This window comes from Agrobacterium sp. MS2, assembly GCF_003261015.1.
Classification (GTDB): Bacteria; Pseudomonadota; Alphaproteobacteria; order Rhizobiales; family Rhizobiaceae; genus Agrobacterium; species Agrobacterium pusense.
Genome location: NZ_QLNF01000004.1, coordinates 1 through 42,036 on the forward strand (window position 1 = coordinate 1; position 42,036 = coordinate 42,036).

The window sequence follows — 42,036 nt, forward strand, 5'->3', positions numbered from 1 at the left end:
ATTTTTTGGGGGGCCTTGGTGTGTGTGGCTTTACCCCCTCTGCCCTGCCGGGCATCTCCCCCTCAAGGGGGGAGATCGGCAGGAAGCGCTACCGCCACTTCATTCGCAAACGTTGAGATGGGGGGAGACCTATCCGCGAGTCGATCTCCCCCCTTGAGGGGGAGATGCCCGGCAGGGCAGAGGGGGGTAAAGCCGCACACACCGAAGCTCACCAATGCCGCCCGTCGCAAGAGCCGCAGCAAACGCCGAGCGCCCGTTACTCCGCGTGTTCCACCGCCATCGCCCCTTCGGCAATGAAATCCGGATTGGCCAGCGCATCCTCGCCATCGCCCTTCACCGCATAGGTTAGCGGAAGGCCCGAGCAGTCCAGCGTCCGGCCGCCGGCGGCGCGCAGCACGGCGTCGCCCGCCGCCGTGTCCCACATCATGGTGCGGCTGAAGCGCGGGTAGATATCGGCGGCACCCTCCGCCAGCATGCAGAATTTCAGCGACGAGCCGACAGAAATACAGTCCTTCAGTCCATGTTCGGCCACGAAGGCTTCCGTTCGTGCGGTGCAGTGCGAGCGGCTGATCAGCGCCACGGGGGAAGCGCCGCGCTGGCGGGCCCGGATGGGGTGGCGCGACAGGATGACGCCTTCGGCCGATATGGCGAGTTTTTCGGCGGCGTTGCCCTCGCCGGTCCACGCCTGTCCGCGACAGGGGGCGTAAACCACACCGGCCACCGGAGCGCCGTTGCGGATGAGCGCGATGTTGACGGTGAAATCATCCTTGCCGGAAATGAACTCCTTGGTTCCATCCAGCGGATCGACGAGAAAGAACTCCGCTCCGGTTTCCGGCAGGATGCCACTCGACACGGCCTCTTCGGCAACCACCGGTATATCGGAAAAATGGGCGGCCAGGGCCGCAAGAATGATCGCTTCGGCACGCTGATCGGCTTCCGTCACCGGCGAGCAGTCATCCTTGTACGACACATGCGGGCCGGCACGGTGGACCGCCATGATGGCCTGCCCGGCGTCCAGCGCCGCTTTCGTCAATATGTCGATCATCTCTTTGCCAATTGAATCCCGTCTGCGGGATATCGCCGTTCCGATCTTCGCTACTCCTTTGCCCGCTGCCCGTCAAATAATGGCGTTGGACAATGCTAAAATAAGCATTCGACCGTCATTTTTTCAGCACTTCCTGCCAAAATCATGGCTCTTCTGATCGTGAAAGCGGCAGCTGGTGTGGAAATTCCAAATTTTGTGCAGGATCGCCCGTTTTTGACTTCACATTTTTAACGAACACGATATGCATTTTGAGGGTGGGGGTCTGCCTGCAAGGGCGCCCCTATAATTAACATAACGAGGCGTGGCCCATTTGAGGTCGTGCCCGGGGGAAAGACATGGAGTATTTTATCCAGCAGCTCATAAACGGGCTGACTCTTGGATCGATCTACGGCCTCATCGCTATCGGCTATACGATGGTTTACGGCATCATCGGCATGATCAACTTCGCCCATGGCGATATTTTCATGCTCGGCGGCTTCGCCGCGCTGATCGTTTTCCTGATCGTGACATCCTTTGTCGCCGGCATTCCGGTGGCGCTTCTTCTGCTTCTGATGATGGTTGTCGCCATGCTGATGACCGGCCTGTGGAACTGGGTGATCGAACGCGTCGCCTACCGCCCGCTCAGAGGCTCCTTCCGTCTTGCGCCGCTGATCACTGCCATCGGCATGTCGATCGCGCTGTCCAACTTCATTCAGGTCACGCAGGGTCCACGCAACAAGCCGATCCCGTCGCTGGTGACCGAAAGCTATCATTTCGGCGCCATCACCGTGTCGCTGAAGCAGCTGATCATCATGGTCGTCACCTCGGTGCTGCTCTTCGCCTTCTGGTATATCGTCAACAAGACCCCGCTCGGCCGGGCGCAGCGCGCCACCGAACAGGATCGCAAGATGGCGGCGCTGCTCGGCGTTGATGTCGACAAGACCATCTCCATCACCTTCATCATGGGTGCAGCACTCGCCGCGGTCGCCGGCACCATGTATCTGATGTATTATGGTGTTGCCTCTTTCAGCGACGGCTTCATTCCCGGCGTCAAGGCATTTACCGCAGCCGTTCTGGGCGGCATCGGCTCGCTGCCGGGCGCTGTTCTCGGCGGCCTCCTGATCGGCCTGATCGAATCGCTGTGGTCGGCCTATTTCTCCATCGCCTACAAGGATGTCGCGGCTTTTGGCATCCTGGCTTTCGTGCTGATCTTCAAGCCGACCGGCATCCTCGGTCGCCCGGAAGTCGAGAAGGTGTGATCCCATGGCCAATATCGCTTCCGAAAACACCTCTTCCGGCCCCAGCCTGATGGCGACAGCCGTGAAGGAGGGCCTGATTGCGGGCGTCATCTCGTTCGGCATGTTCATTCTTTATGTCGGCATCGTCACCTATCAGGACATCAACAACCAGCTGATCTGGGGCACGCGCTGGGGCCTTCTGGCGATCTTCGTCGCCGTTGCCGCCATCGGCCGCTTCCTTATGGTCGGCTTTATCAAGCCGTCGCTGGATCGTCGCAAGCTGGCCAAGGCCAAGAGCGGCGTTTTGGAGATTTCCGAGGAAAAGGGCTTTTTCCACAAGCACTTTCTGAAGCTGGCGCTGGTTCTGCTGCTGCTTTATCCCGTTATCGCGGTGCAGCTCTTCGGTTTCCAGGGCTCACTGAAATTCGTCGACAATTTCGGCATCCAGATCCTGATCTATGTGATGCTGGCCTGGGGGTTGAACATCGTCGTCGGCCTCGCCGGCCTGCTCGATCTCGGCTACGTCGCCTTTTATGCGGTGGGCGCCTATTCTTATGCGCTGCTCTCCAGCCAGTTCGGCCTCTCGTTTTGGGTGCTGCTGCCCGTTGCCGGCATTCTGGCAGGCTTCTGGGGCATCATCCTCGGCTTTCCGGTGCTGCGCCTGCGCGGCGACTATCTGGCAATCGTCACGCTCGCCTTCGGTGAAATCATCCGTCTCGTGCTGCTCAACTGGACGGATGTGACCAAGGGCACTTTCGGTATTTCCGGCATCGCCAAGGCGTCGATCTTCGGCATCTGGTCGTTCGATGTCGGCGCGCCGAACAATTTCGCCAAGGCGTTCGGCCTGTCGATGTCCTCAGCCTATTACAAGATCTTCCTGTTCTACGTGATCCTGCTGCTGTGCATGCTGACGGCCTATGTCACCATCCGCCTGCGCCGCATGCCCATCGGCCGGGCGTGGGAAGCGCTGCGTGAGGACGAGATCGCCTGCCGTTCGCTCGGCATCGATACGGTCATCACCAAGCTCACCGCTTTTGCCACGGGCGCAATGTTCGGCGGTTTTGCCGGCTCCTTCTTCGCCGCCCGTCAGGGGTTCGTTTCGCCGGAAAGCTTCGTGTTCCTCGAATCCGCCGTCATTCTCGCCATCGTCGTTCTCGGCGGCATGGGCTCGCTGACCGGCATTGCCATTGCGGCGCTCGTCATGGTCGGCGGCACCGAGCTTCTGCGCGAAATGGAGTTCCTGAAGCATGTCTTCGGGCCCGATTTCACGCCGGAACTCTATCGTATGCTGCTGTTCGGGCTTGCCATGGTCATCGTCATGCTGTTCAAGCCGCGCGGTTTCGTCGGCTCGCGTGAACCCACGGCTTTCCTTAAAGAACGCAAGGCCGTCTCCGGCAGCTTTACCAAGGAAGGTCACGGTTGATGGCTTCCGGAACAACAACAATGACACCCAATACCACTGGCGACACGATCCTCAAGGTCGAACATCTCTCGATGCGCTTTGGCGGCCTTATGGCCATCAACGACTTCTCCTTCGAGGCGAAGCGCGGCGAGATCACGGCCTTGATCGGCCCGAACGGTGCGGGCAAGACCACGGTCTTCAACTGCATCACCGGCTTCTACAAGCCCACCATGGGCATGATCACCATGCGCCAGCAGGATGGCGAGACGCATCTACTCGAGCGCCTGCCGGATTTCGAAATCACCAAGAAGGCAAAGGTGGCGCGCACCTTCCAGAACATCCGCCTGTTTTCGGGCCTGACCGTTCTGGAAAACCTGCTGGTGGCGCAGCACAATGCGCTGATGAAGGCCTCGGGTTACACGATCCTCGGCCTTCTCGGCCTGCCCGCATACCGGCGGGCGGTGGATGCCTCTATCGAAAAAGCCAAATACTGGCTGGAAAAGGCCGATCTGATCGATCGCGCCGACGATCCGGCGGGCGATCTGCCCTATGGCGCGCAGCGCCGCCTGGAAATCGCCCGCGCCATGTGCACGGGGCCGGAACTGCTGTGCCTCGATGAGCCGGCCGCCGGTCTCAATCCGAAGGAATCCCTGGCGCTCAACACGCTGCTGCGCGGCATCCGCGACGAGGGTACGTCGCTGCTCCTCATCGAGCACGACATGTCCGTGGTGATGCAGATTTCCGACCACGTGGTGGTTCTGGAATACGGTCAGAAGATTTCCGACGGCACGCCGGACCATGTGAAGAACGACCCGAAGGTCATCGCCGCCTATCTGGGTGTCGAGGATGATGAAGTGGAAGACGTGATTGCGGAAGAACTCGACGGAGGAGCGGCCTGATGTCCGGTGAACCGCTTCTGAAAGTCCAGGGTGTCGAAACCTATTATGGCAATATCCGGGCTCTGGCCGGTGTCGATGTCGAAGTCAAGAGGGGCGAAATCGTCAGCCTGATCGGCGCCAATGGCGCTGGCAAGTCGACGCTGATGATGACCATCTGCGGCAGCCCGCAGGCGCGCGCCGGCCAGGTGATCTTCGATGGCGAGGACATTACCCAGCTGCCGACCCATCTGATCGCCCGCAAGCGCATCGCCCAATCACCGGAAGGCCGCCGGATTTTCCCGCGCATGACAGTGCTGGAAAACCTGCAGATGGGCGCCAATCTCGATAACCTGAAATATTTCAAGGAAGACGTCGAGAAGATCTTCGTGATGTTTCCGCGCCTGAAGGAGCGTCAGAGCCAGCGCGGCGGCACGCTTTCCGGCGGCGAGCAGCAGATGCTCTCCATCGGCCGCGCGCTGATGGCGCGTCCGAAGCTCCTGCTGCTGGACGAGCCTTCGCTGGGTCTCGCTCCGCTGATCGTCAAGGGCATTTTCGAGGCGATCAAGAAACTCAATCAGGAAGAGGGTCTGACCGTCTTCCTCGTGGAGCAGAACGCCTTCGCCGCGCTCAAGCTTTCCGACCGCGCTTATGTGATGGTCAACGGCAAGGTGACGATGAGCGGTTCGGGCAAGGAACTGCTCGCCGATCCGCAGGTACGCGCCGCCTATCTCGAAGGCGGACGGCACTGAAAGATTTTACTTGCGCCGGAAATTTTGCGGCGCAAGACTGCAAACGGCGGTCCGTCATCCTTTTGGTCAAAACCTGAAGGATCCATGGCGGGGCGTAAACAATAAAATGCCCGGCGGCAAACGACGGGACGACAGACAAGGCAGGGCCTGGGTATTCAGCCCGGCACTGATGGGGAAAGAGATGCAGGGCCTTTTTTTCGAGACGGATAACGGCGTGCGGTATGTTCTGCGCGCGTTGGTTGTTCTTCTGGGTTTCTGGACGGCTTGGCGCACCGGCAAATCCGTTGCCGACGGCTGGGGTGGTTATACGCGGGTGGTGATCTACACGCTCGCGCTCGGCGTGGTGATGCGGTTTTTGCATCACGCGCTGTTCGATGGGCCGTTCATCAACGGCTTCTACTACGTGTTTGACGTCGTTCTTCTTCTGGTTTTTTCCAGCATCGGTTTCCGCATGCGCCGGACGAGCCAGATGGTCAATAATTACTATTGGCTCTACGACCGCACGTCGGCATTTTCCTATAAAAAGAAAAATTGACAGCCGGTATTTTCCGGGGTCACTAATACTCGGCAGAGTGGAACGTTTCCTGTTCGGTTAAGGTGGGTACTGAACAGGTCCTCGCAAACAACCCATCCAAAGGAACTGGGAGTAAAGTAATGAAGAAGTCTCTTCTTTCCGCTGTCGCGCTGACCGCCATGGTCGCGTTTGGCGGTTCGGCCTGGGCCGATGTCGTGATCGCCGTCGGCGCACCGCTGACCGGCCCGAACGCTGCTTTCGGCGCTCAGATCCAGAAGGGTGCCGAACAGGCTGCGAAAGACATCAATGCCGCCGGCGGCATTAATGGCGAGCAGATCAAGATCGTGCTGGGCGACGACGTATCCGACCCCAAGCAGGGTATTTCGGTCGCCAATAAATTCGTCGCTGACGGCGTGAAATTCGTTGTCGGTCACTTCAACTCCGGCGTTTCCATTCCGGCGTCCGAAGTTTACGCCGAAAACGGCATTCTCGAAATCACGCCTGCCGCGACCAACCCCGTGTTCACCGAGCGCGGTCTGTGGAACACGTTCCGCACCTGCGGCCGTGACGACCAGCAGGGCGGCATCGCCGGCAAGTATCTTGCCGATCATTTCAAGGACGCCAAGATCGCCATCATTCACGACAAGACGCCTTACGGTCAGGGCCTTGCCGATGAAACCAAGAAGGCAGCCAATGCCGCCGGCGTGAAGGAAGCCATGTACGAAGGCGTGAATGTCGGCGACAAGGACTTCTCGGCGCTGATCTCCAAGATGAAGGAAGCCGGCGTTTCCATCATCTACTGGGGCGGCCTGCACACCGAAGCCGGCCTCATCATCCGCCAGGCGGCTGACCAGGGCCTGAAGGCCAAGCTCGTCTCGGGCGACGGTATCGTATCGAACGAACTGGCTTCCATCGCCGGCGACGCCGTCGAAGGCACGCTCAACACCTTCGGTCCTGATCCGACACTGCGCCCTGAAAACAAGGAACTGGTAGAGAAGTTCAAGGCCGCCGGTTTCAACCCGGAAGCCTATACGCTCTACTCCTATGCAGCCCTGCAGGCGATCGCCGGCGCTGCCAAGGCAGCCGGTTCCGTGGAGCCTGAAAAGGTTGCCGAAGCGCTGAAGAAGGGTAGCTTCCCGACGGCGCTCGGCGAGATCTCCTTCGACGAGAAGGGTGACCCGAAGCTTCCTGGCTATGTCATGTACGAGTGGAAAAAGGGTCCGGACGGCAAGTTCACCTACATCCAGCAGGGCAGCTAAGCCTTTTGCGGCCCCCTATCGAAGCCCGGCATCGCTGCCGGGCTTTTCTTTTGCGCGACAGGAGCCACACTGGAGACAATAAGGCGAGAGACAAAACCTCCCGAAAACTGCAATGAGGGGTGGCAATGGCGATGAAACGGATGGTGTCTCCAATCCTTGGTCTTGCCATGCTGGCGGTTGTGCTCGGTGGCGTTCATCTCTTCAGCAAATCCCGGACGACGCAATTGTTCGGGGATATCATTCCGAGGGTCGAGACGCCGAAGCCGATGGTGGCCCTGACGTTTGACGACGGGCCCTCGGTGCGTTTCACGCCTGAGGTCCTGGCGATCCTGAGGGAACACGGGATCAAAGCGACCTTTTTCCTGACGGGCAAGGAAACTGAAGAAAACCTGCCGCAGGCCCGCATGATCGTCAGCGATGGCCATCAGGTTGGAAACCACAGCTATACGCATTCCAACATGGCCTTGATGGGGTCCGCGCGGATCAGGGACGAGATCGAGCGCACCGATGCGGCCATTCGGACTGCGGGTCATAAAGGTGAGATCATGTTCCGCCCGCCCTATGGCAAGAAGCTGCTCGGCTTGCCATGGTATCTATACCGGCATGACCGGAAAACAATCATGTGGGATGTTGAGCCGGAATCCTATCCAGATATCGCCGAGGATGCAGCGGCTATTGCGAAGCACGTTATCGAGCACACGAAAAACGGCTCGATCATCATCATGCATGTCATGTATCGCAGCCGCGTGGCTTCACGGCAGGCCTTGCCGCTGATCATCGATGGACTGCGTCAGCGCGGGTTCGAGTTCGTGACCGTGTCGCAGCTGCTGGAAAATCGCTGAGACAGCTGCGCCCCATCCAGCCGCTCCAAAATGAAGTCAGCACGCTCTTCGACGCCTGATTTCGGAAGGACGACGGTCTCATAGTCAAGGGCTTGATAATCCCTGACGAGACGGTCGTATTCGGCCACGGCCGCGGCAAAATCATGCCGACGCTCCGTGTCTGCCCGATAGATTTCCGGCCAGGGCGGGGTAAGGAAGACCAGCCTGTTATAGCGATGTTCGCGTTGCAGCGTTTCGATGACGGGGTCACCGCTGACCTCGCGTAGAGCCGAGGCGGCGTCGATCAGGCCGCGATCGAAGAAGACGGTGCCGTGCTCTGGTGCTTTCTGACGGTCTTCAAGCGCCACAGAAATGGCGCGACGCGCGAAGGCTTCGAGGTCTATCCATGGCAGGGCGGCGCCACCGTTGCGGGTTTCTTCGATGACGATGCGGCGGCCGGGTTCCTCCACGGTGGCGAAACCGCGCCGGGCGAGCTCGGCGAGAAGTGTGGATTTTCCGCCGCCGGAGCAACCGGAGAGGATGATGAAACGGTTCATGGGGGTGCGTTCCTGTGTTGGGGTTCAGGGTAGGGGGTGGTGATTTTTTGGAAGGGGGTACCGCGCGTTTCTTCTCCCCGCCGGGGAGAAGGTGGCCCGAAGGGCCGGATGAGGGGGCAAGCTCTCGGTCTTATCGCTACCCTTGCCCCCTCATCCCGCTGCCGCGGACTTCTCCCCGGCGGGGAGAAGAAACAAGGGGTTACCGCTCGTTCAACAAGCAGAATTTGCGTATTTGAGCGAGAATGTGTCGGAAGAGCCTACCATAATTTGGCGAGTCGTCACCCCTGATGCAGAATATGCGCCGCCTTGACCGCGGCAGAGGCGCGGTTCTCCACGCCGAGCTTCACGTAGATCTGTTCGAGATGCTTGTTCACCGTCCGGGCGGACAGGCCGAGAATATCGCCGATATCGCGGTTGGACTTGCCCTTGGCGATCCACAAAAGCACTTCCGACTCCCGCGTCGTCAGCGCGAAATGCTCTTTCAGAAGGTGGTCATCCGACTTTTCGTTGGCGGCGGTCAGGCGAAACAGATGCTCATCCGGGCCCATCGCGCCGAGGAAGGAGAGCTGCAAGGCCGGGCGTCCGGCCTGGGTGATCGTCAGCGGTGCATCGCGACCGGTTTCCGACGCCGCCCTTTCGCCAAGCCAGCGGCCGATATGGCTGACGACGATTTCCATGCCATCATCCCGGCCGGTCGCAGCGTTGACAAGCCGTGTTGCCTGGGGTGTTGACCAGTGGATGGCTCCATTGGCGCGCACGGCAAGCAGATGTCGGCCGGCGGCGTCAAGCGCCACGCGGGCGCTTTGCGCGGAACGGGCATTGGAAAGATGCACGCGTATGCGGGCGCGCAGCTCATCGATATTGATCGGCTTGGTCAGATAATCGACGCCACCGGAGTCCAGCGCCCGCACCACATGTTCGGTCTCGGTCAGTCCCGTCATGAAAATGACGGGCACCTGCGCTACCGCCGCATTGGCCTTCAGGCGGCGGCAGGTTTCGAAACCGTCCATGGTGGGCATGACGGCGTCGAGCAGGATGATATCGGGCGTAATGCGTTCTGCAATGTTGAGCGCGGCCTGTCCCGATGTGGCGATGAGGGCGGAAAAGCCGGACTGTTCCAGCGCATCGGTGAGGAAACCGAGCGCTTCCGGGCTGTCATCCACCAGCAATACGATGTCTCTCGGGGCCGCCGCCTGAGCGCTCATGCCTTGAGGTCTCCCCTGTCACTGTCTTCGAACCGCTTGAGAAAATGCGCGTAACCGGCCAGATCGAAAGCCTGCACATAGGCGCCGAGCTCCTGCGTGAAGGGCAGGTTTTCCGTGTTGCGGGCAAGATCGGCGAGTTTCGCTTCGATGCCGCGTATGTAGCCTATTTCGCCCAGCCGCTGCAAATCCTGGATGTGGATGGCTCCCGGATGGACGATCTCGGCTGGCGGCTGCGGCTCCGGCGCGGGCGGCAGGTCGGTATCGTAAATCCATTTCAGCCCGAGATGCACGGCGAGCCTGTCGCAGAGGTGGCGGATATCGACCGGCTTGGCGATGGCGTCGTTGTGATTGTCATCGCCGGCGCCCGCGACAGTGCCGTCCCCTATATTGGCTGAGAGCATGATGAGCGGGGCCGTCTGACCCGCCTCGCGCAGTTTCGTCACCAGCTGCCAGCCGGTCATGCCGGGCATGGAAATATCGATGAGGAAAAGATCGGGCTTCACCCCTTCGATAAGGGTGAGGCATTCGGGGCCGGATTGCGCCGTCAGCACGACGAAATCGAGCGGCGAAAGCACCTGCCGCATCAGCTCGCGATGATCCTCGTTGTCATCGACCACGACGATGGTGCGGCGTGGACCGGAATAGGAGCGGATGGTCTTTTCCGGCGCTGGCGTCGTGTTTGGCCGGTGGACGGCGGATAGCATGAGGCGCACGCGGAAGGTTGAGCCTTTGTCCTTTTCGCTGGAGACGGAAATTTCGCCGCCGAGCGTATTGGTCAGAAGCCTTGTAATCGTCAGACCGAGGCCAAGCCCTGGCATCGGCCGCACGCTCTCGGCCTCGCCACGCTGAAAGGGTTCGTAGATGCGGGCGAGGTCCTTTTCCGCAATGCCGCGGCCGGTATCGGACACGGTGAAGCTCGCCACCTGGCTGCGATAACCGACATCGAATGTGACGGCGCCATGATCGGTGAACTTGATGGCGTTGGAAAGCAGGTTCACGAGGATCTGGCGCAGCCGCTTTTCATCGGTTCGCACATATTGCGGCAGAGCCGGCGAGCGGTCGTGGCGGAATTCCAGCCCCTTGGCCTGCGCCTGCGGGCGGAACATATCGACGATCTGGTCGAGGAAATCCTGAATGTTGATCTCGTTGGAATAGACCTGCAGGCGGCCCGCCTCGATCTTGGAAATATCGAGAAGCCCATCGATCAGACCCGAGAGGTGGTCTGCCGAGCGGCGGATGACCTTGATCGCCGATTGCCGGGGAGGGGGAATGGTCTCGTCGCGCTCGAGGATCTGGGCATAGCCGAGAACGGCATTCAGCGGTGTGCGCAATTCGTGACTGAGGCCCACGACATAACGGCTCTTGGCGCGGTTGGCGGCCTCAGCCGTTTCCTTGGCGTCCTGAAGGGCTGCATCTGTCTTCTTGTGGGCGGCGATTTCCTTCAAGAGCAGCGTGTTCTGGCGGGAGGATTCCTCTTCCGCCACCACCCGGCTGTCATGGGCAAGGACGAGGAACCAGCAGACGATGCCGGCAATGACGGCGAAGACGAAAAACACGATGAGGATGGTGCGGTTCACCACATCTGCCGTTTCCGGCGAGGCCGTGCCGACCTGATGCGCGATCATGGCGAGAATGCCGCCGATTGTGGTGACGGCAATCGCCGCCGCCATGCCGTAACGTCCGAGGCGGGTGGCGAGTTTTGCCACCAGCTGTCTCGGCAGGAAGGTCTTGGCGACGGTGGCGACCTGATAGTTCAGCTTCGCCTTGGGTTTGCACATGTCATGGCAGCGGCTGTCCAGCGAGCAGCAGAGCGAACAGATCGGCGCGGCATAGGCCGGGCACCAGGCCATGTCCTCAGGCTCGAAAGGGTGCTCGCAGATGGAGCAGGTGATGCTGCTTTCTTCGCGCCATTGCTGGCGCGGCTTGCGGGCAAGGTAGAATTTGCCCTTGGTGCCCCAGGCAATCAGCGGCGAGGCGATGAAGGCGACGATGAGGGTGAGATAGGGCGCAAGCGAAGCTGCGAGCGGACCGAAGGTGCCGAAATGCGCCATCAGCGCAATGGTGGCCGAAAGCGTCATGGAGCCGACGCCGACGGGATTAATGTCGTAGAGATGGGCGCGCTTGAACTCGATGCCGGGCGGGGCAAGGCCGAGCGGCTTGTTGATGAAGAGATCGGCCGAGATGGTGCAGAGCCACGCCATGGCGATGATCGAGAAGATGCCGAGTGTTTCTTCGAGCAGCCTGTAGATGCCGAGTTCCATCAACAGCAGCGCAATCGCCACATTGAACACCAGCCAGACGACGCGACCGGGGTGGCTGTGGGTAAGCCGCGAGAAGAAATTCGACCAGGCGAGCGAACCCGCATAGGCGTTCATGACGTTGATCTTCAGCTGCGAGACGACCACGAAAGCGACCATCAGCAGCATAGCCGCCGTCTGGTTTGGGATCATATAACCGAAGGCGGTGAGATACATTTGCGCCGGATCGGCGGCGCGATCCACCGAGACGCCGGAGCTGAAGGTCAGCACGACAAGGAATGAACCGGCCAGCAGCTTCGGCACACCCACGACGACCCAACCGGCACCAGCGAGAAAGACGGCTATGCGGTGGCGAAGCCTACTCTGGCCTTCGGCCGGCAGAAAGCGCAGGAAATCGACCTGTTCGCCGATTTGCGACATCAAAGCCAGAATGACGGCCGAGGCTGCGCCGAATTCCACGAGATTGAAATCCGCGACGGTGCCGGGCGGGCCGGACGCATGGTGAATGCCGGCAAAGGCGCGCCAGAGATCGTATTTCTCCCAGTCCATCAAGGCGATGAAGATGAAGGGCAGGATGTTGAGGACGATCCAGAAGGGCTGGGTGATGATCTGGAAACGGCTGATAAGCCGCACGCCATGGGTGACGAGCGGAATGACCATGACGGCGGAGATGATGTAGCCGATCCAGAGCGGAATGCCGAGCGCCAGTTCCAGCGCGCCGGACATGATCGACGCCTCGATGGCAAAGAGCATGAAGGTGAAGGCGGCGTAAATCAGCGAGGTAATGGTGGAGCCGATGTAACCGAAGCTTGCGCCGCGTGTCAGCAGATCGATATCGACGCCGTGGCGGATGGCATAACGGCTGATCGGCAGGCCGACGGCGAGCATGGCCACGGCGGCGACAAGGATGGCGTAAAAAGCGTTGGTGGTGCCGTAGGAAAGCGTGATGGCCCCGCCGATGGCCTCAAGGGCGAGGAACGATATCGCGCCGATGGCGGTGTGGGAAATGCGGTTGGAGGAAAATTGCCGGGCGCTCTTGGCGGTGAAACGCAGCGCATAATCTTCCAGCGTCTGGTTGGCGACCCAGCGGTTATATTCGCGCCTGACGGGGATGATGCGTTGCCGTGCCGCCATGCCTATTGAGCGCCTTTCCGCCCGCGGCCTTTCACAGCCGCACCGACATGCCGCCATCCACCGTCAGCACATGGCCGTTGACGAAGGAGGCCGCGTCGCTGGCCAGAAACAGGGCCGCACCGGCGATTTCATCCGGCTTGCCCCAGCGCTCCAGCGGTACGCGCAGCTTGGCAAAGGCGACCATTTCAGGATTTTCGGCAAGGGCGGCGTTGGTTTCGGTGGCAAACATGCCCGGCGCAATGGCGTTGCTGGTGATGCCACGCGCGCCATATTCCACGGCGATGGCCCGCATCAGGCCCGTCAGCCCCTGTTTGGCGACGGGATAGATCGCATCGCCCGGCCGCACGATGTGGCCAAGAATGGAGGTAATGGTGATGATGCGGCCATAGGTCTTTGCCGCCATGGCTTCCGCCGCATCGCGCGACAGGGAAATGGAGGAGGTGAGGTCTGTGCGGATCAATTCCAGCACGTCCTCGTCGCTGAACTCGGACAGCGGGCGGCGGTCGCGCGCGCCGACATTGTTGACGAGAATATCGAGGTGGCCCAATTCGCTCATGATGCGGTGGACCAGCGCCGCCCCGGCTCTGGTATCGGCAATATCGAAGGCGGCATAATCCGCCTTTCCGCCCGCTTCGCGCAACGTGTCGACCGCCTGTTGCAACGTCTCGGCATTGCGGCCGGTCAGCCAGACATGGGCGCCCGCTTCGGCAAAGGCTTTGGCGATTTCAAAACCGAGGCCGCGGCCGCTGCCGGTGATGATGGCGGTGCGGTTCTTGAGGGAAAATTTGTCGAGAATGCCCATCGTTCACCTTTCTGCTCGAAAGCACATGGCCTGCTTTGAGGCACCGGGGCGAACCCTGTCCGGGTCAAGGAAGCGGCGATGCCATCGCTCAAAACCACGCAGATGCCTGCGCCGGGATGACTATGCCGCATGTGGCGACGGGCGAAAGGTCACCTGTCCGCCTGGCCGTTCGGTGGACAGAAAAATGGCGTCGCCCGGTTCGGGCGACGCCATCAGTTCGATATCAGGCAGCAGCCGACTTTGCGAGCGGCACTTCCGCGATCGTCTTCAGAACGACGGAAGCGATCTGGTAGGGGCAGCCCTGCGAGTTCGGACGACGGTCTTCAAGGTAACCCTTGTAACCGTTGTTGACGAAAGAGTGCGGAACGCGGATCGACGCGCCACGGTCTGCCACGCCGTAGGAGAACTTGTTCCACGGAGCGGTTTCGTGCTTGCCGGTCAGGCGCAGATGGTTGTCCGGACCGTATACGTCGATGTGCTCTTTCCAGTTTTTGGCAAAAGCGGCCATGAGGGCTTCGAAATATTCCTTGCCGCCAACTTCACGCATGTACTTGGTGGAGAAGTTGCAGTGCATGCCCGAACCGTTCCAGTCGGTGTCGCCGAGCGGCTTGCAATGGAATTCGACGTCGATGCCATACTGTTCGCAAAGACGCAGCAGCAGGTAACGAGCGATCCAGATCTGGTCGGCGGCGCGCTTGGAGCCCTTGCCGAAAATCTGGAATTCCCACTGGCCCTTGGCCACTTCGGCGTTGATGCCTTCGTGGTTGATGCCGGCTTCGAGGCAGAGATCAAGGTGCTCTTCAACGATTTCGCGGGCAACCGAACCGACGTTCTTGAAGCCGACGCCCGTGTAGTAAGGACCCTGCGGAGCCGGGTAGCCCTGTTCCGGGAAGCCGAGCGGGCGGCCGTCCTGGTAGAAGAAATATTCCTGCTCGAAGCCGAACCATGCATCTTCGTCGTCGAGGATGGTTGCGCGGCTGTTCGACGGATGCGGGGTGACGCCATCGGGCATCATGACTTCGCACATGACGAGCGCGCCGTTGGAGCGGGCCGGATCCGGGTAGATCGCGACGGGCTTCAGCACGCAATCGGAGGAGTGGCCTTCGGCCTGCTGCGTGGAGGAGCCGTCAAAGCCCCAAAGCGGCAGCTGCTCGAGTGTCGGAAATTCATCGAATTCCTTGATCTGGGTCTTGCCGCGCAGGTTGGGGACCGGCTTGTATCCGTCCAGCCAGATGTACTCGAGTTTGAACTTAGTCATTACGAACCTCTCATAGGTAACAATGCGAAGCCTTGAGGCCTCCCGCGGCTTTCACCACCGGAAGCGCATTCGCGTTCAAGGGCTGACCCCTTAGATGCATGCCGCGTGCCAGATTCGCGATATCCGGCAATTTTTTCGAAAAATCTTTCAGGGGCCGTTGGCGCAGGGCCTCTGGATTTCCTGCAAAGGGGCTTCTGTTGCGACGCAGCAGGGTAAATCACCCCTCAAGTTTCATCATTGAATCCTGATAGATAGCCGGCGCCCGGCAGTCCCATGCGATGCTGCGATGCGGGAAACTCAATTGCGCGCGAGGATTGGCATTTGCCCTAAAAACCAGCGCTTTCGGAATGGTTTTTCTTGTCGAAACCACTGTCTATGCCTATATTTTCCGCAACGTGATTTTTTTTTAATCAAAGGGAGCGAATCCGGCTTTCACGGGTTTGACTCCATGACCAAGTGCTTCGATGCAAACAGAGTGAGATGACCGAAATGGCGACTGGCTTTCATCGTGAGACGGCAACGATCTACCAATTCCCTGTTGGAGGGCGCGCTGGAGTCTCCAAGTTCCGCACCAATGGCTTGAGCGACCTCGAACGCGAGGCGAGAGAGCCGCATGTGGATTTCGGCTCCTGGTATCATGACGAGGCGATCCGGGGCGAAGAGAGCGACCGCAAGCCGCATTCTTGACGTGAAACGTTGCCGCGCCTTTCTTCTCCCCGCCGGGGAGAAGGTTGCCCGAAGGGTCGGATGAGGGGGCAAGCTCTCCGAATATCTCGACCCTTGCCTCCTCATCCCGCTGCCGCGGACTTCTCTCCGGCGGGGAGAAGAAACAAGCCGAGACCTAACGATCTACACAGGCCGGTCTGTCCGGTAGTCCCGTCCCCTGCACCTTTCGCCACCCCGCCTACGTCAATTGACGTATACGGTTTCGCGCTGACGAGATCGATAGTCCCTCCAGCAGCGGCCGAAGATGCCGCTGAGCCTCCACGAGAGGCCAACAAGGAGAGGGGTCCTTCCGATGATGTTCCGCAAGACGCTCAGTGCCGCGCTGCTTGGCGCAATCCTGTCCACCACCGCCTTCCACGGCGCCTTCGCTGCCGATGACACGATTAAGGTCGGCGTGCTGCATTCTCTTTCCGGTACGATGGCCATTTCAGAAACCACGCTGAAAGACGCCATGCTGATGCTCATCGATGAGCAGAACAAAAAGGGTGGCGTTCTCGGCAAGAAGCTCGAAGCCGTCGTGGTCGATCCAGCCTCCGACTGGCCGCTTTTCGCCGAAAAGGCCCGCCAGCTGATTTCGCAGGACAAGGTCGCCGCCGTTTTCGGCTGCTGGACGTCCTCCTCGCGCAAATCCGTTCTGCCTGTGTTCGAAGAGCTGAACTCGATCCTGTTCTATCCGGTTCAGTATGAGGGTGAAGAATCCTCGCGCAATATCTTCTACACGGGTGCCGCCCCCAACCAGCAGGCCATTCCGGCCGTGGATTACCTTGCCAATACCGAGGGCGTCGAGCGCTGGGTTCTGGCCGGCACGGACTATGTCTATCCGCAGACCACCAACAAGATCCTGAAGGCCTACCTGATGTCGAAGGGCGTCAAGGAAGAGGACATCATGATCAACTACACGCCGTTCGGTCATTCCGACTGGCAGACGATCGTGTCCGATATCAAGAAATTCGGCTCGGCCGGCAAGAAGACCGCCGTTGTCTCCACCATCAATGGTGACGCCAACGTGCCCTTCTACAAGGAACTGGCCAACCAGGGCATCAAGGCCGAAGACATTCCGGTCGTCGCCTTCTCCGTGGGCGAAGAAGAGCTTGCCGGTCTCGATACCGCGCCGCTGGTCGGTCACCTTGCCGCCTGGAACTACTTCCAGTCCGTTGATGCGCCAGTCAATGCCGAGTTCATCAAGACCTGGCACGCCTTCACCAAGAACGACAAGCGCGTGACCAACGACCCGATGGAAGCCGCCTATATCGGTTTCAACGCCTGGGTTAAGGCCGTGGAATCCGCCGGCACGACCGATACAGACAAGGTTCTCGACTCGATCATCGGCGTTTCCGTGCCGAACCTCTCTGGCGGTTACTCCACCGTCATGCCGAACCACCACATCACCAAGCCGGTGCTGATCGGTGAAATCCAGGCTGACGGCCAGTTCGAAATCGTGCAGCAGACACCGCAGGTGGTGGGTGACGAATGGTCGGATTACCTGCCGGACTCGAAGGATCTGATCTCGGATTGGAGGAAGCCGATGTCTTGCGGCAACTTCAACGTGGCGACCGGCAAGTGCGGCGGTAAGGGTAGCTGATAGGGAAACGATCGCCGCCTCTCTTTGGAGGGGCGGACTGTTTACAAACTGAGCCAGAATTACCCCCCTCTGTCCTGCCGGACATCTCCCCCTCAAGGGGGGAGATCGGCAAGAGGCTCTCCCGCCATTTCATCCTCGAACGTCGAGATGGCCGGGACCTCGCCACGGGTCGATCTCCCCCCTTGAGGGGGAGATGCCCGGCAGGGCAGAGGGGGGTGAAGCCGCATATTCAGGTCGTGCCACACGCAACCGCAGAGTCGCAAACCGCTCCAAGGAACCCGAAATGACGATCCGATCTTTTCTCGGAGCCATCTTCCTCTGGCTCACCATGGGGATCGCCGCCCAGTCCCTCGCGCAGAGCGACCCAAAGGCGCTGATCGACCAGCTCGGCACGGCTGATTTCAAGCAGGCCGAAGTGCTGATCGGGCAGATTGCCGCCACCGGAGATGCGCGCGTTGTGCCGGCGCTGGAGGCTTTTGCGGCGGGTGATCTCTACGTGCGCAAGTCAGACAATCTCGTCTTCATGACCAAGCCTGCCGGTTCCGATTTCACGCTGATCGACCCGCTGACGGGTGAAAGCGCCGGCTCGGCGCCGAAGGCGACCGTTACCAAGATCAGGGTGAACAATAATCTTCGCCGCGTCATCCGCGCCGCGATGGGCGGGCTGACGTTGCTCAGCCCGGAAAAATCCGTGCGGCTTGCGGCGGCTGACGCCGTCCTGAAAGCGCCAAGCGCTGAAAATCTCGAATTGCTGGAAGCGGCCATCGCCAAGGAAACCGATAAGGAGGTGCGGACCCGGATGGAGGAGGCGCGGGCCGTCTCGCTGCTCTCCTCCGGCCGCCCCCTTGAGGTGAAGAAAGAAGCGATCGCCACCATCAAGGCCCTTGGCGGGCGCGATGCGATCAGCATTCTGATGGCGGCGACGCCATCGGTCGATCCGAGCCTGAAACCGGATGTGGACGAGGCGATTTCCAGCATCGAGAGTTCCCTTGCCTTCTGGGATTACGCGCAGAATGTCTGGTACGGCCTGTCACTTGGTTCCGTGCTGCTGCTCGCCGCCATCGGCCTTGCCATCACCTTCGGCGTCATGGGCATCATCAACATGGCGCATGGTGAAATGGTGATGATCGGTGCCTATTCCACCTTCATGGTGCAGGAGTTGATCCGCAGTCATTTGCCCGGCCTGTTCGACTGGTCGCTGGCGATTGCCCTGCCGGCCGCCTTTCTGGTCACGGCCTGCGTCGGCCTCGTCATGGAACGCGGTGTCATCCGCTATCTCTATGGACGACCTCTGGAAACGTTGCTCGCCACCTGGGGCATCTCGCTGATCCTGCAACAGGGCGTGCGCTCCATCTTCGGCCCCACCAATCGGGAGGTCGGCAGCCCGAGCTGGATGTCCGGCTCCTTCAGCGTCGGTTATCTCAATTTCACCTGGAACCGGGTGTGGATCGTCTGTTTCTCGCTCTCCGTCTTCTTCGCGTTGCTGGTTCTCCTGAAGCGCTCCGCCTTCGGCCTGCAGATGCGCGCCGTGACCCAGAACCGCCGCATGGCGTCTTCCATGGGCATTCGCACGCCTTGGGTGGATGCCTTCACCTTCGCGCTCGGTTCCGGTGTCGCCGGGCTTGCGGGCGTCGCGCTGTCGCAGATCGACAATGTCTCTCCCAATCTCGGCCAGAGCTACATCATCGACAGTTTCATGGTGGTGGTGTTCGGCGGGGTCGGCAATCTCTGGGGAACGCTGGTAGGCGCCCTGTCGCTCGGCGTGCTCAACAAGTTTCTTGAGCCGACGGTGGGCGCCGTGCTCGGCAAGATCCTCGTGCTCGTTCTTATCATCCTGTTCATCCAGAAGCGGCCGCGCGGTCTCTTCGCACTCAAGGGAAGGGCGATCGAAGCATGATTACCGGCTTCCTCCTGCGCGCGCTCGATCGCCGCATTTCCATCGCCATCGGCATCATCCTTGCCATCGCCGTGCTGGTTCCCGCCTCCAACCTGCTGCTGCCAGCCGACAGCGCGTTCCGCATCCCGACCTATATCATGTCGATGCTCGGCAAATATCTGGCCTATGCGCTGCTGGCGCTCGCGCTTGATCTGGTCTGGGGTTATTGCGGCATTCTCTCGCTTGGCCACGCCGCCTTCTTTGCGCTCGGCGGTTATGCCATGGGCATGTATCTGATGCGGCAGATCGGCACGCGCGGGGTCTATGGCCATCCGGTGCTGCCTGATTTCATGGTGTTCCTCAACTGGAAGGAATTGCCGTGGTTCTGGCACGGCTTCGACATGTTCTGGTTTGCGGCGCTGATGGTGCTCGTCGTGCCGGGGCTGCTCGCCTTCGTCTTCGGCTGGTTCGCTTTCCGCTCGCGCGTCAATGGCGTTTATCTCTCGATCATTACCCAGGCGATGACCTATGCGCTGCTGCTTGCCTTCTTCCGCAACGACATGGGTTTCGGCGGCAATAATGGCCTCACCGATTTCAAGGATATTCTTGGGTATTCCGTGCAGGCGGATGGCACCCGCGCCGTGCTGTTTGCCATGACGGCCGTGATGCTGGCGCTCTCGCTTTTGATCGCGTCGGGCATCGTCAATTCCAAGTTCGGCAAGGTGCTGGTGGGTGTGCGGGATGCCGAAAGCCGGGTGCGCTTTCTCGGTTTTAGGGTGGAAAACATCAAGCTCTTTACCTTCGTCGTTTCGGCGATGATGGCGGGGATTGCCGGTGCCCTGTTCGTGCCGCAGGTGGGCATCATCAATCCCGGCGAATTTTCGCCTGCCAACTCCATCGAAGTGGTGGTGTGGACGGCTGTCGGCGGGCGCGGCACGCTGGTCGGGCCGATCATCGGCGCGGTGCTGGTCAATGGCGGCAAGAGCTATTTCACTGGCGCGTTCCCGGAATTCTGGCTGTTTGCGCTCGGCGGTCTCTTCATCGCTGTCACGCTGTTCTTCCCCAAGGGCATCGTCGGTACCGTGCAGCATTATCTGGCCGGACGGCGGGAAAAGCGGGTTGCAAGCGCGGCGCGTGAGGCTGGCAACGACAGCGCGGTTGCGCAACAGGCGGCGGAGTAAGCCCATGAACACGGTTTCTGAAAACAGAGCGAAAAGCCTGCTTTATCTCGATGGCGTTTCCGTTTCCTTCGATGGGTTCAGGGCGCTGAATTCCCTCTCCTTCGTGGTGGAGCCGGGCGAGCTTCGCGCCATCATCGGCCCGAATGGTGCTGGCAAAACGACGATGATGGACATCATCACCGGCAAGACGCGACCGGACACGGGCACGGTTCTCTTTGAAGACAGTATCGACCTCACCAAGAAGGATGAGGCCGACATCGCCCAGCTTGGCATTGGCCGGAAATTCCAGAAACCGACGGTGTTTGAAAGCCATACCGTGTGGGACAATCTGGAACTGGCGCTGAACCGCAAGCGCGGCGTGTTCGCAACCCTGTTCTACCGGCTGACGGAAGAAGACAAGGCGCGCATCGAGGAAATCCTCGCCACCGTGCGGCTTGGCCACCGCCGCGGCGATCTCGCCGCCAATCTCTCGCATGGGCAGAAGCAGTGGCTGGAAATTGGCATGCTGCTCGCACAGGAGCCGAAGCTTCTCTTGGTGGACGAGCCGGTGGCGGGCATGACGGACGCCGAGACGGCTGAAACCGCGGTGCTCCTGAAGGAAATCGCCAAGACGCGTTCGGTGGTGGTGGTTGAGCACGATATGGGTTTCATCCGCGAGCTGGGGGTGAAGGTGACGTGCCTTGCCGAAGGCTCGGTGCTGGCTGAGGGGTCGATCGACTTCGTGTCGAGCGATCCGAAGGTGATCGAGAATTATCTGGGGCGGTGATGGTGGTGTTTGCGTTTGCGTTTGCCGTGACCGTACCCCCCCCTGCCCTGCCGGGCATCTCCCCCTCAAGGGGGGAGATCGGCAAGTGGCTTACACTGCGCCTGATCGCTCCCTCTCGATGGAGTGGGTGGGTGCAGCATCTGATCTCCCCCCTTGAGGGGGAGATGCCCGGCAGGGCAGAGGGGGGTAGCGCCGCCCACCATACCGTCATTGGAGTTTCACCATGCTGACAGTCGACAACATCAACCTCCACTACGGCGCAGCGCAGGCGCTCCGCGGCGTGTCGCTGAAGGCCGAGATGGGCAAGATCACCTGCGTTCTCGGCCGCAACGGCGTCGGCAAAAGTTCGCTGCTGCGGGCCGTGACCGGCCAGCAGGCCACCAGCGCCGGCACGATCCGTTTCGGTGATGCGGCGCTTGACGGGCTGGCACCTTACCAGCGGGCAAAACGCGGCGTCGGTTACGTGCCGCAGGGGCGCGAGATTTTTCCGCTGCTCAGCGTGCGGGAAAATCTGGAGAGCGGTTATGCGCCGCTGTCGCGCAAGGAGCGGTTCATCCCGGATGATATTTTCAGCCTGTTTCCCGTGCTGCAGACCATGCTGTCACGCCGCGGCGGCGATCTCTCCGGCGGGCAGCAGCAGCAGCTTGCCATCGGCCGGGCGCTGGTCACGCGGCCGAAAATCCTCGTTCTCGACGAACCGACCGAGGGCATCCAGCCGTCGATCATCAAGGATATCGGCCGGGCCATCAAATATCTGCGCGATTCCACCGGCATGGCGATTTTGCTGGTCGAGCAATATCTGGATTTCTGCCGTGAGCTTGCCGATTACGTCTACATCATGGATCGCGGCGAGATCGTGCATCAAGGCCTCGCTGAAACGCTGGATATGCCGGAAGCGAGGCGGCATCTGACAGTATAAACCGAGACCAGAGCCTGTGCGCGCCGATCACGGCGTGCAAACGGGCGATTAATATTTTGAAAGCCTATGCGCCTCGACATGGCTTTCATGCGTAATTTTAGCATTTCATTGAATAACCGCCTGTGATATTGGCAGCGAAAATGCTGCATGCGAGACACAGGAAAAGTCTATTCGCACGCCGCGACAGTTGATCCCTTACATTCCACGCACGTCCGACGTATCGTCGGGAAACTGTGCCAATAAAGGCGTGTCAATGATTCAAGACTTTGCAGTGGGCCGGGCCTCCCGGTTGGTTCGTTCCGCACGCAGCCTGTTCCTCGGGCTGGTAATCAGCTCAGGCGCAGGGGCCGCAGCGTCGGCATCGACCTGCGGTCAGGGTATTGGCCCCGGCATGGAACCGGGTCGGCATGATTTTTCCATTCTCTCTAACGGGCAGAAACGCGACGGCGTCTATTTTGTTCCATCCGCCTATGATGGAAAAAAGCCGCTGCCTGTCGTATTCGATTTCCACGGCTCCAACAGCAACCCGCACGGCCAGCTGAACCGCAGCGGCTGGGACAAGCTTGCTGAGCGTGATGGTCTTGTGGTCGTCGCGCTGGCGGGCAGTTTAAACGGCGAATTGCCGGGCACCCATGCCTGGAATGTCCCCGGCGTTACAACACGCCCCGGCGGGCTGGACGAGGTGAGCTTTATTCATGAAGCGATTGCCATGGTGAAGGGCAAGTTCTGCGTCGATGAGGAACGTTTTTACGGTTCCGGCTATTCTGGCGGCGGGCGCATGCTGTCGCAATTCATCTGCACCGGAGCCAAGGATTTTAATGCCGCCGGTTTTGTCGCGTCGCTGCGCGCGGGTTATCCGCTGGAGACCGAAGGCAAATGGGCACCGGATGTGGCAAGCTGCACACCGGCGCGGCCGATGTCGATCATCGCCTTTGCCGGGCTGAAGGATCCAGCCAACCCCTATCAGGGCGGCGGCAAATCCTACTGGCAATATAGCGGCGAGACGGCGCTGAAGCGCTGGGCTGAAATGGACGGTTGCAAGGGCGCCGCCAAAAGCAAGGTGGGCGAGAGCTTCACGGTCAATTCTTACGATGTCTGCAAGGCAGGCGCTCGTATCCAGTCCTATGTCATCAACGACTGGGACCATGCCTGGCCGCGCGCCACCATGAAGGCCGAGGTTCTGGCCGCAAACGCCGTTGTTACCCGCAAGCCGGGCGGCGAGCAGACACCGAAGGCGGAGCCCGCCGTGGAGCGCAAGATGCCCACAGGCGAAGTGACGCGGACTGTTGATGCAGCCGAGAGAATGTGGGATTTCTTCCGAAACACGGAAGGTCAGCTTGTCGTGGACGCCGTCGTCAAGAAGGATTGCGTCGCCAAGGCCAATCCCGCTTCCGCAACCGCTTCGGAGACCGCGTGCAGCAGCAACAGCAAGCCATCAGCCCTTCCGGTTGCGAAGACGCTCAACCTGTCCGGCAACAGCGCGCCCGTGGCAGAGGACGCATTGTAACCAAGGCAGTTGAAGGGCGCAGCCGGCTGGACGAATTGTTTCAGGAGGGCTGCGCCAAAATCCGCCTGCCGGAAACCTACTCGAACGAAGCAGAAGCCATTCTCATCAATTCCTCCGGTGGTTTGACCGGCGGAGACGAACTTGAATGGCAGGCAGTCGCCGGCGCCGGTACCTCGCTTGTGGTCACCACGCAGGCCTGCGAGAAGGTCTACAAGGCGTCGTCGGGCACCGCCACCGTGACCGCGCATGTTTCCGCCGGGCCGGGTGCGAAGCTGCACTGGCTGCCGCAGGAAACGATCCTCTTCGACCGGGCGTCGCTGACGCGAAGGCTGGAAGCCGATCTTGACCAGTCCTCAGAATTCATCGCAGTCGAAGCCGTGCTGCTTGGCCGCCAGGCCATGGGCGAGGCGATGACGCACGGGCTTTTCCGCGACCGCTGGCGCATTCGCCACGGCGGCAAGCTGGTGCATGCCGAAGAACTTCTGCTTGCGGGCGAGGTGGCGGCGCTGACCGCGAAACCTGCGGTTCTGGCCGGGCAGGTTGCCTTTGCCACGCTGCTTTATATCGGGCCTATGGCCGAGGCGCTTCTGCCTAAAATCCGGGCGATTGCCGGGGAAAGCGGCGGTGCCAGCGAGTGGCAGGGCAAGCTCGTCGTGCGCGTGTCCGCTGCTGATGGTTTCTCCTTGAGAAAATTGCTTTTTCCGATCATTTCGCTCTTGCGAAACGGCGCGCCAGTGCCGAAAGTCTGGAATCTGTAAACCCCTCGGATCGTCTCGTGACAGGCGTTCTTCGGGGTCTGTCAAATGTCGGATCTGGTCTCCAGCAAACCTCGTTTGTGGAGCAGATGCCAAGCCGTGGGACGACGATGAACCTTAGCCCAAGAGAAAAAGACAAGCTGCTGATTTCCATGGCCGCCATGGTGGCGCGCCGCCGGCTGGAACGCGGCGTCAAGCTGAACTATCCCGAAGCGATTGCGCTGATTACCGATTTCGTGGTGGAGGGCGCACGCGATGGCCGCGCCGTGGCCGACCTGATGGAGGCGGGCGCGCATGTGATTTCCCGCGATCAGGTGATGGACGGCATTGCCGAGATGATCCACGATGTGCAGGTGGAAGCGACCTTCCCTGACGGCACCAAGCTGGTGACCGTTCACGAACCGATCCGGTGAGGTCACGTATGGCGCTGGAACTTCGGCCCAATTGCGAATGCTGTGACCGTGATCTAGCGCCCGACAGCCGGGACGCGATGATCTGCTCGTTCGAATGCACTTTCTGCGCTGATTGCGTGACCGGCGTGCTCAAGGGCGCGTGCCCGAATTGCGGTGGCGAACTGGTGCGAAGGCCCGTCCGCCCGGCGGGAAAGCTCATCAATAACCCGGCATCCACACAACGGGTGCTGAAGGCGGAAGGCTGCGCGGCAGCCACGGCCGCATAAGAACGATAAGGGGAACACCGATGAAACCAGGCGAAATCATTGCCGCCGAAGGCACCATCGAACTCAATGCCGGCCAGCCGACCGTGACGATCGAAGTGGCCAATTCGGGCGACCGGCCGGTGCAGGTGGGCAGCCACTACCATTTCTTCGAGACCAATGCGGGTCTCCTTTTCGATCGCGAAAAGGCGCGCGGCATGCGTCTCGATATTCCGGCCGGCACGGCGGTGCGTTTCGAGCCTGGCCAGAAGCGGGAAGTGACGCTGGTGCCGCTTTCCGGCAAGCGGGAGGTTTATGGTTTCCGTCAACAGGTCATGGGGAGGTTATGAAATGGCGACGGCGCATTATCATGGAAGCTGCCAGTGCGGCAGCGTCAGCTTCGAGGTCGATGCCGATCTCGATCACACTGTTGTCTGCAATTGTTCGCGGTGCAAACGTCTGGGCTCCACGCTCGCCTTCGCGCCGCGTGACAAGTTCACGTTGCTTTCCGGCGAGGGCACGCTGAGTGAATATCTCTTCAACAAACACAGGATCCATCATTTTTTCTGCTCCACCTGCGGCATTGAAAGCTTTGCCTATGCCGATGGGCCTGACGGTACGCCGATGGTGGCGGTCAATGCCAATTGTCTCGATGGCGTCGATCCGCGGGCGCTGAAGCCGCAGGCTTATGACGGCGCGGCGGCCTGAGCGATGGCGATCAGCAAGAACAACCTCGTCATGACCGCTCTCATCTGCGTAACCGCCGGTATTTCCATGCCGGTTGCCGCGCAGGAGCCGAACTGCAAGGAACCGCAGACGCAGGCGGACATGACGATTTGCGCCGGCAAGGATTACGAAAAGGCCGACAAAGAGCTCAATGTCGCTTATCAGAAGCTGCGCAAGCTGCTCATCGAACGTGACAAGGCGGCGGATGCGGATGGAAAGGGTGCAACCGACGCGCTGGTGACAGCTCAGCGCGCATGGGTGGCGTTCCGTGACGCCAATTGCGCACTTGCCGGTTTTCAGGCGCGTGGCGGCTCAATGGAGCCGATGCTGATCTCTTCCTGCCTGGCCGAGACGAGCGGCAAGCGGGCGGAAGAACTGCGCCAACTCTCGGAAGGTTTCTGAACCCATGGGGCGGCGGATCACGATTGTCGGAAACGGGGAGCTGCCGCCAGGCGCGGCCCTGCTTATCGACCGGTCGGATATCGTCGTCCGTTTTAATGATTGCCGGTCTCTTGGGCTGGGCGGTACGCGCACCGATGTGGTGGCCGTGTGTAATACCGGGCGGCCGGGCCGTGAGATGACCGAGGGAAGCGAATGGCGCGAGAGCCATGGTGTGCGCCAAGCCGCCGCCATCTGGTCGGTGCGCGATCCTGCGAAATTTGCCGAAATGGAACCCGGCATCCGCGCAGCCTGGCCGGAACTCACTGATTTCTGCGCCGATTATACCGGCGAATTCGCGGCCATCGCACGAGCTGGCGGCAAGAGCCATGTCGTTATTTCTCGCGGTGTGCATGAGAGGCTCGATACGGCGCTCGAAGCCTATAAGCCCGCACCATACGTCTGCCCCAGCACCGGCCTCGTTGCCATTGCCCATGTTCTTGAAAATGTCAGCGGCGATGATGACGAGGTGACGATTGCCGGTTTCAGCCACCAGGGCTGGAGCGGCCATCCCTTTACCGCCGAACAACAGCTGGTCGATGCCCTTGCGGGAACGGGCCGGCTGACACGATTTTCTCCCATACCGATTTTCTCCGCGTCCGAAGGAGCCTGAACCCATGCCATACAAGATTTCCCGCGCCGCCTATGCCGGCATGTTCGGCCCGACCGTTGGCGACAAGGTGCGTCTTGCTGATACCGAACTCTTCATCGAGATCGAGAAGGACCACACGACCTATGGCGAGGAAGTGAAATTCGGCGGTGGCAAGGTCATTCGCGACGGCATGGGCCAGAGCCAGGCGACGCGGGCAGAGGGCGCTGTCGATACCGTCATCACCAATGCCGTCATCGTTGACCATAGCGGCATCTACAAGGCAGATGTGGGCCTGAAGAACGGCCGCATTCACGCCATCGGCAAGGCCGGCAATCCCGATACGCAGCCCGGCGTGACGATCATCGTCGGTCCCTCGACGGAAGCAATTGCCGGCGAAGGCAAGATTCTGACCGCCGGCGGCATGGATGCGCATATCCATTACATCTGCCCGCAGCAGATCGAAGAAGCGCTGATGAGTGGTGTGACCTGCATGCTTGGCGGCGGCTCCGGCCCGGCGCACGGCACGCTTGCCACCACCTGCACCGGCGCATGGCATATCGAGCGGATGATCGAAAGCTTCGATGCTTTCCCGATGAACCTCGCGCTTGCGGGCAAGGGCAATGCCTCTCTGCCGGGTCCGCTGGAAGAAATGATCCTCGCCGGTGCCTCCTCGTTGAAGCTGCATGAGGACTGGGGCACGACGCCCGCCGCCATCGACAATTGCCTGACGGTGGCCGACGAATATGACGTGCAGGTGATGATCCATACCGACACTCTGAACGAGAGCGGTTTCGTGGAAGACACGGTTGCGGCTATCCGGGGCCGCACCATCCACGCTTTCCACACCGAAGGGGCGGGTGGTGGCCACGCGCCTGACATCATCAAGGTCTGCGGCAATCCCAACGTCATTCCGTCCTCGACCAACCCGACGCGGCCTTACACCGTCAATACGCTGGCGGAACATCTCGACATGCTGATGGTATGCCACCACCTGTCGCCGTCCATCCCCGAAGATATCGCCTTTGCCGAAAGCCGCATCCGCAAGGAAACCATTGCGGCGGAGGATATTCTCCACGATATCGGCGCGTTTTCGATCATTTCCTCCGATAGTCAGGCCATGGGCCGTGTCGGCGAGGTGGCGATCCGCACCTGGCAGACCGCTGACAAGATGAAGCGCCAGCGTGGCCGCCTGAAGGAAGAGACCGGCGAAAACGACAATTTCCGTGTTCGTCGTTACATCGCCAAATATACCATCAACCCGGCCATCGCCCAGGGTGTCAGCCACGAGATCGGCTCCATCGAAGTCGGCAAGCGTGCCGATCTGGTTCTTTGGAACCCGGCGTTTTTCGGCGTGAAGCCGGAAATGGTGCTGCTGGGCGGCTCGATCGCTGCCGCGCCGATGGGCGATCCGAATGCCTCCATCCCCACGCCGCAGCCGATGCATTATCGGCCGATGTTTGCCGCCTATGGCAAGCTGCGCACCAATTCCTCGGTCACTTTTGTCTCGCAGGCGTCGCTTGACGGTGGCCTTGCCCAGCGTCTCGGTGTCGCGAAGAAGCTGCTGCCGGTGAAGAATGTGCGCGGCGGCATTTCCAAGGCCTCGATGATCCACAATTCGCTGACGCCGCATATCGAGGTTGACCCCGAGACCTATGAAGTACGTGCGGATGGCGAGCTTCTGACCTGTGAACCGGCGACCGTGCTGCCGATGGCGCAGCGTTATTTCCTGTTCTGACGGCAGGCGCTCTTGAGACGCCTCACACGATGGATCGGCGGCGGCCTGCTGCTGCTCCTCCTGCTTCTTGTGCTGGGCACGGTTGCGCCGCGCCCGTTTTTTGCCGAGCAGGTGGGTGAAGGCGAAAAGAGCAGGGAAATCCTGCTCTTATCCAACCCGATCCACACCGATATCGCCCTGCCGGTTGATGACGATCTGCGGCGGGGCTTTGCCGCGTTGCAGGAGGGTGGGATTGCGGTCAATCATCCAGCTGCGGCCTATCTGGTGTTCGGCTGGGGCGGCCGCTCGTTTTACATTCAGACGCCCACCTGGGCCGATTTGAAACCGATGCCGGTTCTGCGCTCTTTCACGCTGGACAGCTCCGTCATGCATGTGGATGTGACAGGTGATTTTCCCGCTGATCTCGCCGGAGTGAAACGGCTTCGAATTTCCGAAGCGGGTTATCAGCGTCTCGTCGCGGGCATCCGGGCGAGTTTTGCCGGAAACGATGACGGTGTCAGGCCGGTACCCGGTGCTGGCTACGGCCTGACGGACGCTTTTTTCGAGGCGAATGGCCAGTTCAATGCGTTCGCCGGCTGTAACACGTGGTCAGCCGCGATGTTGCGGGAAGCGGGCGTTCAAACCGGTTGGTGGACGCCCTTGCCGCCGCTGTTGCGCTGGTCGATAGACCTGCACAATTGATCCCCAATTCCGTGCGGCATTTCGCGCATTTGGTGGCTGGAATCCTATTTTTATGCTGCACCGCAGCGCGTCTTGCGCTATGGAAACGGCAAAAGAATTCCGCGCGGATCGATCCCAAGCGATGCCTCGCAAAACGCCAGAACAGGAGACAAGACATGCTCGGCAAAAAAGTGCCCGCCGTAACCTTCCGCACGCGCGTTCGCGATGAGGCCGTTGGCGGCCCGAACCCCTTCCGTTGGCAGGACATGACGTCAGACGATTATTTCAAGGGCAAGAAGGTCGTCCTCTTCTCGCTGCCCGGCGCTTTCACGCCGACATGCTCGACGTACCAGCTTCCTGATTTCGAAAAGCTCGCACCCGAGTTCCGTGCGCTCGGCGTTGATGAAATCTATTGCCTGTCGGTCAATGATGCTTTCGTCATGAACGCCTGGGCCAAGGGTCAGAACCTCGAAAACGTCAAGGTCATTCCTGACGGTTCGGGCGAGTTCACCCGCAAGATGGGCATGCTGGTCGCCAAGGACAATCTCGGTTTCGGCATGCGCTCCTGGCGTTACGCGGCCGTCATCAACGATGGCGTCGTCGAGCAGTGGTTCGAGGAAGAAGGCTATTCGGACAATTGCGATAGCGACCCCTACGGCGTTTCCTCGCCGCAGAACATTCTGGAAAACCTGAAAAGCCGCGCTGCGGCCTGATTTTGGTTTTGTTGTTTGAGAAAGGCCCGGCAGCGATGCCGGGCTTTTTGTTTTCCGAGGCATTGCCGCCCTGAAAACACACCTTGAAATCCCCCCGCCTATCCGTCAAAAATCAGACCCCCAAGACTGTTTCTGAAACGGATCATCCCATGCTGCGCGTCACCTCCTATCACCCGGCCGGAACCCCTGCCGACGAGCCCTCCGGCTATGTCACGCTGGCGCATGACCAGCGGCATCTGCGCCGCAAGCTTCTGCATCTGCAGAATGACGAGATGGTGATGCTGGACCTGAAGGAAGCCGTGCTGTTTGCCCATGGCGACCTTTTGGTGGTCGAAAACGGCGATCTGATCGAGGTTCGTGCGGCGGATGAAAAGCTGTTCGAAATCAAGGCAAAGGACCGCCTTCACCTGATTGAGCTCGCCTGGCATCTGGGCAACCGGCATCTTTCGGCGCAGATCGAGGAGGAGCGTATTCTCATCCTGCGTGACCATGTCATTCGCGCCATGCTGGAAGGTCTGGGCGCCACAGTGCGCGAGGTGGAAGAGCCGTTTCAGCCGGCGCGCGGCGCTTATCACGCCCATGGCGGCCACTCGCATGGCCATGATCACGGGCACGGGCATGGCCACCACCATCATGATCACGGCTGAGGCGTGAGCGGGGAACGCGGCGTCGCCGCGCTGCTGCGCCTGATGGCCTGGATGTCGCCGGCGTTTCCTGTCGGCGGCTTTTCCTATTCGGGCGGGCTGGAAAAGACGGTGGAGGACGGGCGTGTGCGTAATGCCGCCGAGTTGAGCGGCTGGGTGGAAACGCTTCTTCTCCATGGCAGCCTGTGGAACGACGCGGTTTTTCTGGCAGATGCCTGGCGATGCTCGCAGGATGCCGTAGCGCTCAGCGAAACCGCTGATCTTGGCCGCGCGCTCGCCGGTTCGGCGGAGCGTTATCGGGAGACAGTGCTTCTGGGGGACGCCTTCGTTTCCGCCGCCAGCGCATGGCCGCATGCGGTTCTGGAGCTGTTGCCGAAAGAGGCTCCCTATCCCGTCGCCATAGGCGCTGTGGCCGCGGGCCACGGCGTGCCGCTGCGCGAGACGCTTGCCGCCTTTCTGCATGCAGGTGTTTCACAGATCGTTTCTGCCGCTATCCGTCTCGGCGTCGCGGGCCAGAAAGATGGCGTTGCCATTCTCGCCGCAAGCGAGGCTGGGATTGCCGAGGTGGCGGCACGGGCCGTCCAGTCCACGCTTGATGACCTCGGCAGCGCCACGATCATCGCCGATACGGCGGCAATGCGTCATGAAACTCAGGGGACACGGCTTTTCCGGTCGTGAAAGCGACTGCAATCGATGGGGCGAGCGCGTGCCACTTGTTTCTTCTCCCCACCGCGGAGAAGGTCGCGACAGCGGGATGAGGGGGCAAGGGTAGAGATATCCGGAGAGCTAGCCCCCTCATCCGACCCTTCGGGCCACCTTCTCCCCGGCGGGGAGAAGAAACAAGTGGCACGATCCTTGCGTATATTTGAGCTGTAATTTGAGTGGTTGTCGTAAGATTGGACCACAGCATAGTGAAGGGAACAGAGTGATGAAATCGGGTAATGGTCCGCTGCGCGTTGGGATTGGCGGGCCGGTGGGTTCCGGCAAGACGGCGCTGACGGAAAAGCTCTGCAAGGCGATGAGCGCCGATTATTCGGTCGCCGTCGTCACCAATGATATCTATACCAAGGAAGATGCCGAGGCACTGGTGCGCATGCAGGCGCTGCCTTCCGAAAGGATCGTCGGGGTGGAGACGGGCGGTTGCCCGCATACGGCCATTCGCGAAGATGCCACGATCAATCTGCAGGCGATTGCCGGGCTCAACCAGCGTTTTCCCGATCTCGACGTGGTCTTCATCGAATCCGGTGGTGATAACCTCGCGGCGACCTTTTCGCCTGATCTTGCCGATATCACCATCTATGTGATTTCCGTCTGCCAGGGCGAGGAAATTCCGCGCAAGGGCGGGCCAGGCATCACCCGTTCGGACCTGCTCGTCATCAACAAGAAGGACCTTGCGCCTTATGTTGGCGCGGATCTGACTGTCATGGACAGCGATGCGACCCGCATGCGCAACGCCATGCCCTTTGTTTTTACCGACATGAAACGGGGCGATGGCGTGGACCGCATCGTCGGTTTCCTGAAAGAGCAGGGCGGTCTCTGAATAATGACGATGCCCCGCCGTTTCGGCGCTTACGAAGTTTCCCGTTTTGTCGACGGTGTCTACAAGGCACCGGTCAGCCATCTCATTCACCGCCAGGGTGCCGAAGCGCTGGCTGCGGCCCTTGCCGGCCATCACGGCGAAACAGTGGATATGGACGTCAACTGCTTCACGCTTTCGGGACCTGAGGGCATCTGGCTGATCGATGCCGGCTGCGGCACGGCCTGGGGCGAGGCCTATGGCCATGCCCGCGCGGAGATGATTACCGCCGGTATTCAGCCTGATGATGTCAGCCGTGTCATCCTCACCCATATTCACGGTGATCACGCGCTGGGCCTCATCGATGGCGACCGGCCTTATTTTCCCAAGGCGGAGATATGGGTGCCGGAGGCCGATCTTGCCTTTTTCACCAATGCAGAGGCGCGAAAGACATTGCCGCCCGCCCGGCAGGGCGGTTTCGATCTGGCTGCCCGCCTGATCGATATTTGCGGCGCGATGTTGCGGCCGATCTCGGTGGGGACGGTTGCCGAGGACATAGAGGCAATCGCGGTGCCCGGTCATACGCCCGGACAGATGGCTTACCTCATAGGAAGAGACGATAAGCGGTTGATGTTATGGGGCGATGTGCTGCATGTCGGGGACATGCAGGCGGCCGATCCCGGAATTGCTTTTGTCTATGATATCGATTCTGAACTCGCCCACGCGACGCGTCTCGAAGCGTTGTCGGCGGCGGCTGACCATGGTTGGCTGGTGTCCGGCGGCCATCTCGGCGGCTTTTTTACGGTCGAGCGGCGGGGCGACAGTTTCGGTTTTATACCGCAGCCTGGATGACTTCCGTGCAATACACCCAAGGGCGGAATGCCTGATGGCCTCCCGCCCTTCGTCCTCTCCCCGTATTTTCAGATCTGTTTCAGCGCCGCCACGTCATTGACCTGGACGATGCGACCGCGCACCGTGACGCCGGACTTTTTCAGGGTGGAGAAAGCGCGGGAGAGGGCCTCCGGCGCAAGGCCGAGCTTGCCGGCGAGCAGGCTTTTCTGGAACGGCAACCGCAGCGAGAAGGATGTCGCGTCGCGCGGGCCCTGATTGATGAGGTAATGGGCGACACGCTGCGGTGCCGTCTGCAGGCGGTCATTGGCAACGCAGTCCATGGCGGCCAGCAGGCTGTTGGACAGGCAGCGCATGACGGCCTTGGCGATGGCCGGTTCCTGATCGATCAGGCTGCGCAGCCTGGTGAGTTCGAAACGTGCCACGGTGCAGCTTTCCGCCGCCTGCGCGCTGTAACGATAGGTGTCGCTACCGAAGATCAGGCATTCATTGAAGGTATCGCCGGGGCCGCTGACGCGCACGTCCGCCTCGCGGCCGTGCCTGTCCAGCCGGTAGAGCCTGACATAACCCGACAGCACGCAATAGAAATGCTGGGCCAGTTCGCCTTCCTTAAAAAGCACATGGCGGGCATTCACATTGGCGATGGTCGCCGCCTCCATCAGCTTCAGCGCCACTGCGTCATCCGCGATCCCGATCAAGGGCGCACGCAGCAGAATGTTCCTGTCCCTGTTGCTCAGCTTCACGGTCTTGTTCACGTCCATTCGGCTCCCGCTCAAACCTTTTGCCGGGCTGTCCGAAGCGATACGAAACCGGGGATGTTCCTTGCCCCTCACGCCCATCTGCACTGAACTCATCGCATTTTCCTCGACCGGCAATTCCCGATGCGAGGGAGACTAGCAGTTCAGGTGGAAAGCGAATTGATTTCGATCAAACGGGGGTGCGGCCGTTGTGAGGAAGGAAATGATGGGGCTGCTCATGCTTCCAATCACAAGGGAAACATGGAGCGAGCGCGTGCGGCATATTTCTTCTCCCCGCCGGCGGGAAGTCCGCGGCAGCGGGATGAGGGGGCGAGGGTCGAGATATCAGGAGAGCTTGCCCCCTCATCCGACCCTTCGGGCCACCTTCTCCCCGGCGGGGAGAAGAAACGATCTGCTATGTCGTGCTCTCCCAAAGTATATGGAAACGCCGGGCACATGACCCGGCGTCTCAATCTTCAAGCTGCAGCACTCACTCCGCGGCAAGCGGCGGCAATCGCAATATATTGCTGCCCTTGTCCGCGGCCTTGTCGCCGCTGCCCTTTTCCATACTCGCCACCCGTGCCTCCAGCGAGGAAAGCGCGAGGCTGTTTTCGCGGGCGATCTCCGAGAGTTTCTCGTTGGAGAGGGCCTCTTCCTCCTCTTCCTTCTTGCCGACGAAACGGCCGAAGAGGTGGGCGAGCAGACGCGACAGGTCGTCCATGATCAGGAAGAAGGCCGGCACCACGATCAGCGACAGCACCGTGGAAACGATGATGCCGCCGATGACGGCAATCGCCATCGGTGCGCGGAACGAACCGCCTTCGCCGACGCCGAGCGCCGACGGCAGCATGCCCGCCGACATGGCGATGGAGGTCATGATGATCGGGCGGGCGCGCTTGCGGCCGGCCTCCACCATGGCATGCACCCGCTCCATGCCGTGACGGCGCATTTCGATGGCGAAATCCACCAGCAGGATGGCGTTCTTGGTCACGATGCCCATCAGCATCAGAATGCCGATGAGAACCGGCATGGAGAGCGCGTTCTGGGTGATGATGAGCGCGACGGCCACACCGCCGATGGCAAGCGGCAGCGAGAACAGGATGGTGAAGGGCTGGATGACATCCTTGAACAGCAGGATGAGCACCACCAGCACCAGCATCAGACCGAGCAGCATGGCGTTGACGAAGCCCTGCTGCATTTCGCCCTGCACCTTGGCGTCACCGCTTTCGGCAAGCCGAACGCTTGCCGGCAGGTTGGTTTCCGAAACGATGCGCTTGAACTCGGCCGTTGACGTATCGAGCGCCGTGCCGAAAGGCACGTCCGAGCCGATGGAGACGACGCGGTTGCGGTCGTTGCGCTTGATCGAGCTCGGGCCTTCCGAATAATCGATATCGGCCACGCTGTAGAGCGGCACCAGCGAACCGGAGGCGGTCTTGATCTTCAAGGCGCGGATCGTGGCGAGATCGCGGCGGGTATCGAGCGAAGCCTGCACGCGGATCGGGATCTGCCGGTCATCCAGCGAGATTTTCGTCAGCTGCGCATCGATATCACCGATGGTGGCGACGCGCACGGTCTGCGAAATCTGCTGCGGCGTGATGCCCAGGCGGGCGATCTCGTCCTTGCGCGGGCGGATCTGCAGTTCGGGACGGGGCAGAGCGCCTTCCGAGCTGACATTGGCAAGGATGGGCGAAGCGCGCAGGCGGCTTTCGAGAATGCCCACGGCGTCGTTCAGATCCTTCTCGTTGGTTGAGAGGAAGTTGAAGGAAAGCTCGCGTTCCGCGCGGTCGTTCAGCTTGATGATGCGGACATCCGCAATGCCACGCACCTGCGCGAAAATATCCCGCTCGACATCCCATTGCGGACGTGTACGACCCTTCTCCTCCAGCTTGGGAAGATATTGGCCGATGAGCGGAATGGAGCCAAGCCCCTTGTTGACGAGCGTTTTCAGCAGCGAGTGATCGATATGCTCAAGGATGACATTGACCGTGGCGCGGCGCAGCTCCAGGTCCCCCTTGGGCGAAGCGCCACCGAGGATGAAGACGCTTTCCACGCCGTTGATGTCACGGATCGCCTGGTAGATCTGCGTCGTCGTGCGGTCGGTCTCATCCAGCGTCGCATTGGGCGGCAGTTCAACGGACAGGGTGACGCGCGAGGCGTCATCAGGCGGCAGGAAGCTGCCGGGGACCTGGCTCAACAGCATCACTGAGGCGACGAGGAAGGCAATCGCTCCCAATAGCGTGAGATAACGCGCCCACCATTTCCGCGTGGTGGCGGTCACCATGCGCGTATAGGCCTTCATCAGCCTGCCGTCATTGTCGTGGTGATCGTCCATCGCGTCTTCGGCGCGCATCAGATAGGCCGCCATCAGGGGCGTGATGAGACGGGCCACTGCCAGCGAGAAGAATACAGAGAAGGCGACAGTGAGGCCGAACTGGATGAAGTACTGGCCCGGAATACCCGGCATGAACGAGACGGGCACAAAGACGGCGATGATGGTGAAGCTGGTCGCGATGACGGCAAGCCCGATTTCATCGGCTGCTTCGAGGGCCGCGCGATACGGCGTCTTGCCCATCTTGATATGTCGGGCGATGTTCTCGATTTCCACGATGGCGTCATCCACGAGAATACCCGTGGCGAGTGTAAGCGCGAGGAAGCTGACGAGGTTGAGCGAAAAGCCCATGATATCCATGATCCAGAAGGTCGGGATCGCGGAAAGCGGCAGCGCCACGGCGGCGATCAGTGTCGCGCGCCAGTTCCGGAGGAAGAGAAGGACCACGATAACGGCGAGGATCGCGCCTTCGATCAGCGTGTCCAGTGCGGCCTTGTAGTTGCCATAGGTGAAATAGACGGCGTCATCGACCATCTCGATCGAGACATCGGGGTGGTCCTTGCGGACCTGATCGAGACTTTGCGCGACGGTTTCGGCGACCGAAACCTCGCTCGCGCCCTTGGAGCGGAACACCGCAAAGGTGACGGCCGGATTGCCGTTGAAGCGCGAGAAGGACTTCTGCTCTTCATATGTGTCCGTAACCGTGCCGAGTTCGGAAAGCTTGACGAAGCGGCCGTTGGAAAGCGCAATCGTGGTGTTGGCAAGCTGGCTTACATCGCGTGTATCGCCCAGCGTACGGATGGTCTGCTCGTTGCCGCCCACCTGGCCGCGGCCGGAGCCGAGGTCGATATTGGTGCCGCGCAGCTGGCTGTTCACCTCTGTCGCGGTGATGCCATAGGCATCGAGCTTCTCGGGGCTGAGCGAAACGCGCACCTCGCGGTCCGCGCCGCCGTAACGGTCGACCTTGCCGATGCCGGACTGGCCCTGCAGCGAGCGCTTGATCGTGTCATCCACGAACCAGGACAGTTCCTCCAGCGTCATGTTCGGCGAAGAGACGGCGAAGGTCTGGATCGCCTGTCCCTCGACGTCGATCTTGCTGACGACGGGCACTTCGATATCGGAGGGAAGATCGCTGCGGATCTTGTCGATGGCGTCCTTGGTGTCCTGAACCGCTTCTTCCGTCGGTTTTTCGATGCGGAACACGACCGTTGTCGTCGACTGGCCGTCGACCACGGTGGACTGAATTTCGTCGACGCCACTGATGGCGGCAACGGCGTCCTCGATCTCCTTCGTCACCTGCATCTCCAGTTCGGAGGGCGAAGCCCCGCTCTGGGTCACGGTGACGGCGACGACGGGCACGTCGATATTCGGGAAACGGGTGATCGGCAGCGTATTAAACGCCTGCATGCCGAGCATCATCAAAAGCGCGAAGCCGAGAAGCGGCGCAATCGGGTTACGGATTGACCATGCGGAGAAGTTCATTTCATTCCCTCAGTCAGTTGGACGCAGCCGTCTGGGCTTCCACCGGTCTTATCCGGTCACCATCACGCACGAATGCTCCAGCTTTCTCGACAACCTTGTCTCCAGCGGCAAGGCCGCTGACGATCTCGATGAATCCACCGTCTTCTATGCCGGTCTCGATCTTCACCTGCTTGACGACGTCGCCCTCCACCTTGCGGGTGGTCGAGCCTTCACGCCCGGAAGTGACAGCCGAGAGCGGCAAGGCGAGCGCGTTCGTCTCCTCGATCACGATCTCTGCGCTGGCATACATGCCCGATCGCGCCGGGCTGTTTTCCGGCAGCACCACATGCACGGAACCGAGGCGCGTCGTCGGATCGACGGTCGGCGAAACGAGGCGCACCTTGCCTTCTATTTTCGCTCTTCCGCCAGCAACCGTCAAATAGGCTTTCTGGCCGACTTTCACGTTTTGAATGTCGGTTTCGGAAAGATCGGCAACAAGTTCGATGGCGCCGTCCTTGATAACGGTGAAAAGCGGGTTTCCGGCGCCGCTGGCAATCGCGCCCACCTTGGCGTTCTTGGCTGAAACGATGCCGGCGACCGGGGTTTTCACGCCGGTGCGCGTGAGCTTGAGATCGATATCGGCGATCTGCGCGTCAACCACCTTGATGTCGGCTTCGCCGGCGGAAACGGCCTGCTTGGCCGCATCGAGGCGAGCCTGCGCCACCTGCGCGAGGGCTTCGGTCTTTTCCGTTTCGGAAATGGAGCCTGAACCGGTCTGGCTGAGCTTGGCGGCGCGGTCGCGCTGGCGAAGGGCGTCGGCCAGATTGGCCTGCGCCTCCAGCACCTGCGCCTTGGACTGGGTGACGGAAGCTTCGGCCTTGGCCTTGTTGGCTTCGAGCTGGCTCTTTTGCAGGACGAGGCTATCGGAGGACAGGACGGCCAGAACCGCATTCGCCGCCACCCGGTCGCCGATATCGGCGTTCAACGTGTCGATCGACAGGCCGTCGACCAAGGGCTGGACGTAGATTTCGTCCACCGGGCGGATTGTGCCTGTCGCGATAACACGGTCAACGAGGTCGCGCTTTGCGACATGCGCGACGATGATCGAGGGCACGTTCTGCTGTTTCACCGGCGCCTGTGCCTCTCCCTCCGCGGCTGCTGGAAGGGGAAGCGCCGTTGCGGACAGAAGAAGAAGGAAAAGAATACGGTTAAACGTGACTTTATGCTGCATATGTCTTGGCTCGCGCAATATCCGCTCACATGTCCTGCAGGCTACGGCCCGTATCTTAAAAGGTCATGCGATGGCGAATGTGAAACAAGGGATCACAATACTCCCTTTTCGATCCTCCCGATTCGAACGCCCCTCAACGCGAATCTCAAGCACCTTTGCCCTGTGCTTTTTCTACAAGATCAAATTTGGCAGTCTTGTGGGCGGGACTGTAATTCTTGTTGTCGTGCAAATCAATCCGCATAGCCACGAGGGTTGATATACATTTTTGTATAGGTCGAGGTGTTGTAATTGGTTTGATGGGTTACCAATGCGCGACGCGGCCTGGAATTCTGAGAACGCTTAATACGCCGTCATCCTCGGGCTTGACGCGGATCCAGGCACATCGCCGCAATCGAAACGTCGGTAGATCCTCGGGTCAAGCCTGAGGATGACGGAAGAGAGGTTGTCATTCAAGAAAATCGCGCGGTCAACGCCGCGCGATCCTATCTTCCCGCCCGCGCCTACTTCAACGCAGCGTCGGTAATTTCGGTCGTATATGCGCCCGAGGGCTCCTTGGTGATAACGGGGTCGGAGCCGCCGCCGAGCAGGGTCTTCACTGTTCGCTCGTAATCCGCCTTGTCGAGAGCGCCCTTCGAGCCGGCCGTCAGCTTTGCCACTTCGCCCATCATGCGCTTCTGGTGCTTTTCGGTCTGCGCGCCGGAGGCGTCGTTTTCGAGAACGATATCGGCGGCCTCGTCAGGGTTTTCCTCGGCCCATTTCCAGCCCTTCATGGAGGCACGGACGAATTTGACCATGTCCTCCTTGAACTTGGCGTCCTTCAGCTTGTCTTCTAGAACGTAGAGCCCGTCTTCCAGCGTCGCCACGCCTTCGTCTTCATATTTGAAGGTGACGAGGTCATCAGGCTTGATGCCGGCATCGAGGACCTGGCCATATTCATTATAGGTCATCGTCGAAATGCAGGCGGCCTGTTTCTGCAGTAGCGGATCGACGTTGAAACCCTGCTTCAGCACGGTCACGCCATCGGCGCCGCCGGTGGTCGGGATTTTCAGATGCGCCATCCACGACAGGAATGGATATTCATTGCCGAAGAACCAGACGCCCAGCGTCTTGCCCTTGAAATCCTCGGGCTTCTTGATGCCGGTTTCCTTCAGGCAGGTCAGCATCATGCCCGATGATTTGAATGGCTGGGCGATATTGACCAGCGGCACGCCCTTTTCACGCGTGGCAAGCGCAGACGGCATCCAGTCGACGATGACGTCGGCCCCGCCGCCGGCCAGAACCTGCGCGGGCGCAATATCCGGGCCGCCGGGCTTTATGTCGACATCCAGGCCTTCGGCTTCATAAAAGCCCTTGTCCTTGGCGACGTAATATCCGGCGAACTGCGCCTGGGTGACCCATTTCAGCTGCAGGGTGATCTTGTCGGCGGCCTGAGTGCTAAATGCGGTCAGCAGTGACGCCCCGGCAAGAAGCATGGATGCAAGTTTCATTTTCATCGCTGTTCCCTTTTTCGTTATTTACGTTCGTCCCCCACGGACGGACGGATGCCAGAAGGTGACGGCCCGTTCTGCGAGCGCCACAAGACCGTAAAAGCCCGAACCTGCGAGCGCCGCCACGGCAATCTCGGCCCAGACCATATCGACATTGCTGCGGCCCATTTCCGCCGAGATGCGGAAACCCATGCCGACGATGGGCGTGCCGAAGAATTCCGCGACGATGGCGCCGATCAGGGCGAGCGTGGAATTGATCTTCAGCGCGTTGAAGATGAATGGCCAGGCTGCGGGCAGGCGCAGTTTTATCAGCGTCGGCCACCAGCCGGCAGCATAGGTGCGCATCAGGTCGCGCTCCATGTGGCTGGCGGCAGCAAGCCCCTGCACCGTGTTCACCAGCATCGGGAAGAAGGTCATGATGACGACGACGGCGACTTTCGACTGCCAGTCGAAACCGAACCACATCACCATGATGGGTGCCACACCGACGACCGGCAGGGCGGAGACGAAGTTGCCGATGGGCAGAAGCCCGCGTTGCAGGAAAGGCGAGCGGTCGATGAGGATGGCGACGAGGAACCCGAGGCCGCAGCCAAGGACATAACCCGTCAGTACGGATTTGATGAAGGTCTGGCGGAAATCCGCCCAGAGGATCGGCAGCGAGCCGAGAAGGCGGGCGAGAATGGCGCTCGGCGCCGGCAGCAGGATGGGCGGCACGGAAAATCCGCGGACCATCCCTTCCCAGAGAACCAGAATGGCAAGGCCGAACAGCAGCGGCACGGCGAGGCGGCTTATGCGTTTCGCGCTCTGGGAAATAAAGGCATGGCGTACCAGCCATTCGTTGAAGGCCCAGGCGGCAAGCCAGAACAGGATAGCGCCGATAAACCAGCCGGGGTTCGTCATGGCCGTGCTCCCATTCGCTTGAGGACGGCGGCATGGGCGACGCCGATGATCGATACCAGAATGGCGGCGACACCGGCTGCCATGAACAGCGCCGCCCATATCTGCACCGTCTGGCCATAATAGGAACCGGAGAGCAGTCTCGCGCCGAGACCCGCAACAGCGCCTGTCGGCAATTCACCGACGATGGCGCCGACAAGCGCGATGGCGATGGCGATCTTCAGCGAGGTGAAGAGATAGGGCAGGGCGGCGGGCCAGCGCAGCTTCCAGAAGATCTGCGCTGGTGAGGCATTATAGGTGTGCATCAGGTCAAGCTGCAGGGTTTCGGGGCTTCTTAAGCCCTTCACCATGCCGACGACGATGGGGAAGAAAGAGAGATAGGTCGAGATCAGCGCCTTCGGCAGCAGTCCGGAAATGCCGATGGAGTTCAGGACAACGATGATCATCGGCGCGATGGCGAGAATGGGGATCGTCTGGCTGGCAATGATCCACGGCATGACGGAGCGGTCCATGGCGCGGTTATGGATGATCGCGACCGCCAGCAGGATTCCCAGCACCGCGCCGATGGCGAAACCGAGCAGCGTGGCCGAAAGCGTGACGCCGGCGTGGTAGACGAGGCTGCGCTTGGAGGTGACGGCCTTGTTGACGGTGGTATCCCAGAGTTCGGCGATGATCTGATGCGGCGCGGGGAGGACCGGGCGCTCCTGCGCGAAGGTTTGCGGCAGGAGTTCGAGGAAGCCCGGCGTCTGGCCAGCGCGGGTGGCCTGGTCGCGGGCGAAGGGCATGTTGAGGTAGATGACGGCGAGGTGCCAGAGAATGAGGATGGCGAGGAGGATGGCGAGGATGGGGAGGACGCGGTGGCGGAGGAGGGTCATGGGGTTTTGCTCCGCTGCGTGCATTGAGGGTGATGGTTAGCGGTGACTTGTGGGTGAGGCTTACCCCCCTCTGCCCTGCC

40 protein-coding genes are annotated in these 42,036 nt (G+C 60.6%); 28 read left to right on the top strand and 12 right to left on the bottom strand.

The features are described 5' to 3' along the window. Positions 1–256: 256 nt before the first annotated feature. On the bottom strand, positions 257–1,045 hold the full coding sequence (gene cysQ, locus DOU54_RS00715) for a 3'(2'),5'-bisphosphate nucleotidase CysQ (protein ID WP_113381559.1): 789 nt from the start codon (positions 1,043–1,045) through the stop codon (positions 257–259). Between the two features lie 335 nt (positions 1,046–1,380). On the opposite strand from cysQ, the gene DOU54_RS00720 reads away from it, so the two are divergent. From DOU54_RS00720 to DOU54_RS00750, 7 genes are all read left to right on the top strand, one after another. Further along, on the top strand, positions 1,381–2,283 hold the full coding sequence (locus DOU54_RS00720; protein WP_004443357.1) for a branched-chain amino acid ABC transporter permease: 903 nt from the start codon (positions 1,381–1,383) through the stop codon (positions 2,281–2,283). A 49-nt stretch (positions 2,284–2,332) separates the two neighbouring features. Next, positions 2,333–3,685, top strand: a complete 1,353-nt coding sequence (livM, locus tag DOU54_RS00725) for a high-affinity branched-chain amino acid ABC transporter permease LivM (RefSeq protein ID WP_373887383.1) — start codon at positions 2,333–2,335, stop codon at positions 3,683–3,685. Then, the gene (locus DOU54_RS00730; protein ID WP_034498713.1) at positions 3,685–4,563 is read left to right on the top strand and encodes an ABC transporter ATP-binding protein; all 879 of its coding nucleotides are present in this window, start codon (positions 3,685–3,687) and stop codon (positions 4,561–4,563) included. The genes livM and DOU54_RS00730 overlap by 1 nt, the downstream gene beginning before the upstream one ends. Beyond that, positions 4,563–5,291 (top strand): ABC transporter ATP-binding protein, encoded by a 729-nt coding sequence (locus DOU54_RS00735; protein ID WP_004443349.1) that lies wholly within the window; start codon positions 4,563–4,565, stop codon positions 5,289–5,291. Before DOU54_RS00730 ends, DOU54_RS00735 begins: the two co-directional genes overlap by 1 nt. Positions 5,292–5,472: 181 nt before the next feature. Then, a complete protein-coding gene (locus tag DOU54_RS00740) occupies positions 5,473–5,826 on the top strand; it encodes a DUF6867 family protein (RefSeq protein ID WP_004443347.1) in 354 nt (117 codons plus the stop codon). Between the two features lie 119 nt (positions 5,827–5,945). After that, the gene (locus DOU54_RS00745) at positions 5,946–7,064 is read left to right on the top strand and encodes a branched-chain amino acid ABC transporter substrate-binding protein (protein ID WP_004443345.1); all 1,119 of its coding nucleotides are present in this window, start codon (positions 5,946–5,948) and stop codon (positions 7,062–7,064) included. A gap of 125 nt (positions 7,065–7,189) precedes the next feature. After that, positions 7,190–7,906 (top strand): polysaccharide deacetylase family protein, encoded by a 717-nt coding sequence (locus DOU54_RS00750; RefSeq protein WP_113381560.1) that lies wholly within the window; start codon positions 7,190–7,192, stop codon positions 7,904–7,906. Here DOU54_RS00750 and DOU54_RS00755 read toward each other — a convergent pair. The 5 genes from DOU54_RS00755 to DOU54_RS00775 form a co-directional block, all read right to left on the bottom strand. Further along, entirely contained in the window at positions 7,855–8,442 is a 588-nt protein-coding gene (locus DOU54_RS00755) for an AAA family ATPase (protein ID WP_113381561.1), read from the bottom strand. The genes DOU54_RS00750 and DOU54_RS00755 overlap by 52 nt on opposite strands. Positions 8,443–8,720: 278 nt before the next feature. Then, positions 8,721–9,647, bottom strand: coding sequence for a response regulator transcription factor (locus tag DOU54_RS00760; protein WP_004443339.1), 927 nt, complete (start codon positions 9,645–9,647; stop codon positions 8,721–8,723). Further along, positions 9,644–13,039, bottom strand: coding sequence for a hybrid sensor histidine kinase/response regulator (locus DOU54_RS00765; RefSeq protein ID WP_113730239.1), 3,396 nt, complete (start codon positions 13,037–13,039; stop codon positions 9,644–9,646). The genes DOU54_RS00760 and DOU54_RS00765 overlap by 4 nt, the downstream gene beginning before the upstream one ends. A gap of 31 nt (positions 13,040–13,070) precedes the next feature. Beyond that, positions 13,071–13,841 (bottom strand): SDR family oxidoreductase, encoded by a 771-nt coding sequence (locus DOU54_RS00770; protein WP_035210607.1) that lies wholly within the window; start codon positions 13,839–13,841, stop codon positions 13,071–13,073. Between the two features lie 223 nt (positions 13,842–14,064). Further along, positions 14,065–15,099 (bottom strand): glutamine synthetase beta-grasp domain-containing protein, encoded by a 1,035-nt coding sequence (locus DOU54_RS00775; RefSeq protein WP_006700347.1) that lies wholly within the window; start codon positions 15,097–15,099, stop codon positions 14,065–14,067. A 480-nt stretch (positions 15,100–15,579) separates the two neighbouring features. Between DOU54_RS00775 and DOU54_RS00780 the strand changes: the two genes are divergently transcribed. The 21 genes from DOU54_RS00780 to aidB all read left to right on the top strand — a co-directional run bounded on the left by DOU54_RS00780 (position 15,580) and on the right by aidB (position 32,942). Then, positions 15,580–15,786, top strand: a complete 207-nt coding sequence (locus DOU54_RS00780) for a DUF2735 domain-containing protein (RefSeq protein WP_162749794.1) — start codon at positions 15,580–15,582, stop codon at positions 15,784–15,786. A 331-nt stretch (positions 15,787–16,117) separates the two neighbouring features. After that, positions 16,118–17,407 carry an urea ABC transporter substrate-binding protein gene (gene urtA / locus DOU54_RS00785; protein WP_004443324.1) on the top strand — a complete coding sequence of 430 codons (1,290 nt, stop codon included), beginning with the start codon at positions 16,118–16,120 and terminating at the stop codon, positions 17,405–17,407. 283 nt (positions 17,408–17,690) lie between these two features. Next, entirely contained in the window at positions 17,691–19,304 is a 1,614-nt protein-coding gene (urtB, locus tag DOU54_RS00795; protein ID WP_112557341.1) for an urea ABC transporter permease subunit UrtB, read from the top strand. Then, the gene (gene urtC / locus DOU54_RS00800; protein WP_035210611.1) at positions 19,301–20,464 is read left to right on the top strand and encodes an urea ABC transporter permease subunit UrtC; all 1,164 of its coding nucleotides are present in this window, start codon (positions 19,301–19,303) and stop codon (positions 20,462–20,464) included. The genes urtB and urtC overlap by 4 nt, the downstream gene beginning before the upstream one ends. Positions 20,465–20,468: 4 nt before the next feature. Continuing rightward, positions 20,469–21,230: an urea ABC transporter ATP-binding protein UrtD gene (gene urtD / locus DOU54_RS00805; RefSeq protein ID WP_004443315.1), complete on the top strand. Its 762-nt coding sequence runs from the start codon at positions 20,469–20,471 to the stop codon at positions 21,228–21,230. 223 nt (positions 21,231–21,453) lie between these two features. Next, positions 21,454–22,149 (top strand): urea ABC transporter ATP-binding subunit UrtE, encoded by a 696-nt coding sequence (gene urtE, locus DOU54_RS00815; RefSeq protein ID WP_113381639.1) that lies wholly within the window; start codon positions 21,454–21,456, stop codon positions 22,147–22,149. 253 nt (positions 22,150–22,402) lie between these two features. Further along, entirely contained in the window at positions 22,403–23,656 is a 1,254-nt protein-coding gene (locus DOU54_RS00820; RefSeq protein WP_113381638.1) for a CE1 family esterase, read from the top strand. After that, a complete protein-coding gene (locus DOU54_RS00825) occupies positions 23,563–24,414 on the top strand; it encodes an urease accessory protein UreD (RefSeq protein ID WP_162749647.1) in 852 nt (283 codons plus the stop codon). Before DOU54_RS00820 ends, DOU54_RS00825 begins: the two co-directional genes overlap by 94 nt. A gap of 107 nt (positions 24,415–24,521) precedes the next feature. Beyond that, positions 24,522–24,824 (top strand): urease subunit gamma, encoded by a 303-nt coding sequence (locus DOU54_RS00830; protein WP_004443305.1) that lies wholly within the window; start codon positions 24,522–24,524, stop codon positions 24,822–24,824. Positions 24,825–24,832: 8 nt separating this feature from the next. Continuing rightward, a complete protein-coding gene (locus DOU54_RS00835) occupies positions 24,833–25,090 on the top strand; it encodes a DUF1272 domain-containing protein (protein ID WP_113381637.1) in 258 nt (85 codons plus the stop codon). 20 nt (positions 25,091–25,110) lie between these two features. Then, positions 25,111–25,416: an urease subunit beta gene (locus tag DOU54_RS00840; protein ID WP_004443301.1), complete on the top strand. Its 306-nt coding sequence runs from the start codon at positions 25,111–25,113 to the stop codon at positions 25,414–25,416. A gap of 1 nt (position 25,417) precedes the next feature. Then, entirely contained in the window at positions 25,418–25,774 is a 357-nt protein-coding gene (locus DOU54_RS00845; RefSeq protein ID WP_045532183.1) for a GFA family protein, read from the top strand. 3 nt (positions 25,775–25,777) lie between these two features. Continuing rightward, on the top strand, positions 25,778–26,194 hold the full coding sequence (locus DOU54_RS00850) for a lysozyme inhibitor LprI family protein (protein ID WP_082074323.1): 417 nt from the start codon (positions 25,778–25,780) through the stop codon (positions 26,192–26,194). Positions 26,195–26,198: 4 nt separating this feature from the next. Next, positions 26,199–26,843 (top strand): hypothetical protein, encoded by a 645-nt coding sequence (locus tag DOU54_RS00855; RefSeq protein ID WP_045532181.1) that lies wholly within the window; start codon positions 26,199–26,201, stop codon positions 26,841–26,843. Positions 26,844–26,847: 4 nt separating this feature from the next. Beyond that, positions 26,848–28,557 carry an urease subunit alpha gene (gene ureC / locus DOU54_RS00860; protein ID WP_112766870.1) on the top strand — a complete coding sequence of 570 codons (1,710 nt, stop codon included), beginning with the start codon at positions 26,848–26,850 and terminating at the stop codon, positions 28,555–28,557. Between the two features lie 12 nt (positions 28,558–28,569). Further along, positions 28,570–29,238 (top strand): TIGR02117 family protein, encoded by a 669-nt coding sequence (locus tag DOU54_RS00865; RefSeq protein WP_112766871.1) that lies wholly within the window; start codon positions 28,570–28,572, stop codon positions 29,236–29,238. 155 nt (positions 29,239–29,393) lie between these two features. After that, positions 29,394–29,930 carry a peroxiredoxin gene (locus DOU54_RS00870; protein ID WP_006699556.1) on the top strand — a complete coding sequence of 179 codons (537 nt, stop codon included), beginning with the start codon at positions 29,394–29,396 and terminating at the stop codon, positions 29,928–29,930. A gap of 149 nt (positions 29,931–30,079) precedes the next feature. Then, a complete protein-coding gene (gene ureE / locus DOU54_RS00875) occupies positions 30,080–30,577 on the top strand; it encodes an urease accessory protein UreE (protein ID WP_004443285.1) in 498 nt (165 codons plus the stop codon). A gap of 3 nt (positions 30,578–30,580) precedes the next feature. After that, a complete protein-coding gene (locus tag DOU54_RS00880) occupies positions 30,581–31,252 on the top strand; it encodes an urease accessory protein UreF (RefSeq protein ID WP_193603277.1) in 672 nt (223 codons plus the stop codon). A 250-nt stretch (positions 31,253–31,502) separates the two neighbouring features. After that, the gene (gene ureG, locus DOU54_RS00885) at positions 31,503–32,114 is read left to right on the top strand and encodes an urease accessory protein UreG (RefSeq protein WP_004443279.1); all 612 of its coding nucleotides are present in this window, start codon (positions 31,503–31,505) and stop codon (positions 32,112–32,114) included. 3 nt (positions 32,115–32,117) lie between these two features. Further along, positions 32,118–32,942: an AidB family quorum-quenching N-acyl homoserine lactonase gene (aidB, locus tag DOU54_RS00890; RefSeq protein ID WP_112557328.1), complete on the top strand. Its 825-nt coding sequence runs from the start codon at positions 32,118–32,120 to the stop codon at positions 32,940–32,942. Between the two features lie 68 nt (positions 32,943–33,010). Here the strand turns inward: aidB and DOU54_RS00895 are convergent, their stop codons facing one another. The 6 genes from DOU54_RS00895 to DOU54_RS00920 form a co-directional block, all read right to left on the bottom strand. Next, the gene (locus tag DOU54_RS00895; protein WP_004443275.1) at positions 33,011–33,700 is read right to left on the bottom strand and encodes a Crp/Fnr family transcriptional regulator; all 690 of its coding nucleotides are present in this window, start codon (positions 33,698–33,700) and stop codon (positions 33,011–33,013) included. A gap of 466 nt (positions 33,701–34,166) precedes the next feature. Beyond that, on the bottom strand, positions 34,167–37,487 hold the full coding sequence (locus tag DOU54_RS00900; protein ID WP_113381289.1) for an efflux RND transporter permease subunit: 3,321 nt from the start codon (positions 37,485–37,487) through the stop codon (positions 34,167–34,169). A gap of 13 nt (positions 37,488–37,500) precedes the next feature. Further along, positions 37,501–38,697, bottom strand: coding sequence for an efflux RND transporter periplasmic adaptor subunit (locus DOU54_RS00905; RefSeq protein ID WP_006699561.1), 1,197 nt, complete (start codon positions 38,695–38,697; stop codon positions 37,501–37,503). Positions 38,698–39,197: 500 nt separating this feature from the next. Further along, on the bottom strand, positions 39,198–40,190 hold the full coding sequence (locus tag DOU54_RS00910; RefSeq protein WP_113381288.1) for an ABC transporter substrate-binding protein: 993 nt from the start codon (positions 40,188–40,190) through the stop codon (positions 39,198–39,200). Between the two features lie 21 nt (positions 40,191–40,211). Then, entirely contained in the window at positions 40,212–41,084 is an 873-nt protein-coding gene (locus DOU54_RS00915; protein ID WP_113381287.1) for an ABC transporter permease, read from the bottom strand. After that, on the bottom strand, positions 41,081–41,956 hold the full coding sequence (locus DOU54_RS00920; RefSeq protein WP_072494761.1) for an ABC transporter permease: 876 nt from the start codon (positions 41,954–41,956) through the stop codon (positions 41,081–41,083). The genes DOU54_RS00915 and DOU54_RS00920 overlap by 4 nt, the downstream gene beginning before the upstream one ends. Positions 41,957–42,036 lie beyond the last annotated feature (80 nt).

Coding starts and splice junctions, on each gene's coding strand:
- cysQ (WP_113381559.1), bottom strand. CDS start 1,045: ATGATCGACATATTGACGAAAGCGGCGCTGGACGCCGGGCAGGCCATC.
- DOU54_RS00720 (WP_004443357.1), top strand. CDS start 1,381: ATGGAGTATTTTATCCAGCAGCTCATAAACGGGCTGACTCTTGGATCG.
- livM (WP_373887383.1), top strand. CDS start 2,333: ATGGCGACAGCCGTGAAGGAGGGCCTGATTGCGGGCGTCATCTCGTTC.
- DOU54_RS00730 (WP_034498713.1), top strand. CDS start 3,685: ATGGCTTCCGGAACAACAACAATGACACCCAATACCACTGGCGACACG.
- DOU54_RS00735 (WP_004443349.1), top strand. CDS start 4,563: ATGTCCGGTGAACCGCTTCTGAAAGTCCAGGGTGTCGAAACCTATTAT.
- DOU54_RS00740 (WP_004443347.1), top strand. CDS start 5,473: ATGCAGGGCCTTTTTTTCGAGACGGATAACGGCGTGCGGTATGTTCTG.
- DOU54_RS00745 (WP_004443345.1), top strand. CDS start 5,946: ATGAAGAAGTCTCTTCTTTCCGCTGTCGCGCTGACCGCCATGGTCGCG.
- DOU54_RS00750 (WP_113381560.1), top strand. CDS start 7,190: ATGGCGATGAAACGGATGGTGTCTCCAATCCTTGGTCTTGCCATGCTG.
- DOU54_RS00755 (WP_113381561.1), bottom strand. CDS start 8,442: ATGAACCGTTTCATCATCCTCTCCGGTTGCTCCGGCGGCGGAAAATCC.
- DOU54_RS00760 (WP_004443339.1), bottom strand. CDS start 9,647: ATGAGCGCTCAGGCGGCGGCCCCGAGAGACATCGTATTGCTGGTGGAT.
- DOU54_RS00765 (WP_113730239.1), bottom strand. CDS start 13,039: ATGGCGGCACGGCAACGCATCATCCCCGTCAGGCGCGAATATAACCGC.
- DOU54_RS00770 (WP_035210607.1), bottom strand. CDS start 13,841: ATGGGCATTCTCGACAAATTTTCCCTCAAGAACCGCACCGCCATCATC.
- DOU54_RS00775 (WP_006700347.1), bottom strand. CDS start 15,099: ATGACTAAGTTCAAACTCGAGTACATCTGGCTGGACGGATACAAGCCG.
- DOU54_RS00780 (WP_162749794.1), top strand. CDS start 15,580: ATGACCGAAATGGCGACTGGCTTTCATCGTGAGACGGCAACGATCTAC.
- urtA (WP_004443324.1), top strand. CDS start 16,118: ATGATGTTCCGCAAGACGCTCAGTGCCGCGCTGCTTGGCGCAATCCTG.
- urtB (WP_112557341.1), top strand. CDS start 17,691: ATGACGATCCGATCTTTTCTCGGAGCCATCTTCCTCTGGCTCACCATG.
- urtC (WP_035210611.1), top strand. CDS start 19,301: ATGATTACCGGCTTCCTCCTGCGCGCGCTCGATCGCCGCATTTCCATC.
- urtD (WP_004443315.1), top strand. CDS start 20,469: ATGAACACGGTTTCTGAAAACAGAGCGAAAAGCCTGCTTTATCTCGAT.
- urtE (WP_113381639.1), top strand. CDS start 21,454: ATGCTGACAGTCGACAACATCAACCTCCACTACGGCGCAGCGCAGGCG.
- DOU54_RS00820 (WP_113381638.1), top strand. CDS start 22,403: ATGATTCAAGACTTTGCAGTGGGCCGGGCCTCCCGGTTGGTTCGTTCC.
- DOU54_RS00830 (WP_004443305.1), top strand. CDS start 24,522: ATGAACCTTAGCCCAAGAGAAAAAGACAAGCTGCTGATTTCCATGGCC.
- DOU54_RS00835 (WP_113381637.1), top strand. CDS start 24,833: ATGGCGCTGGAACTTCGGCCCAATTGCGAATGCTGTGACCGTGATCTA.
- DOU54_RS00840 (WP_004443301.1), top strand. CDS start 25,111: ATGAAACCAGGCGAAATCATTGCCGCCGAAGGCACCATCGAACTCAAT.
- DOU54_RS00845 (WP_045532183.1), top strand. CDS start 25,418: ATGGCGACGGCGCATTATCATGGAAGCTGCCAGTGCGGCAGCGTCAGC.
- DOU54_RS00850 (WP_082074323.1), top strand. CDS start 25,778: ATGGCGATCAGCAAGAACAACCTCGTCATGACCGCTCTCATCTGCGTA.
- DOU54_RS00855 (WP_045532181.1), top strand. CDS start 26,199: ATGGGGCGGCGGATCACGATTGTCGGAAACGGGGAGCTGCCGCCAGGC.
- ureC (WP_112766870.1), top strand. CDS start 26,848: ATGCCATACAAGATTTCCCGCGCCGCCTATGCCGGCATGTTCGGCCCG.
- DOU54_RS00870 (WP_006699556.1), top strand. CDS start 29,394: ATGCTCGGCAAAAAAGTGCCCGCCGTAACCTTCCGCACGCGCGTTCGC.
- ureE (WP_004443285.1), top strand. CDS start 30,080: ATGCTGCGCGTCACCTCCTATCACCCGGCCGGAACCCCTGCCGACGAG.
- ureG (WP_004443279.1), top strand. CDS start 31,503: ATGAAATCGGGTAATGGTCCGCTGCGCGTTGGGATTGGCGGGCCGGTG.
- aidB (WP_112557328.1), top strand. CDS start 32,118: ATGACGATGCCCCGCCGTTTCGGCGCTTACGAAGTTTCCCGTTTTGTC.
- DOU54_RS00895 (WP_004443275.1), bottom strand. CDS start 33,700: ATGGACGTGAACAAGACCGTGAAGCTGAGCAACAGGGACAGGAACATT.
- DOU54_RS00900 (WP_113381289.1), bottom strand. CDS start 37,487: ATGAACTTCTCCGCATGGTCAATCCGTAACCCGATTGCGCCGCTTCTC.
- DOU54_RS00905 (WP_006699561.1), bottom strand. CDS start 38,697: ATGCAGCATAAAGTCACGTTTAACCGTATTCTTTTCCTTCTTCTTCTG.
- DOU54_RS00910 (WP_113381288.1), bottom strand. CDS start 40,190: ATGAAAATGAAACTTGCATCCATGCTTCTTGCCGGGGCGTCACTGCTG.
- DOU54_RS00915 (WP_113381287.1), bottom strand. CDS start 41,084: ATGACGAACCCCGGCTGGTTTATCGGCGCTATCCTGTTCTGGCTTGCC.
- DOU54_RS00920 (WP_072494761.1), bottom strand. CDS start 41,956: ATGACCCTCCTCCGCCACCGCGTCCTCCCCATCCTCGCCATCCTCCTC.